At 67.8% G+C, this 53,249-nt stretch carries 54 protein-coding genes and 2 pseudogenes; 14 read left to right on the forward strand and 42 right to left on the reverse strand.

The window, feature by feature from the left end:
* Positions 1-128: 128 nt before the first annotated feature.
* A complete protein-coding gene (locus tag VGP60_RS15720) occupies positions 129-497 on the reverse strand; it encodes an ArsR/SmtB family transcription factor (protein WP_414640357.1) in 369 nt (122 codons plus the stop codon).
* A 47-nt stretch (positions 498-544) separates the two neighbouring features.
* Between VGP60_RS15720 and VGP60_RS15725 the strand changes: the two genes are divergently transcribed.
* Positions 545-1,381, forward strand: a complete 837-nt coding sequence (locus VGP60_RS15725; RefSeq protein WP_327548741.1) for an SDR family NAD(P)-dependent oxidoreductase — start codon at positions 545-547, stop codon at positions 1,379-1,381.
* A 55-nt stretch (positions 1,382-1,436) separates the two neighbouring features.
* Here VGP60_RS15725 and VGP60_RS15730 read toward each other — a convergent pair whose 3' ends face one another.
* The 5 genes from VGP60_RS15730 to VGP60_RS15750 form a co-directional block, all read right to left on the reverse strand.
* On the reverse strand, positions 1,437-1,772 hold the full coding sequence (locus tag VGP60_RS15730) for a hypothetical protein (protein ID WP_327548742.1): 336 nt from the start codon (positions 1,770-1,772) through the stop codon (positions 1,437-1,439).
* A 94-nt stretch (positions 1,773-1,866) separates the two neighbouring features.
* Positions 1,867-2,511, reverse strand: a complete 645-nt coding sequence (locus VGP60_RS15735) for a response regulator transcription factor (RefSeq protein ID WP_327548743.1) — start codon at positions 2,509-2,511, stop codon at positions 1,867-1,869.
* 4 nt (positions 2,512-2,515) lie between these two features.
* Entirely contained in the window at positions 2,516-3,721 is a 1,206-nt protein-coding gene (locus VGP60_RS15740; protein ID WP_327548744.1) for a sensor histidine kinase, read from the reverse strand.
* A gap of 81 nt (positions 3,722-3,802) precedes the next feature.
* Positions 3,803-6,349 carry an ABC transporter permease gene (locus VGP60_RS15745; protein ID WP_327548745.1) on the reverse strand — a complete coding sequence of 849 codons (2,547 nt, stop codon included), beginning with the start codon at positions 6,347-6,349 and terminating at the stop codon, positions 3,803-3,805.
* Between the two features lie 3 nt (positions 6,350-6,352).
* Positions 6,353-7,111: an ABC transporter ATP-binding protein gene (locus VGP60_RS15750; protein WP_327548746.1), complete on the reverse strand. Its 759-nt coding sequence runs from the start codon at positions 7,109-7,111 to the stop codon at positions 6,353-6,355.
* Between the two features lie 193 nt (positions 7,112-7,304).
* Between VGP60_RS15750 and VGP60_RS15755 the strand changes: the two genes are divergently transcribed.
* On the forward strand, positions 7,305-8,447 hold the full coding sequence (locus tag VGP60_RS15755; protein WP_327548747.1) for a serine hydrolase domain-containing protein: 1,143 nt from the start codon (positions 7,305-7,307) through the stop codon (positions 8,445-8,447).
* A gap of 59 nt (positions 8,448-8,506) precedes the next feature.
* Here VGP60_RS15755 and VGP60_RS15760 read toward each other — a convergent pair whose 3' ends face one another.
* Positions 8,507-8,647, reverse strand: a complete 141-nt coding sequence (locus tag VGP60_RS15760) for a hypothetical protein (RefSeq protein WP_327548748.1) — start codon at positions 8,645-8,647, stop codon at positions 8,507-8,509.
* Positions 8,648-8,794: 147 nt separating this feature from the next.
* On the opposite strand from VGP60_RS15760, the gene VGP60_RS15765 reads away from it, so the two are divergent.
* Positions 8,795-12,040 carry a DEAD/DEAH box helicase gene (locus VGP60_RS15765; RefSeq protein WP_327548749.1) on the forward strand — a complete coding sequence of 1,082 codons (3,246 nt, stop codon included), beginning with the start codon at positions 8,795-8,797 and terminating at the stop codon, positions 12,038-12,040.
* A gap of 168 nt (positions 12,041-12,208) precedes the next feature.
* Here the strand turns inward: VGP60_RS15765 and VGP60_RS15770 are convergent.
* Positions 12,209-12,399 (reverse strand): annotated as a pseudogene (locus VGP60_RS15770) (23S rRNA (adenine(2503)-C(2))-methyltransferase RlmN); the annotation flags it as partial.
* 125 nt (positions 12,400-12,524) lie between these two features.
* Here VGP60_RS15770 and VGP60_RS15775 point away from each other — a divergent pair.
* Entirely contained in the window at positions 12,525-12,941 is a 417-nt protein-coding gene (locus VGP60_RS15775) for a prevent-host-death protein (RefSeq protein ID WP_327548750.1), read from the forward strand.
* A complete protein-coding gene (locus tag VGP60_RS15780; RefSeq protein WP_327548751.1) occupies positions 12,938-13,363 on the forward strand; it encodes a cytotoxic translational repressor of toxin-antitoxin stability system in 426 nt (141 codons plus the stop codon). The genes VGP60_RS15775 and VGP60_RS15780 overlap by 4 nt, the downstream gene beginning before the upstream one ends.
* Before the next feature lie 183 nt (positions 13,364-13,546).
* On the opposite strand, the gene rlmN is transcribed toward VGP60_RS15780, so the two are convergent.
* Together rlmN and VGP60_RS15790 are read right to left on the reverse strand one after the other, a co-directional pair.
* Entirely contained in the window at positions 13,547-14,668 is a 1,122-nt protein-coding gene (gene rlmN / locus VGP60_RS15785; protein ID WP_327548752.1) for a 23S rRNA (adenine(2503)-C(2))-methyltransferase RlmN, read from the reverse strand.
* A gap of 26 nt (positions 14,669-14,694) precedes the next feature.
* Positions 14,695-15,147 (reverse strand): SRPBCC family protein, encoded by a 453-nt coding sequence (locus tag VGP60_RS15790; protein WP_327548753.1) that lies wholly within the window; start codon positions 15,145-15,147, stop codon positions 14,695-14,697.
* A 113-nt stretch (positions 15,148-15,260) separates the two neighbouring features.
* Between VGP60_RS15790 and VGP60_RS15795 the strand changes: the two genes are divergently transcribed.
* Complete coding sequence (locus tag VGP60_RS15795) at positions 15,261-15,893, forward strand: PadR family transcriptional regulator (protein WP_327548754.1); 633 nt, start codon at positions 15,261-15,263, stop codon at positions 15,891-15,893.
* Here VGP60_RS15795 and VGP60_RS15800 read toward each other — a convergent pair.
* Complete coding sequence (locus VGP60_RS15800; protein ID WP_414640358.1) at positions 15,839-16,675, reverse strand: class I SAM-dependent methyltransferase; 837 nt, start codon at positions 16,673-16,675, stop codon at positions 15,839-15,841. The genes VGP60_RS15795 and VGP60_RS15800 overlap by 55 nt on opposite strands.
* A gap of 126 nt (positions 16,676-16,801) precedes the next feature.
* Between VGP60_RS15800 and VGP60_RS15805 the strand changes: the two genes are divergently transcribed.
* Positions 16,802-17,644 carry a VOC family protein gene (locus tag VGP60_RS15805; protein WP_327548756.1) on the forward strand — a complete coding sequence of 281 codons (843 nt, stop codon included), beginning with the start codon at positions 16,802-16,804 and terminating at the stop codon, positions 17,642-17,644.
* Positions 17,645-17,652: 8 nt separating this feature from the next.
* Here the strand turns inward: VGP60_RS15805 and VGP60_RS15810 are convergent, their stop codons facing one another.
* From VGP60_RS15810 to rpsB, 5 genes are all read right to left on the reverse strand, one after another.
* Positions 17,653-18,567: a phosphatidate cytidylyltransferase gene (locus tag VGP60_RS15810; RefSeq protein WP_327548757.1), complete on the reverse strand. Its 915-nt coding sequence runs from the start codon at positions 18,565-18,567 to the stop codon at positions 17,653-17,655.
* Complete coding sequence (frr, locus tag VGP60_RS15815; RefSeq protein ID WP_327548758.1) at positions 18,567-19,124, reverse strand: ribosome recycling factor; 558 nt, start codon at positions 19,122-19,124, stop codon at positions 18,567-18,569. The genes VGP60_RS15810 and frr overlap by 1 nt, the downstream gene beginning before the upstream one ends.
* A 51-nt stretch (positions 19,125-19,175) precedes the next feature.
* Complete coding sequence (gene pyrH, locus VGP60_RS15820) at positions 19,176-19,919, reverse strand: UMP kinase (protein ID WP_327548759.1); 744 nt, start codon at positions 19,917-19,919, stop codon at positions 19,176-19,178.
* 127 nt (positions 19,920-20,046) lie between these two features.
* The gene (gene tsf, locus VGP60_RS15825; protein ID WP_327548760.1) at positions 20,047-20,862 is read right to left on the reverse strand and encodes a translation elongation factor Ts; all 816 of its coding nucleotides are present in this window, start codon (positions 20,860-20,862) and stop codon (positions 20,047-20,049) included.
* Between the two features lie 117 nt (positions 20,863-20,979).
* Positions 20,980-21,864: a 30S ribosomal protein S2 gene (gene rpsB / locus VGP60_RS15830; protein WP_327548761.1), complete on the reverse strand. Its 885-nt coding sequence runs from the start codon at positions 21,862-21,864 to the stop codon at positions 20,980-20,982.
* A gap of 383 nt (positions 21,865-22,247) precedes the next feature.
* Between rpsB and VGP60_RS15835 the strand changes: the two genes are divergently transcribed.
* Positions 22,248-22,748, forward strand: coding sequence for a M23 family metallopeptidase (locus tag VGP60_RS15835; protein WP_327548762.1), 501 nt, complete (start codon positions 22,248-22,250; stop codon positions 22,746-22,748).
* 349 nt (positions 22,749-23,097) lie between these two features.
* On the opposite strand, the gene VGP60_RS15840 is transcribed toward VGP60_RS15835, so the two are convergent.
* The 18 genes from VGP60_RS15840 to VGP60_RS15925 all read right to left on the reverse strand — a co-directional run bounded on the left by VGP60_RS15840 (position 23,098) and on the right by VGP60_RS15925 (position 39,358).
* Positions 23,098-23,958: a FliA/WhiG family RNA polymerase sigma factor gene (locus VGP60_RS15840; protein ID WP_327548763.1), complete on the reverse strand. Its 861-nt coding sequence runs from the start codon at positions 23,956-23,958 to the stop codon at positions 23,098-23,100.
* A 100-nt stretch (positions 23,959-24,058) separates the two neighbouring features.
* The gene (locus VGP60_RS15845; RefSeq protein ID WP_327548764.1) at positions 24,059-25,090 is read right to left on the reverse strand and encodes a tyrosine recombinase XerC; all 1,032 of its coding nucleotides are present in this window, start codon (positions 25,088-25,090) and stop codon (positions 24,059-24,061) included.
* A 175-nt stretch (positions 25,091-25,265) separates the two neighbouring features.
* Positions 25,266-26,396 carry a DNA-processing protein DprA gene (gene dprA, locus VGP60_RS15850; protein WP_327548765.1) on the reverse strand — a complete coding sequence of 377 codons (1,131 nt, stop codon included), beginning with the start codon at positions 26,394-26,396 and terminating at the stop codon, positions 25,266-25,268.
* On the reverse strand, positions 26,393-27,904 hold the full coding sequence (locus VGP60_RS15855) for a YifB family Mg chelatase-like AAA ATPase (RefSeq protein ID WP_327548766.1): 1,512 nt from the start codon (positions 27,902-27,904) through the stop codon (positions 26,393-26,395). Before VGP60_RS15855 ends, dprA begins: the two co-directional genes overlap by 4 nt.
* On the reverse strand, positions 27,904-28,299 hold the full coding sequence (locus VGP60_RS15860) for a YraN family protein (protein ID WP_327548767.1): 396 nt from the start codon (positions 28,297-28,299) through the stop codon (positions 27,904-27,906). The genes VGP60_RS15855 and VGP60_RS15860 overlap by 1 nt, the downstream gene beginning before the upstream one ends.
* 229 nt (positions 28,300-28,528) lie before the next feature.
* A complete protein-coding gene (locus VGP60_RS15865; protein WP_327548768.1) occupies positions 28,529-28,852 on the reverse strand; it encodes a DUF2469 domain-containing protein in 324 nt (107 codons plus the stop codon).
* Positions 28,849-29,694 carry a ribonuclease HII gene (locus VGP60_RS15870; RefSeq protein WP_327548769.1) on the reverse strand — a complete coding sequence of 282 codons (846 nt, stop codon included), beginning with the start codon at positions 29,692-29,694 and terminating at the stop codon, positions 28,849-28,851. The genes VGP60_RS15865 and VGP60_RS15870 overlap by 4 nt, the downstream gene beginning before the upstream one ends.
* A gap of 4 nt (positions 29,695-29,698) precedes the next feature.
* The gene (gene lepB / locus VGP60_RS15875; RefSeq protein ID WP_327548770.1) at positions 29,699-30,631 is read right to left on the reverse strand and encodes a signal peptidase I; all 933 of its coding nucleotides are present in this window, start codon (positions 30,629-30,631) and stop codon (positions 29,699-29,701) included.
* Positions 30,632-30,662: 31 nt separating this feature from the next.
* Positions 30,663-31,031 carry a 50S ribosomal protein L19 gene (gene rplS, locus VGP60_RS15880; protein WP_327548771.1) on the reverse strand — a complete coding sequence of 123 codons (369 nt, stop codon included), beginning with the start codon at positions 31,029-31,031 and terminating at the stop codon, positions 30,663-30,665.
* Between the two features lie 153 nt (positions 31,032-31,184).
* Complete coding sequence (gene trmD / locus VGP60_RS15885; protein WP_327548791.1) at positions 31,185-31,943, reverse strand: tRNA (guanosine(37)-N1)-methyltransferase TrmD; 759 nt, start codon at positions 31,941-31,943, stop codon at positions 31,185-31,187.
* 50 nt (positions 31,944-31,993) lie between these two features.
* Entirely contained in the window at positions 31,994-32,509 is a 516-nt protein-coding gene (rimM, locus tag VGP60_RS15890) for a ribosome maturation factor RimM (protein WP_327548772.1), read from the reverse strand.
* A gap of 23 nt (positions 32,510-32,532) precedes the next feature.
* Complete coding sequence (locus VGP60_RS15895) at positions 32,533-32,772, reverse strand: RNA-binding protein (protein WP_003103110.1); 240 nt, start codon at positions 32,770-32,772, stop codon at positions 32,533-32,535.
* The gene (rpsP, locus tag VGP60_RS15900) at positions 32,769-33,218 is read right to left on the reverse strand and encodes a 30S ribosomal protein S16 (RefSeq protein ID WP_327548773.1); all 450 of its coding nucleotides are present in this window, start codon (positions 33,216-33,218) and stop codon (positions 32,769-32,771) included. The genes VGP60_RS15895 and rpsP overlap by 4 nt, the downstream gene beginning before the upstream one ends.
* Positions 33,219-33,393: 175 nt before the next feature.
* Positions 33,394-34,197 carry a CPBP family intramembrane glutamic endopeptidase gene (locus tag VGP60_RS15905; RefSeq protein ID WP_414640359.1) on the reverse strand — a complete coding sequence of 268 codons (804 nt, stop codon included), beginning with the start codon at positions 34,195-34,197 and terminating at the stop codon, positions 33,394-33,396.
* A gap of 457 nt (positions 34,198-34,654) precedes the next feature.
* Positions 34,655-35,410: a CPBP family intramembrane glutamic endopeptidase gene (locus VGP60_RS15910; protein ID WP_327548774.1), complete on the reverse strand. Its 756-nt coding sequence runs from the start codon at positions 35,408-35,410 to the stop codon at positions 34,655-34,657.
* Positions 35,411-35,482: 72 nt separating this feature from the next.
* A complete protein-coding gene (locus VGP60_RS15915; protein ID WP_327548775.1) occupies positions 35,483-36,553 on the reverse strand; it encodes an amidohydrolase family protein in 1,071 nt (356 codons plus the stop codon).
* Complete coding sequence (ffh, locus tag VGP60_RS15920; RefSeq protein WP_327548776.1) at positions 36,550-38,088, reverse strand: signal recognition particle protein; 1,539 nt, start codon at positions 38,086-38,088, stop codon at positions 36,550-36,552. The genes VGP60_RS15915 and ffh overlap by 4 nt, the downstream gene beginning before the upstream one ends.
* Before the next feature lie 343 nt (positions 38,089-38,431).
* Entirely contained in the window at positions 38,432-39,358 is a 927-nt protein-coding gene (locus VGP60_RS15925) for an NADP-dependent oxidoreductase (protein ID WP_327548777.1), read from the reverse strand.
* A gap of 99 nt (positions 39,359-39,457) precedes the next feature.
* Between VGP60_RS15925 and VGP60_RS15930 the strand changes: the two genes are divergently transcribed.
* On the forward strand, positions 39,458-40,099 hold the full coding sequence (locus tag VGP60_RS15930; RefSeq protein ID WP_327548778.1) for a helix-turn-helix domain-containing protein: 642 nt from the start codon (positions 39,458-39,460) through the stop codon (positions 40,097-40,099).
* Here VGP60_RS15930 and VGP60_RS15935 read toward each other — a convergent pair.
* The 5 genes from VGP60_RS15935 to VGP60_RS15955 all read right to left on the reverse strand — a co-directional run bounded on the left by VGP60_RS15935 (position 40,096) and on the right by VGP60_RS15955 (position 45,636).
* Entirely contained in the window at positions 40,096-40,977 is an 882-nt protein-coding gene (locus tag VGP60_RS15935; RefSeq protein WP_327548779.1) for a Ku protein, read from the reverse strand. The two genes, VGP60_RS15930 and VGP60_RS15935, sit on opposite strands and share 4 nt — an antisense overlap.
* A gap of 61 nt (positions 40,978-41,038) precedes the next feature.
* Positions 41,039-41,422: a hypothetical protein gene (locus VGP60_RS15940; RefSeq protein WP_327548780.1), complete on the reverse strand. Its 384-nt coding sequence runs from the start codon at positions 41,420-41,422 to the stop codon at positions 41,039-41,041.
* Positions 41,423-41,578: 156 nt separating this feature from the next.
* On the reverse strand, positions 41,579-43,903 hold the full coding sequence (locus VGP60_RS15945; RefSeq protein WP_327548781.1) for a [protein-PII] uridylyltransferase: 2,325 nt from the start codon (positions 43,901-43,903) through the stop codon (positions 41,579-41,581).
* Between the two features lie 12 nt (positions 43,904-43,915).
* On the reverse strand, positions 43,916-44,254 hold the full coding sequence (locus VGP60_RS15950; protein ID WP_327548782.1) for a P-II family nitrogen regulator: 339 nt from the start codon (positions 44,252-44,254) through the stop codon (positions 43,916-43,918).
* Complete coding sequence (locus tag VGP60_RS15955) at positions 44,251-45,636, reverse strand: ammonium transporter (RefSeq protein ID WP_327548783.1); 1,386 nt, start codon at positions 45,634-45,636, stop codon at positions 44,251-44,253. The genes VGP60_RS15950 and VGP60_RS15955 overlap by 4 nt, the downstream gene beginning before the upstream one ends.
* A gap of 171 nt (positions 45,637-45,807) precedes the next feature.
* On the opposite strand from VGP60_RS15955, the gene VGP60_RS15960 reads away from it, so the two are divergent.
* Together VGP60_RS15960 and VGP60_RS15965 are read left to right on the forward strand one after the other, a co-directional pair.
* Positions 45,808-46,671, forward strand: a complete 864-nt coding sequence (locus VGP60_RS15960; protein ID WP_327548793.1) for a putative RNA methyltransferase — start codon at positions 45,808-45,810, stop codon at positions 46,669-46,671.
* Positions 46,668-47,288 carry a (2Fe-2S)-binding protein gene (locus tag VGP60_RS15965; RefSeq protein WP_327548784.1) on the forward strand — a complete coding sequence of 207 codons (621 nt, stop codon included), beginning with the start codon at positions 46,668-46,670 and terminating at the stop codon, positions 47,286-47,288. The genes VGP60_RS15960 and VGP60_RS15965 overlap by 4 nt, the downstream gene beginning before the upstream one ends.
* Positions 47,289-47,292: 4 nt before the next feature.
* Here the strand turns inward: VGP60_RS15965 and VGP60_RS15970 are convergent.
* Positions 47,293-47,936: pseudogene (locus tag VGP60_RS15970) on the reverse strand (DUF2306 domain-containing protein).
* A gap of 194 nt (positions 47,937-48,130) precedes the next feature.
* On the opposite strand from VGP60_RS15970, the gene VGP60_RS15975 reads away from it, so the two are divergent.
* Genes VGP60_RS15975 through VGP60_RS15985 form a run of 3 tightly spaced genes read left to right on the forward strand, consistent with a single transcriptional unit; the run spans position 48,131 to position 50,748 of the window.
* On the forward strand, positions 48,131-48,928 hold the full coding sequence (locus tag VGP60_RS15975) for a TetR/AcrR family transcriptional regulator (RefSeq protein WP_327548785.1): 798 nt from the start codon (positions 48,131-48,133) through the stop codon (positions 48,926-48,928).
* A 57-nt stretch (positions 48,929-48,985) separates the two neighbouring features.
* A complete protein-coding gene (locus VGP60_RS15980; RefSeq protein WP_327548786.1) occupies positions 48,986-50,275 on the forward strand; it encodes an O-acetylhomoserine aminocarboxypropyltransferase/cysteine synthase family protein in 1,290 nt (429 codons plus the stop codon).
* Positions 50,272-50,748 (forward strand): CoA-binding protein, encoded by a 477-nt coding sequence (locus VGP60_RS15985; RefSeq protein WP_327548787.1) that lies wholly within the window; start codon positions 50,272-50,274, stop codon positions 50,746-50,748. The genes VGP60_RS15980 and VGP60_RS15985 overlap by 4 nt, the downstream gene beginning before the upstream one ends.
* Before the next feature lie 78 nt (positions 50,749-50,826).
* Here the strand turns inward: VGP60_RS15985 and alc are convergent, their stop codons facing one another.
* Both alc and allB read right to left on the reverse strand, forming a co-directional pair.
* The gene (gene alc / locus VGP60_RS15990) at positions 50,827-51,864 is read right to left on the reverse strand and encodes an allantoicase (RefSeq protein ID WP_327548788.1); all 1,038 of its coding nucleotides are present in this window, start codon (positions 51,862-51,864) and stop codon (positions 50,827-50,829) included.
* 2 nt (positions 51,865-51,866) lie between these two features.
* Positions 51,867-53,195: an allantoinase AllB gene (gene allB, locus VGP60_RS15995; protein WP_327548789.1), complete on the reverse strand. Its 1,329-nt coding sequence runs from the start codon at positions 53,193-53,195 to the stop codon at positions 51,867-51,869.
* Positions 53,196-53,249: the final 54 nt, after the last annotated feature.

Genomic DNA, 53,249 nt, shown 5'->3' on the forward strand with positions numbered 1-53,249 from the left:
CGTCACCGCCCGTTGATCAGCGATGCCGCAACCGGCCCGTTTGCGACGTTCACCGTCCCCAACGGCACGTTTGCGACATGCCGAGGCACGCCATATTCGCCTTACCCATCAATAACGCGGTTACGTGCTTACGACTCCGCCAGCACGAGAGCGAGCAGGCCGGGGAATCGCGCGTCGAACTCCTCGCGCCGAAGCCGGTTGAGCCGTCGCGGCCCTTTGTCCACCTGCTCCAGCAGCCCGGCCGCGCGCAGTACCGCGAAGTGGTGGCTGGCCGTGGCCTTGGACACCGGCAGCGTGAAGGTCCCGCAGGCCCGCGTGAAATCGGGTTCGGACGACAGCTCGCGCAGGATCGAGCGCCGCACCGGGTCGGCGAGCGCGTCGAGGGCGCCCTGCAACGGGACTTCGGCCGGGTCGGTGTGGACCAGGTTCCGGGTGCGGCGCGTGGCTGGCTCGGCGATGACGTCCTCCGCTTGACATGTTAGATCGCCATCGTACACTGGCGAGTGTTCGAGTTGGATCAAACACTCTCAGGAGGTTCACCGTGGTGATCGCCGTGGTAACCGGAGCGAGCCGAGGCGCGGGCAAGGGCATCGCCGTCGCCCTCGGCCAGTCGGGCGCGACCGTCTACGTGACCGGACGCAGCAAGCTGCCGGCCGATTCGCCCTACGGCGGCACGATCGCGGAAACGGCGGCACTCGTAAACGAAGCGGGAGGCAAGGGCATCCCCGTCGCCGTCGACCACGCCGACGACGAAGCCGTGGCGGACCTGTTCGCCCGAGTGAAACGCGAGCACGGAAGTCTCGACATCCTGGTCAACAACGCCGCCAATTTCACCGGCATGCCCACGTCCGCCGGCTTCTGGGAAAAGCCGCTCGACGCCGCCGATATCCTGACCGTCGGCCTGCGCTCCCACTACGTCGCCGCCTTCCACGCCGCTCCCCTGCTGATCGCCAACGGGCGCGGCCTGATCGTCAACACCGGTCACTACGGCTCGGTGGCCTACTACCACGGACCTGCTTACGGGGCACAGAAAGCGGGCTCCGACAAGATGGCCGCCGACATGGCGAAGGAACTGCGCCCGCACGGCGTCGCCGCCGTCTCGATCTGGATGGGCGGCCTCGACACCGAACGCTCCCGCGCCTATCTCGACACACTGCCCCCCGAATCCCGGCCCGCCGCCAAGCGCGAATCGCCGCAGTTCACCGGCCGCGTGATCGCCGCGCTCTACGCGTCCGACGACCTGATGAGCTACTCCGGCCGCGCGCTGATCAACGCCGAACTGGGCGCGCAGCTGGGTGTCACCGACATCGACGGCAGCATGCCGCTTTCCTCGCGCTACACCTTGGGCGGCCCGCCGGAACTCCACGCCAGCCTGCGGTGAGCCAACGCGGGACTCGCGGCCGGCGCGGTTCGCCGCGGCCGTCCTCCGTCATCCGTCAATAGCCCCGCCCGCCGGGCTGGGTTTCCTTCCACTCCTCGTAGAACATCGCACCCACGTCGGAAACCGGCCGATACGAGACCCCGCCGAGAACGAGAACGCCCACCACCGCGAGGATCCACGCCCCGCGGACGGTCTCGGCGCGGCGGGACCGGCGCCACAGCACCACCGCGATCGGGAAGCCCACGATGATGGGAAAGGCGATACCCATCATCTCGTTCGTGACCCTGCCCTTGGACAACTGCGAGACGAATGCCATCACCACAATGGCGAACACGGGCACCATCACAAGTCCGAGCAGCACCAGGACCGTCATCAGCACGATCGGCGGCATCCGCGAGGCAGCGGTCTTGGCGATTCCATAGCCGCCGAGCGTAGCGGTTGATGGTCACCCGATATCGCGGGCAGCGGCGAAAAGTGCTGGCAAATCAGGCTTTCAGGTACGCGAGGACGGCCAGCACGCGCCGGTGACCGGCGTCCGTCGAGGGCAGGCCGAGTTTGGCAAAGATGTTGCCGATGTGTTTGTGCACCGCGCCGTCGCTGACGACCAGCATGCCGCCGATCGTGGTGTTGGAATGGCCTTCCGCCATGAGCTCCAGCACTTCGCGCTCGCGAGGGGTCAAGGCCTGCAACGGGTCGTCGGCGCGGCGGCGTACCAACAGCTGCGCGACGACCTCGGGGTCCATCGCGGTGCCACCGGCGGCGACCCGGTGCAGCGCGTCGAGGAAGTCGGCGACCTTTCCCACCCGTTCCTTGAGCAGGTAGCCCACGCCGCCGGTGCCGTCCGCCAGCAGGTCGGTCGCGTAGCTCTCCTCGACATGCGCCGAGAGCACGAGCACCGCGAGGCCGGGCCATCGGCGGCGCGCTTCGACGGCGGCGCGCAGTCCCTCGTCGCGGAACGTCGGCGGCATCCGGACGTCCACCACCGCGACGTCCGGGGTGTCGGCCGCGATGGCCGTCAGCAGATCTTCGGCGTTGTCGACGGCAGCGATGACATCCATGCCCTCGGCACGCAGCAGATGGGTCAGACCCTCCCGGAGGAGGGCGTCGTCCTCGGCGATCGCGATGCGCACGGGGTCATGGTCCCGCAGGGATGTCCACTCGCAGCACAGTGGGTCCGCCGAGCGGGCTGACCAGGCTCGTTCGGCCGTCGAAAGCGGCGATCCGGCGGCGGATCCCGACCAGGCCGCTGCCCTGTGCCTCGTCGGCGCCGCCGTGGCCGTCGTCGGTGACTTCGACGACGATGTTTTCGCCCTCGGTGCGCAGGCTCACGGTGATCCGCTCCGCCCCGCTGTGCTTGACGGCGTTGGTGAGCGCCTCGGCCACCACGAAGTAGGCCGCCGCCTCCACTGCCGCGGGCAACCGGGGCATCGGCTGCTCGTCGAGGGTGCACGGGATCGCGCAGTGCGACACCAGCGAGGCCACCGCGCCGCTGAGGCCACGGTCGGCCAGCACCGGCGGGTAGATGGCGCGCACCACCTCACGCAGTTCGGCGAGCGCGTCTGTCGCCGCGTTCTGTGCGGTGAGCACCATCGGCAGGGCCACCGCGGGGTCGCGTTTCAGCGCCCGTTCCACCATGCCGAGGTGCATCACGACAGCGACGAGCCGGTTCTGCGTGCCGTCGTGGAGGTTCCGCTCGATCCGCCGCAATTCGGCGCCGTGCGCTTCGAGCGCGGCGGCCCTCGTCGCGGTGACCTCGGCGAGTCGTTCGACGAGCGTGGCCTTCGGCGGCGCGAGCCGGGCCGCACTGACCCTCGAATACCACCGGGCCAGCGGCGGCACCAAGAGCAAGCCCAACGCGGCGTAACCGGCGGCGGTGAGCACCGCCAGGCCCGAGTCACCCCACGACGTCATCCGCATTTCCAGTGTCGTCGTGATCCCCGGGAAAGCCGGCCAGACCACGGCGACCACGAGATTCTGCAGCACCCCCGTCAGCGACGCGAGCGCCAACGAACCGACCACCATGCCGACGCTGCCTTGCAGCGCGAGCCACCGGATGTCGCGATGGGTGTGCGAACTGGTCATCACCTTGGCGAAATCCCCCTCCACCGCCGGCGGCGACGGAATGGGCGTCGCCAGGTACCGGCCGAGCCGTTGCCGTTCGGCCGCCGCGAGACGGGCGATGCGACGCACGATCCGCGGCAGCAACGGCAGTGTGACGACGAAAACCACGCTCAGGAACAGGCCGACGAACAGGAACAGGGCCGCGAAACCGACTAGGGCGGTGAAGGCGAGGAACTTCCACGCCCGCACCTTTGGCCGCGCCACGGCGGGTTCAGTCACGACGACAACTCCTTGGGAGGTGGGGCGATGGGCCTGAGGGCGCCCATGATCGCACGGTGGAAATCCAGGTCGCCGCGACCACTAAGCACCGGAGCCGACCGCGTCGACCGGACGGCCGCGCAGGGACGAGCGGGTGGCGAACACGATCGAGGAGAAGCCGATCACCGCGGCCACCAGCACGATCGCCCCGGCCACCAACGGTTCGACGGCCGGCAGGACCCGCCCGGTGGTGGCGACGCTGATCCCGATCAGGGGCACGGCCGACGCCGCGGCGCCGATCAGCGTGGCCGCGACCACCACGATGCCCGCCTCCAGCGTCATCATCCGCCGCACGTGCCGCCGCCCGGTACCGATCAGCCGCAGCATGGCGAACTCGCGTGACCGCGCGCCGGTGGCCATCACCAGCGTGTTCACCACCGCGATGACCAAGTACAGCAACAGCAATCCGTTGCCGATCAGGTTCGTCGAGGACTGCTGCCCCCGCTGTTCGCTCTGCGCCGCGGTGAACGCGGACCTGTCGAGCACGCCCAGTCCGGGGTGTCCGGCGGACAGTCCTTGCAAGGCGGCGCCGAGTGCGCCGAGGTCCGTGCCCTCGGCGGCCGAGACCAGGACGGAGTCGTCGAGCCGGTCGGTGGTGTGCTCGGCGAGCAGGTCGTGGGGCAGTGTGACGTCGCCGAACCCGAGCCCGCGCTGGTAGACCGCGACCACGCGAAGCCGTTGCTCCGCACTGTCTCCGAGGTGGACTTCCACGGTGTCGCCGACGCCCGCGCCGGCGGTTCCGGCCAGCGACTCGCTGAGCGCGACAGTGTCACCGCGCAATTCGCCGAGAGAGCCGGAGCTCACCGCGAGATCCAGTGCCCGGCCGAGGTGCTCGGCCGCGATCCCTTGGGCCGCATAGGATTCGGCCTGAGGATCCCCCAGCGACGTGTACGCGATCACGACCTGGCTGCGGACCACCGGCATCGCCGAGGCCACCCCTGGCACCTTCCGCACCGCGCCGGCCACGTCCGGGGACAGCCCGGTTCCGCCGCTCGCCAGCACGAAGTCCGCCGTCATCCCCGTCCGGGCTTCGTCGGCCGCGGCGGCTTCGGCGGTGGTGAGGCTGAAGATCTGCACCGAGGCCATCGCCATGGCCAGCGCGAGCGGGACGACCGCGCCGCTGAGCCGCCGCGAGTTCGCCTTCACGTTGGCCACCGCGAGATACCCGCTGATCCGGCCCAGGGTGAGCACCGGCGCGAGGAGCCGGGTGACGCCCTGCACGAGGTACGGGCCGAGCACGGCCGCGCCGACCATCAGCAGCAGCACCGAACCCGCGGCGCCGGCGAGCGCCGCCGGACCGGGGATCGCCAGTGGCAGGACCGTGCCCGCGGCCGACCCGGCGATGACGAGGGCGAAACCGAACGTAAGACGCTTCTTCCCGAGCGCAGCGGGTTCGACCGCCGCTTCGCCGAGCGCGTCGACGGGGTTGGCCTTGGCGAACCGCCGCACCGCGAAGTACCCGGCGCCCAGTCCGCTCAGCACGCACAGCACCGCCGCGGCCAGCCCGGGCAACGGGCTGTACGTGAGCGCGAAGTCCGCCGGCAGCACGCCGACACCGGCGAAGGCGTCCCGCAGGAACCCCGCCGCGACGAAACCGGGAAGACACCCGAGCACGCCGCCCGCCACGGACACCAGGAGCGTTTCGGCACCGATCATCCGGTGGATCTGCCGCGGAGTGGCCGCGATCGCCCGCAACACGGCGAGCTCCCGGCGTCGCTGCTGGATCGACAGACCCAGTGTCGAAGCGACCACGAACAGCACGATCATGGCGACGGTGCCCATGAGCGAACCGGACAGCGCGGTCAGGAAACCCCGCGCCTGCCCGACATCGAGGAATTCGACGTCGCCGAGGTCCTGTCCGGTGTAGGCGGCCAGCGGGACGTCGGGCAGTGCGGCGGTGATCCGGTCGGCCAGGTCCCCGGCGTCCACGCCCGGTGCGGCGATGACCCCGAGCGCGGTGATCCGGTCCGGCGTACCGGACAGCGCGGACGCTGTCTGGTCGGTGAAGAACGCCGCCGACTGGCGGGTCAGCGACGGCGCCGAAGCGATGCCGGCCACCCGGTATTCGGCCACGTCCGAACCGGCGGTGATGCGCACACTGTCCTCTATGGACAGTCCGGCAGCCGTGGCCGATCCGGCGTCGAGCACGACGTCACCCGGCGCCTGCGGCTGTCTTCCCGCGGTCAGGGTGAAGGGCGCGAGCCCGGCGGACGACCAGCCGTGCGCGTACAGCGGGACGTCGCCGCGTCGCACTTCCCCTTGCCCGGTAACGAGATTCACCTCGACGCTGCGCTCGGGTACCGCGCTCGCGACACCCGGAACCTTGGCGACCCTGGCGGTGATATCGGCGGGCAACGAGACCCGTTCGGAGAACGACGGGCTCATCGGTGCGGACGTCTCGAGGTTCTGCTGTCCGCCGAGCATCACCGAAGCGGCGGCATAACGTTCGGCGGCGACACCGGACCGCAGCCCGGATTCGAGCAGGACACCACTGGCGGTGATCACCGTGGCGCCGAAGAACAGGGCGACGAAAGCCGCGATGAACCCGCCGCGGCGGGCTTTGACTGTGCTCCAAGCGAGATCGAACATGGCTCAGACCTCCCCGAGGTGGGTCATCCGGTCGGACACCTGCGCGGCCGTGGGCCGGTGGAGCTCGCCCGCGAACCGGCCGTCGGCGAGGAACACGACCGAGTCGGCGTACGAAGCGGCGACCGGGTCGTGGGTCACCATCAGCACGGTCTGTCCGAGCTCGCCGACGAGCTGCCGGAACAGTTCGAGCACCTGACGGCCGGTGCGCGTGTCGAGGGCACCGGTCGGTTCGTCCGCGAGGACCACGTCGGGCCGGTTGACCAGCGCGCGGGCGATCGCGACCCGCTGCTGCTGGCCACCGGAGAGCTGGGCGGGCCGGCGGTCGAGGTGTCCGCCCATGCCGACCCGCTCGAGCACTTCCCGCAGCCACGCGCGGTCGACGGCTTGCCCGGACAACCGGGGCACGAGCGCGACATTCTGTTCGACGGTCAGCGCGGACATCAGGTTGTAGGCCTGGAAGACGAAGCCGACCCGCTCACGCCGCACCGCGGTGAGCTTGGCCTCACGCAGCCCGGACAGCTCGACGTCGCCGAGCCACACCTTGCCGGCCGTCGGCCGGTCGAGCCCGGCGGCGCAGTGCAGGAAGGTGCTCTTGCCCGAACCCGACGGGCCCATGACCGCGGTGAAGGTGCCGCGGGTGAGCCCGATCGACATCTCGCGCAGCGCGGTCACCGCCGTTTCACCGGTGCCGTAAGTCTTGGTCACGGCGTCGAGGCGCAGTGCGGTCGTGCCGACCGGTGCGCTGGCCAGTCTGGTGTTCATCCGGGGCTCCTTTTCTGGGATCGGCACCCAACTTATGGATCACCAGGGGTCCCGGAACATCCCGCGCGGGGCCATCCCGTGGTAGAGCCAGCTCTACCTTCGAGTCGGCCGCTGGCCGGATGTCGCCACCGCGCCCGGTCGCGCAGGATCAGTGGCATCACCAAACGAAATCCGTTGCCACGAAGGAGAAACCATGTCTCGCCGGAACAGTCTCAAGATGGTCGGCACACTCGCAGCCCTGTGTGCCCTGGCCGCCGGAGTGACGGCGACAGCGTCGACTGCCTCAGCCGAAAGCGACAAGTCCCGTGACGTGGTCCAGAGTGGACTGAACGACTTGGTGGGCCAGGGCTTTCCCGCCGCACTCGCCGCCGTGCACGGCCGGGACGGCCGCAACCGCAACTACACCGCGGGCGTCGGCGATGTCGAAACGAACGCCAAGGTGCCCGTCGACGGCCAGGTGCGCATCGGCAGCAACACCAAGACGTTCACCGCCGTGGCCGTCCTCCAGCTCGTCGGCGAGGGCAAGATCGACCTGGCGGCGCCGATCGAGAAGTACCTGCCGAACCTGTTGCGGGGTCAGGGAATCGACGGCCGGAACATCACCGTCCACCAGCTGCTGCAGCACACCAGCGGCCTGCCCGACTACACCGACACGCTGGGCGCGGACATCTCGGAGTTCCAGCACACCTACCTCGACGCGCGCACCCTGATCGACCGGGCGCTGGCGAAGCCCGCGACCTCCGTTCCCGGCACGGCCTTCAGCTACAGCAACACCAACTACATCGTCGCGGGCCTGCTCCTCGAGAAGGTCACCGGCCGTCCGGTGATGGAGGTGATCACCAACCGGGTGATCAAGCCCGCGGGCCTGCACCACACCTACTACCCGCCGGTCGGCGAAGAGCGGATCCGGGAACGCCACGCCAAGGGCTACGACCGGGCCACCGGCGGCAAGCCTCTGCGCGACGTCGACGAAATCGACGGTTCGTGGGCCGGGGCCGCCGGGCAGATGGTCTCCACCCCCACCGACGTCAACGCGTTCTTCAGCGCCCTGCTCGGCGGCAAACTGCTCCCGCCCGCGCAGCTCGCCCAGATGCGCACCACCGTCGAAGCCACCGGCCAGCTGCCCGGTGAGCGCTACGGCCTCGGCCTGTCCAGCACCCCGCTGAAGTGCGGTGGCCTCATGTGGGGCCATGGCGGCGACATCTTCGGCTACCACACCGTCAACGGCGTGACCGACGACGGCCGCGGCGCCGCTCTCGCCGTCACGGCTCTGCCCAAGTCGCTCGAAGAGGTCGTGGGCACCGTCCACGTCATCGAAGACGCCCTCTGCAAGTAGGCCCGGCAGACAGAAAAGCCCCCGACCGGCCGGTCGGGGGCTTTTCTCGGCTTCGGCGACTACTGGCAGGCTTCGCAGTCCGGGTCCTCGATACGGCAGGCGGCGCCGTCGGTGAGCTCGAAGTCGAAGTCGTCGAGCGCCGGAACCACAAAGGATTCCGCCTTCGGCGAAGCCGTGGCCGTGTCGATCGTCGCAGACATGTCTGTCCTCCATGGACTCGCCGGAGATGTTCTCATCTACATGTAGCGCCGGTCGATCACGGTTATTCCCACATGTGGGGGTCAGTTCTCTTCGGCTGCCAACTAGCCACAAGCGGCTCCGGCACGGACAGGCGCTACCGTCGTGGCATGCAACTGGTCACCTTGCCCGACGTCGATCCCGCGGACCTCGAGGACGCCGTCGGCAGGACAACCTATGCGAGGGGTGCCCAGTACGCCCGGCAGCACGCTGTCATCGCGATGCGGTGGGACGCGACGAGCGGCGCGCTCCACGGGCAAGTACAAGGGACTTACCTGTACGACTCGACGGCGTATTTCTCGGCTGTCGACGACGAGCACCTGGAGTTCGAACAGGGCGAGTGCAGCTGCCCGGTCGGGTTCGACTGCAAGCATGTCGCCGCCCTGGTGCTGACGGCGATCGACGTCAACCCGCCAAAGCGCGCTTCGCCACCGGCGTCCGCTCACGGCCCGAAACGCGAAACCTGGGAGAAATCCCTGGACTCGCTGCTCAAACCCGGGACAGCCGTTCCATTGGGCGGCTCGACAGAGGTACCGCTGGCAGTCGAGCTGACGCTATCCGACGGTGCCCACCCGGCGCTGGTCGCACGGTTGGTGCAGCCGGGCAGGAACGGCTGGGTCGGCACCGGCTTGAGCTGGAGCAAGCTGAGTTCCCCACATCACTACCGCGGTCACCTCGCCTCACACGTGCGGGTGCTCCAGGACATCTTTTCGGTCTACAAGTCGCGTGACCATCAGCGGGGCCATTACAGCTACAGCGACGAGAAGACGATCGACCTGTCCGCGTTCGCCAGCCGCCAGCTCTGGCCGCTGCTGGACGAGGCCTACGCGGCCGGCGTGCGGCTGGTCCACAGCAGGAAGCACCTGGGCGAGGTGGAGCGGTACGGCTCCGCCGAGCTTTACCTGGACGTGACCCGCGGCAAGAGCGCCCGAGCACTCGACGTCAACCCGCTAGTCCGCGTCGACGGCACGGAAACAGACGTTCAGCCGATCCGGTTCATCGGGGCCGAGGGCCATGGACTCGTCTATGTCGACCGTGCGGACGCCCAGCGGACCACCCAGCGTTCGGGCTGGCGGCTCCGGCTGGCCAAACTCGATTCTCCGACACCGGCCCACCTGCAGCAGATGGTGCTGGAGAACCAATCCCTGCGGATTCCCGCGGCGGGAGTGCCCCGGTTTCGTGAGGAGTACTACCCACGACTGCGGCACGTGGCCGGGGTGATCTCGTCCGACGAAGCCTTCACCCCACCGGCGATTTCCGACCCGACGCTGGTCATGCGAGCGACCTACGGCAAGCGCCACTCCATGGATGTCAGCTGGGAATGGGCCTACCACATCGACGATTCGAGGCTGCGCGTTCCGCTGCACGCGACGTCGGAGGACGGATACCGGGATCTCGACCGGGAGCGCGCAGTCCTGGCCGACCTGGACGTCCCGATCGACCAGCGCACTCTCGGCGGCATCGACACGATGCGGTTCACCACCGAGGTGCTGCCGCTGCTGGCCGACCGGCCAGGGATCGCGGTGGAGGTGAGCGGGGAGCCGGCGCACTACCGGGAGGCGGGCGACTCGCTGTCCATCGGCCTGTCGACCTCCGCTGCCGCGGGCGAGACGGATTGGTTCGACCTCGGGGTGACCATCACCGTGGAAGGGCGGCAGGTTCCGTTCACCAGTGTGTTCCTGGCCTTGGCGAACGCCGAGTCGCACATGCTGCTCCCCGACGGGGCCTACTTCTCCCTGGAGAAGCCTGAACTACAGACCCTGCGAAAGTTGATCGAAGAAGCGCGAGCGCTCCAGGACGCACCCGGCGACCGGCTCAAAATCAGCCGTTTCCAGGTAGGGCTGTGGGACGAACTGTCCGCTCTCGGCGTGGTCGGCCGACAGGCCAGGGCGTGGAAAGAGCAACTGGCCGCACTGCGGTCGATCGACACCGTCGACTCGACGGAACCCCCTGCGACACTTTTGGCGAACTTGCGCCCTTATCAGCTGGACGGATTCCGCTGGCTGGCTTTTCTGTGGAAGTTCCAGCTCGGCGGCATCCTCGCCGACGACATGGGGCTGGGCAAGACACTGCAAACGCTCGCCTTGATCAGTCACGCCAACCAGGCCGACCCGGCCATTTCGCCGTTCCTCATCGTGGCACCGACCAGCGTCGTGCCGAACTGGGCGGCCGAAGCAGCACGCTTCGCGCCCGACCTGAAGGTGGTGACGATCTCCGACACACTGGGGCGTCGCAGCCAAACGCTCGATGAAATCGTCGCGGACGCCGATGTGGTCGTCACCTCGTACACGCTGTTCCGGCTCGACATCGACGCATATGCCGAACAGCCCTGGTCCGGACTGGTTCTCGACGAAGCCCAGTTCACCAAGAACCACCATTCGAAGATCTACCAGTGCACGCGGCGACTCCCGGCACCGTTCAAACTCGCCATCACCGGCACCCCGATGGAAAACAACCTGATGGAACTGTGGTCACTGCTGTCGATCACCGCACCCGGCCTGTTCCCCAGCCCTACCCGATTCGACCACTATTACGCCCGCCCGATCGAAAAGCGGGGCGACACCGAACTTCTCGCACAATTCCGCCGCCGCATCAAACCGCTGGTCAAACGGCGCACCAAGGAACAGGTGGCCACCGATCTCCCCTCGAAACAGGAACAGCTCCTGGAGGTGGAGCTACATCCGCGACACCGAAAGGTCTACCAGACCCATCTGCAGCGAGAGCGGCAAAGAGTCCTCGGCCTGGTCGACGACATGAACAAGAACCGGTTCGCCATCTTCCGGTCCCTGACCCTGCTGCGCCAACTGAGCCTGCACGCCGGGCTCGTCGACGAGAAGCATCGAAATCTCCCCTGCGCCAAGGTCGACGCACTTCTCGAACAGCTTCACGACGTGACAGACGGCGGACATCGGGCCCTGATCTTCAGCCAGTTCACCGGTTTCCTCGACATCGTGCGTGAGCGCCTGGACGCCGACGGAATCGAGTACTGCTATCTCGACGGTAAAACGCGGAACCGGGCCAAGGTTCTGGAGCGCTTCAAGAACGGGTCCGTTCCCGTGTTTCTCATCAGTCTCAAGGCAGGCGGCTTCGGGCTGAACCTGACCGAAGCGGACTACTGCTTCCTGCTCGACCCCTGGTGGAATCCCGCCACCGAAACACAAGCCGTCGATCGGACCCATCGCATCGGACAGACCCGGAACGTCATGGTCTACCGCCTGATCGCCAAGAACACCATCGAAGAGAAGGTGATGGCGTTGAAGGCGAAGAAAGCGGAACTGTTCTCCAACGTCATGGACGACGGGAACGCGTTCGGAACAGGCCTGGACGCCGACGACATCCGCGGTCTCTTCACCTAGGCAAGGCCACGAGGCCACCTTTCCTCGGCCACGCGGTGAAGGAACCTTGAGGGACTCAGAAGGCCTGACAGGGGTACACAATTCACATATTCACCATGGCGCTCGCGACAGCGAACGCGCGGCTGCGATCCAGAAGCACGCCGCTTCCTTCATGAGACCCCGGCTTGACTCAGCTCTCGCCGACCAGCTGACCGCGGCGATCTTTCGACCACCGGTGTGGCGAACCGTGCAGGCCACCGGCGTTAGATCAGGCGCACAAACTCACGCTCGACCGGCTTCGGCGCCGCATCCCACTTCGAACCCGGCGTCGGGTTCCACGGGATCACATTCGTGTTATGTGCCAGACCGAAATCAAGCCTATAGCTGACAAATCCGACGTCGAGACGGCGATATCTCAACACGGCGAGTGGTCTAAGTACTTGACGTACTTGACGTACTTAGAGATGACCGGCAGACTAGTTGAGGATTGACCCGGGAGGTTGCCATGTCCGCTGTTCACTACGACAGCTACACCGACGCTCGCACTCATCTGAAGGACCTGTTGGACGCAGCAGAGAGCGGGCGTACCGCCACCGTTCGACGTGACTCGGTCACGACCGCCGTTGTAGATGTTGAACGCTTGCGTCACTTTCTCGCGTCGATCGTTCCCTCACAGGCCCAAGTCGTTCCGGAGGCCGGGGGCTGGTCGGTTTTCATCCCAGGGCTACCTGTAGCCGCTGATGGCGAGTCGTTCGACGAGGCCATCACCGAGATGATCGATGCGCTACGAGAGTATGCAGAGGACTGGCAGGACCGACTCTTGAATACTCCGAACCATCGGGACAACTGGGGATTAGTCCAACTAATCAGCTTCAGCAATGACGACCAACTTCGTCGCTGGCTCGTTGGTGCTGAGCGGTGACCTGGCCACAGCCAACGCGCAAGCATCACGAAACCTTCTGTCAAGTTGAGGAATGGCGCCGAGTGCGGGACGCCCGAGGGCGAGCCGGCACACATCACCTCACTTACGAACTCGATCTCATCGACGGCAGGATCCTGCGAACACGCATCTCACATCCGGTGGATCGCAGCAACTACGGGCAAAGCTTGTGGAAGCACATCCTCCGCGATCAACTTGAGGTCGATGAAACGCGGTTCTGGTCGTGTGTGCAGGATCGTGTCAAACCAGACCGTGGCACGCCTGAACCACCAACGACGGCCCTCCCTGCGGACCTCGTATACATGCTGATCTCCCGCGTTGGCATCGACGAGTCCGAGATTGCCGGGATGACCAAGGACGAGGCGATCGTCAGGCTGCAGCGCCACTGGACCGAGAGCAGCTGAAGGTACAAACGCCGGTGGTCGGGGATCGGCATTTGGACGCTGACTCCCGACCACCGGCAGGGCCGAATCATTCGGTCGACGTCACCTGGCAGTCCCCCGGATCGGCAAGGAGCTGGTCAAGGAGAACCTCCTCGTGCAACGCAATCTGATGCCGCACGTAGAGATCACGGTACCGACAGAGAATCAGCCTTCGGCGGCCAACTGGCCACAAGCGGCGGCGATCTCCTGGCCACGGGTGTCACGAACCGTGCAGGCCACACCACCGGCGTTGACCAGACGCACGAACTCACGCTCGACCGGCTTCGGCGCCGCGTCCCACTTCGAACCCGGCGTCGGGTTCAACGGGATGACGTTGACGTGCACCAGGTGACCGAGGTGCTTGCGCAGCACCTTCGCCAGCAACTGCGCCCGCCACGGCTGATCGTTGATGTCCCGGATCAAGGCGTACTCGATCGACACCCGGCGGCCCGACGTGTCCGCGTAGTAGCGCGCGGCCGACAAGACCTCGTCCACCGACCAACGCTCGTTCACCGGCACCAACGTGTCACGCAGCTCGTCATCCGGCGTGTGCAGCGACACCGCGAGACGCACCTGCATCTTCTCGTCCGCCAACTTCCGGATCGCCGGCGCCAGACCCACCGTCGACACCGTCACCGAACGCTGCGAAATACCCAGGCCGTCCGGCGCCGGATCCGTGATCCGGCGCACCGCCGCAACCACCCGCTTATAGTTCGCCAAAGGCTCACCCATGCCCATGAACACGATGTTCGACAGGCGGCCCGGGCTCGGGTTGCCGTGGGTGTCCGACATCAGTCCGTCGCGCATGACCGCGGCGGCGGAGCGGACCTGGTCGACGATCTCCGCGGTGGAGAGGTTTCGCTCGAGGCCACCCTGGCCGGTCGCGCAGAACGGGCAGGCCATGCCGCAGCCCGCCTGGCTGGAGATGCACAGTGTCGCGCGATCGGGGTAGCGCATGAGCACGCTCTCGATCAGCGTGCGGTCGTGTGCGCGCCAAAGGGTCTTGCGGGTGGTGCCGTCGTCGCAGGCCATGGCCCGGACTTCGGTCAGCAGCGGCGGCATCAACTCGTCGACGAGACGCTGCCGGGACTCGGCCGGGATGTCCGTCATCGCGGCCGGGTCGACGGTCAACCGCGAGAAGTAGTGATTGGACAGTTGCTTGGCACGGAAGGGTTTCTCGCCGAGTTCGACCACGGCGGCAGTGCGCTCGGCGGTCGAGAGGTCGGCAAGGTGGCGCGGCGGGAGCCCGCGGCGCGGCGCATCGAAAACAAGGGGGAGGGCAGTCATAGCACCTCTAGTGTCCCATGCCGCCTTCAGGGACGACTTTCGCGTTCTAGATGAGCCTTCAACCTCCCGAGCTCGGCAGCGATGTCCTTGGCCAGCCAGCGAGTGAACAACGGGTCGAGAAGCCAGGCCAGCGGTCTCGCGAACCGGAACTCCAGCCGCCTTCGCACCCGCGTGCCCCCGGCGTCGGCGGTGCATTCCAACAGCGCTTCGAAGACGGCGACGCGGTCCATCGCGCTCGGCTCGCCGGAGATGTCGACGCGCTCCCCCGGGGTGAGCACCACACGCTGGGTGGTCATCGGGCCGGGTAGTCCCATGAGCCGCGGCCGGAACCGGAAAACGGTCTCGTTGTGCCCCCGGCGAACCCACTTGATCGTCTTGAGTCGCGGATCGACCACCCGATAGGCCTCGACATCCATGATGAAACCGAGGATCTCCTCCGCCGGTCGCCTGATAACCGTGCTGACCTCGCCGAACGCCACGAAGAGCCCCCTTTTCCGTACGTCCAGCCTAGTCGTGAACCGACCCGAGGTTGCCAAACGACCGTTAGCGATATATCGTGAGTGTGTCAGAACAGTTCGTTGAGAGGAAAAACATGAGAAGGCCATTTCCACCCCCACATATCCGAGAAGCATTCGGCCCTTGGGCCCGCGGCGGCTTCGGCGAGTTCCCCCCTGGCTGGGGCCCCGGCGGCCCTGGCGGACGAGGAGGCCCCGGCGGCCGCGGACGCGGTCATGGGCCCGGCGGTCACGGCGGCAGGCGGCGTTCACGCGGTGATGTCCGCGCGGCGATCCTGGCTTTGCTCGCCGAGCAACCCCGGCACGGCTACGAGATCATCGGTGAGATCAGCGAGCGCAGTCGCGGTTTCTGGACCCCGAGCCCCGGCTCGATCTACCCGACGCTGCAACTGCTCGCCGACGAAGGCCTGGTGACCAGCCGCGAAGACGGCGGCAAGCGCCTGTTCGAGCTCACCGAAGAGGGCCGCGCGGCCGCCGCGGGGCAGGACAGCGTCCCTCCCTGGGAACACATCGCGCACGACGTCGACCCCAACGAGGTCAACCTGCGCAAGGCGGGCGGGACCCTGATCGCCGCGGCGATCCAGGTTTCGCAGGCCGGCAGCCCTGGCCAGAAGGCGCGGGCCGTCGAGGTGCTCAACGAAGCACGGCGAGCGATCTACGGGATCCTCGGCGAAGCGGAGCCGGAAGAGTCGGCCGAGGAAGCCGAATGAGGAAGGACGAGACCGGTGGGCTTGAATCGGGTGTGTACCCGATAGCCCACCGGTAGCGTCACTCCGTCGCCGTCTCCGAATCGGGACAGCATTTCGTTGTCCCGCACCACTTCCGCGATAGCCCGCTCGGCCACCTTCGCGCTGAACTCGATCTTCAGCACTGACGCCAGCGCCGCGCGGTCGTCGAACCGCCAGCGCGTTTCCACGCGCCGGCAAGTGAAACCGGCACCGGCGAAGAACCTGTCGACACCCTCTGGGTCGTAATGCGGCAGGTCCGCCCGCATCCAGCCGCCGTAGGGCTCGCTGCGCACATCGAGGTCGACGATGATCAGCGCGCCGCCCGGCCGCAGTGCCCGGTCCGCCTCACGCAACCCGGGTTCACAACCCGGTCCGAAGAAGTACGCCGTCCGCGCGTGGATCAGGTCGACACTGGCATCCGGCACCGGAAGCCGTTGCGCCGATCCCGCGCGGACGCTGACGTTCGCGAACGCGCCGACGCGACGCCGAGCGCTTTCCGCGAGCGGCGCGTGCGGCTCGACGCCGAGCACCGAACGCGCGGTCCCGGCGAAGCGTGGCAAGTGGAATCCGTCGCCACAGCCCACATCCACGACGTCACGACCGGACCAGTCGTACGCCGACGCGAGCTCGTCCCAGATCACGCCGTCGACGTCCTGCGCGCGGTTCTCGATCTCGTAAACCTCTTGGTGATACCAGATGTTCGGGCTCGGAAAAATGTCCGCTTTACGCGGAGATGTCGAGTCCATCCGGGAAAACCAGCGCACAGCCACTCCAACGTCACGCCCAGACCGCGTGTTCCGGCTGTGCTTGTTACCGCGATCATCAAAGATACGACGGAAATCTTCCGACATACCAGTAGAATCACACAACGATCCGCGAGGGAGATCAGGATGTCACTCAGCTCTCCAGCTGTACAACCCGTTGTCCCGTCCGGAATCCCGTGCTGGATCGAGCTCGCGGGCACGGATGAGGCGGTGCTCCAGAACTTCTACGGAAGTCTTTTCGGCTGGAACTACGAGGTTCGCCGCGATCCCGCTACACCTACCGGACGCTATTCCATAGCTTCACTCGGCGGCGTCCCGGTCGGCGGCATGTACCGCGCCGCGGCGAACAGCCCGCGCGGCTGGACGGTGCATCTCTCCGTGCAGCAGACGGCCAGTGCCGCGGAATGGGTGGAAAGCCTCGGCGGGCGGGTGACGCTCGGCCCGGTCGAAATCCCCGGCCGCGGCAGCATTCTGCACGCGATCGACCCGACGGGCGCGCCCGTCGTCTTCTGGGAACCGTCCGCGACCTGGGACTTCGGCAGCGGCGTCCCTGACACCTTCAGCGGCGCCGACCTGAACACGCACGACGGCGAAGGCGCGGACTACTTCTACGGCAAGCTTTTCAACTACGTGAGCCAGCAGATCGGCGACGGGGTCACGGTCGACTACGCGGCCTGGCACCTCGATCACGTCCCGGTGCTATACCGGTACGTGATGGGCTCGGAGTACTCGCCGCAAACGCCGCCGCACTGGATGATCTACTTCGAGGTCGACCCGGCCAGGGGCACCGACGCGACCGCGGGCCAGGCGATCATGCTCGGCGGCAACGTCGTGATCCAGCCCTACGACACGCCTTTCGGCCGGATGGCGATCCTCGCCGACCCCGACGGCGCGGTGTTCGCCGTGATCGACCACTCGCGGGCCGTCAGCACGGGCCGCGCCGAAGTGGACGACCCGTACGACGACTGATTTTCGCGCTAGGCGGGGATAAACGCCGAGAGCAGCAGCCAGGACACCACAGCGGACGGCAACAACGAGTCGAGCCTGTCCATGAGCCCGCCGTGCCCTGGCAGCATCGTGCCCATGTCCTTGACGCCGAGATCGCGCTTGATCAGCGACTCGACCAGGTCGCCCAGCGTCGCCACCAGCACGATGGCCGCGCCGAACAGCATGCCCTGCCACGCCTGACCGTCGAGCAGAAGAGTCAAGGTCAGCGCGCCGGCGACCACACCGGCCACCATCGAACCGGCGAAGCCTTCCCACGTCTTCTTCGGGCTGATGCTGGGCGCCATCGGGTGTTTCCCGCCCAGCACACCGGCGATGTACCCACCGGTGTCCGAAGCGACGACCCCGATCATGAACGCCAGCACCCGGCCGACGCCGTCTTCCGGTGGCACCAGCATCGCCGCGAAAGCCGCGGACAACGGCAAATACGCGCACGCGAAAACCGATGCGCTGATGTCGCGGAGGTAGCCGTCCGCGCCACTGGGCAGGCGCCACAGGAAGCACACCAGCACGGTGATGATGAACGCGGTGAGCGCGCCCTCCCGGCCGAACGGCCACGCCAGCCAGATCATCGCCTGGCCGCCGACGAGCACCGGGACCATCGCGATCCGGATGTTCGCGGCGCGCTTCAGAACCCCGGCGAGTTCGAACGTGCCGACCGCGATCGCCGCGGCGATGATCGCGATGAACAGATACCGCACGGTGAGCAAGGACGCCACGACGGCGGCGCCCAGCAGCAGGCCGACACCGATGGCGGCCGGCAGGTTCCGGCCGGCCTTGGGTGTCTTCTCCGCCGGTTTCGCCGGTTCAGCCGGTTCAGGCACAGCCGCCGGCTCTGGCAGCATCGCCGCCTCGCGTTCTTCGCGCTCCTCGCTCACCTGTGCCATCAGACCTCGAGCAACTCGGCTTCCTTGTGTTTCACGAGTTCATCGACCTGGTGCGAATAGCTATCGGTGAGGTTCTGCAATTCCTTCTCCGCGCGGACGACGTCGTCCTCGCCGGCGTCGCCGTCCTTCTGGATGCGGTCGAGCGCTTCCTTGGCCTTGCGCCGGATGCTGCGGATGGTGACGCGGGCGTCCTCACCCTTGCCCTTGGCGACCTTCACCATCTCCTTGCGCCGCTCCTCGGTGAGCTGCGGCACGACGATCCGGATGATGTTGCCGTCGTTGCTCGGGTTCAGGCCGAGGTCGGAGACGCGGATGGCGTTCTCGATCGCGGTGAGCTGGCTGGCGTCGTACGGCTTGATGATCACCATGCGGGCTTCCGGGATGTTCACCCCGGCGATCTGGTTCAACGGGGTCTGCGCGCCGTAGGCCTCGACCGTGATGCGGGAGAACATCGAAGGTGTGGCCCGGCCCGTGCGAATGGACGACAGGTCGTCCTTCGCCACGGCCACCGCTTTTTCCATCTTCTCCTCGGCGTCGAGAAGGGTCTCGTCGATCACGGCTGCTCCCGTTGTCGGTGATGTTGTCGAGGTGTACAGATCCCAGCAGGTCTAGGCCGATGCCCCGTCAGCGGGGGTGGCGACCAGTGTGCCGATCCTCTCACCACTGACCGCGCGGGCGATGTTCCCCTCGGTCAGCAGGTTGAAGACGATGATCGGCATCTTGTTGTCCATGCAGAGGCTGAACGCTGTCGCGTCGGCGACCTTGAGGTCGCGCTCCAGCACCTCGCGGTGGGTGATCTCGTGGAACATCTTGGCCGTCGGGTCGGACTTCGGGTCGGCGGTGTACACGCCGTCCACGCCCTTGGCCATGAGCACCGCGTCGCAGCTCAGTTCGAGCGCCCGCTGCGCGGCGGCGGTGTCCGTCGAGAAGTACGGCATGCCGACGCCCGCGGCGAAGATGACCACGCGGCCCTTTTCGAGATGCCGCTCGGCGCGCCGCGGGATGTACGGCTCGGCGACCTGGCCCATCGTGATCGCGCTCTGGACGCGGGTCGGCAGGCCTTCCTTCTCGAGGAAGTCCTGCAGCGCCAAGCAGTTCATCACGGTGCCGAGCATCGCCATGTAGTCCGCGCGGTCCCGGTCCATGCCGCGCAGCGACAGCTCCGCGCCGCGGAAGTAGTTGCCGCCACCGATCACCACGGCGATCTGGACACCGGTCCTGGCGACGTCGGCGATCTGCTGCGCGACCGAGTGCACGACATCCGGGTCCACCCCTACCGAACCACCGCCGAACATCTCTCCGCCCAGCTTGAGCAGAACCCGCCGATATCCGCCGGCTACCCGGTCACCCATTGTCGCCTCCGCCTCTCTACGAGCTGTGGACCTAGCTGTGCCGTCTACCTGATTGTGCTGCCGTCTACCTGACTGTGCCCCGTCCCCGGCGCGCGGAGACGGGGCACAGTCATGACTGCCTGCTTGCTTAAGCCTTGCCGACCTCGAAGCGGGCGAACCGGGTCACGGTCACACCAGCCTCGTCGAGCAGAGCCTTGACAGTCTTCTTGTTGTCCTTGACCGACGGCTGCTCGAGCAGCACGTTGTCCTTGTAGTAAGCGGTGACCTTGCCTTCGATGATCTTCGACATGGCCTGCTCGGGCTTGCCCTCTTCACGCGCGGTCGACTCGGCGATGCGTCGCTCGTTCTCGACGATCTCGGCCGGGACCTCTTCGCGGGTGAGGTACTTCGCCTTGAGCGCGGCGACCTGCATGGCGGCGCTGCGGGCGGCTTCCGCGCTGTCACCGGTGTACTCGATGAGCACGCCGACGGCGGGCGGGAGGTCCGCGCCACGACGGTGCAGGTAGGTCTCGGTCTTGCCCTCGAAAGCCACGACGCGGCGCAGCTCGAGCTTCTCGCCGATACGGGCGGCGAGCTCGAGGACGGCGTCGTTGACGCTCTTGCCATCGAGGTCGGCGGCCTTCAGCTTCTCGACGTCGTCGGTCTTCGTGGCCTTGGCGGCCTCGACGATCTTCGCGGCGAGCGCCTGGAAGTCGGCGTTCTTGGCGACGAAGTCGGTCTCGGAGTCGAGCTCGATGAGCACGCCACCGTCACCGGCGACGAGACCCTCGGACGTCGCGCGCTCGGCGCGCTTGCCGACGTCCTTGGCGCCCTTGATGCGCAGGAACTCAACGGCCTTGTCGAAGTCGCCGTCGTTCTCCTCGAGCGCCTTCTTGCAGTTCATCATGCCGGCGCCGGTCAACTCGCGTAGGCGCTTCACATCTGCGGCGGTGTAATTCGCCATCGTGCGTTTTCCGTCCTGTGTATTCGTGGTACGGCGGAATCAGTTTGGGGTGACTTTGGAGAGGTGACACAGACCCGCGCGACCGGCCGGGGATGGACCGGCCGCGCGGGAAGGTGATCAGCTGGAAGCGGTGGCCTGCTCGGCCGGTGCTTCTTCGGTGGCTGCCTCGACGGCTTTGGTGGCCTCGGCGGCGTCCGCGGCGGCGGTGTCGGAGCCGACGAGCAGCTCCTTCTCCCACTCGGCCAGCGGCTCGTCCGCGGCGACGGCCACGTCCGGCTTCTCGGCACCATCGGCGGCAGCGGCACCGTTACGGTTGGAACGCTGCAGCAGACCGGCGGCGGCGGCCTCGGCGACGACCTTGGTCAGCAGCGCGGCCGACCGGATGGCGTCGTCGTTACCCGGAATCGGGTAATCGACCTCGTCGGGGTCGCAGTTGGTGTCCAGGATCGCGACGACCGGGATGTTCAGCTTGCGAGCCTCGCCGACGGCGATGTGCTCCTTCTTCGTGTCGACGATCCACACGATCGAGGGCACCTTGGCCATGTCCCGGATACCACCGAGGGTCTTCTCGAGCTTGTCCTTCTCGCGGGTGAGCGTCAGGATCTCGCGCTTGGTGAGGCCGACGAAACCGCCGGTCTGCTCCTGCGACTCGAGCTCCTTGAGGCGCAGCAACCGCTTGTGCACGGTCTGGAAGTTGGTCAGCATGCCGCCGAGCCAGCGCTGGTTCACGTAGGGCATGCCCACGCGGAGCGCCTCGGAGGCGATGGCTTCCTGAGCCTGCTTCTTCGTGCCGACGAACATGATCGTGCCACCGTGCGCGACGGTTTCCTTGATGAACTCGTACGCGCGGTCGATGTACGTCAGCGTCTGCTGAAGGTCGATGATGTAGATGCCGTTGCGCTCGGTGAAGATGTAGCGCTTCATCTTGGGGTTCCAACGACGGGTCTGGTGCCCGAAGTGCACGCCGCTGTCAAGCAGCTGCTTCATGGTTACGACGGCCATAGCCGGATCGCACCTCTTCTACTCTGTGCCCGCCGGGCGAGAAACTCGGACGGGCAGTGCGGTTTTGTCGCTACCGGCCGGTGACCGGAAGCCCTGGTGCGGTGCCGGTGCCCGGACCCGCCGGTGTGTCACCGCCGGGACCGCCGAGCGCCGTTCGTGCCCCGGTCGCCGACCATCGAAAGACGGGTCGGAAAGCCGGGAACGTGCACTGCACGCGAAGTCAGTCCGCCACTACACGGACTGCGCAAAAGAGTCTACTCCGTGTTGCCGACACCTTCCGCACCGGCAACGGCCAATCAGGCAAGTTGTCCACATCCGTCGAAGTTATCCACAGATTCGGCGATCGCTCCCCACACACCGTGAAGGCCCGCGACGCTGAGTGCATGACCTTCCTTAGCGCCCTGCTCACCTGCGCCCTGACCCTGACAGCCCCCGCCGGCCCGCAAGACGACAACCGCTTCACCTGGCCTCTGAGTCCAACTCCCCAGGTAACCCGCGCATTCCAACTCCCCACCACGCCCTACGGCCCCGGCCACCGAGGCATCGACCTGGCCGCCACCCCAGCCCAGCCAGTCCTGGCCGCAGCCCACGGCGTAGTCACCTTCGCCGCCACCCTCGCCGGCCGAGGCGTAGTCACCATCGACCACGACGGCGACCTGAGAACCACCTACGAACCCGTGACCCCCACTGTCACCACCGGCACCCAAGTCCACTCCGGTCAGCAAATCGGCACCGTCGTCCCAGGCCACCCCGACTGCCCCGCCCCCGCCTGTCTCCACTGGGGCGTCCGCCGCGGCGACGAATACCTGAACCCGCTGACCCTCGTCACCCACGACACCCAAATCCGCCTAAAACCCTGGACCGACCCACCCACCGATCTTTAGACCCAGCCAAACGGTCCCCACCTCCCGAACCCAGCCACGCGGGTTTTTGATCTTGAGACTCAGCCAGGGCGACTCACGTCCGCCCAACGGGCGGGAGTCTTCACCGCGCGCGCTCGCCGAAGGCCGAGTTTGCGGGAGCAGGGCGCCCCCGAACCGGTCGTGACCGACCTCGAAATGCCACGCCCTGGTCACGCAAACTCGATGGCGCGCCTGCCAATAAACACAGGCTTCTAACCGTGCCTCACGACCCAACCACCAGTTTTGAGCCGTACAAGCCAGAGCCCCACCACAACAAACCCGCCATATGTCGACAGATGGCGAAGGGTTCACTCCACTCCATCGAGTGAAACTAAATACTCTGCTCGACCAGCTTCGCCCGCAGCCGCATAACGGCCCGCGTATGCAACTGACTGACCCGGGATTCCGTAACCCCGAGAACCTTCCCGATCTCAGCCAACGTCAAGCTCTCGAAGTAATACAGAGTCACCACAACGCGATCCCGCTCAGCCAACTGCGCGATCGCCTCCGCCAACTGCCGCCGATTGTCCTGATCCACCAGCACCGCGACCGGATCCACCGCCCCGTCGTCAGGCAACGTGTCGACAAGCGACCCGCTGTCCTTCCCCGCGGCCACCAGATCTTCAAGCGCGACAACGCTCGTCAGCTGCAACTGGCTGTACAGATCCCGAAGATCGTCATGGGTAATCCCCAGCTCGCTGGCCAGCTCAGCGTCGGTGGGCGTCCGATGCAGCCGGGCCCCCAACCGCTCCAGCGCACGCTCAGCCTCCCGAGCCCGGCTCCGCACGACCCGGGGCACCCAGTCCTGAGACCGCAGATCGTCCAGAATCGCGCCACGGATCCGCAGCATGGCGTAAGTCTCGAACCTCAGCCCGCGGGCGGGCTCGAACTTCTCGATGGCATCGACCAGCCCGAAGATCCCCGACTGCACGAGGTCACCGACGTCGACATGCGTCGGCAAGCCGGTGCCCACTCGCCCGGCGACGTACTTCACCAGCGGGGCGTAGTGCAGCACCAGCCGATCGCGAAGTAGCTGCTCAGGGGCCTCGGCGAACTGTTTCCACAGCAGCTGGATGCCGGAGTCGACGTCGTGACCACCGCCACGCGCGGGTTCCGCGGCTGCCACGCCATCGCCGTCCGAACGCGGCTTGGCGTGTTCGACGGCTTCGCTCAGATGAGTCTCGGCGGTCATCGGACCGCCGTTCTCAGCGTGGGGATCAGAACTTTCTCCGGGCTTGTACGAATTCTCTCGCGCCGTCGGGGATCCCGGACCGGCCGCTTGTGCCCCGACATCATCTGGCTCGGGGGTGTGCTCGGTCATGGATCGCCTTCAGCCGCTCGACGGTCACGTGAGTGTAGAGCTGCGTCGTGGCGAGCGTAGCGTGACCAAGCAGTTCCTGAACGCTGCGAAGGTCCGCGCCACCTTCGAGGAGGTGTGTTGCCGCCGAATGGCGTAATCCGTGGGGCCCCATGTCCACTGCGCCGGGTACTGAACCCACCGCGTCGTGCACCATCCGGCGTACTGTCCGCGGATCGAGCCGCCGTCCGCGGATTCCCACGAATAGCGCCGACGCGGCTGTTTCCGCAGCTGCCGCCTCGATGAGCTTCCCGCGGCCGCCGTCGAGCCATTCGCGGACGGCTTTGTCAGCCGGAACGCCGAACGGGACCGTCCGTTCCTTGCCGCCCTTCCCCAGCACGCGCAGCACGCGTCGTGAGAAGTCGATGTCCCCGACATCCAGACCGCACAATTCGGACACCCGCACGCCCGTGGCGTAGAGGAGTTCGAGCACCGCATGGTCACGCAGCGCGACCGGATCGCGTTCGGCGGCGCCCGCGCTCGACGCGAGCATCAGCGCGCCCGCCTGGTCGGGCCGCAGCACGCCAGGGAGCTTGCGGTGGGGCCGCGGGGCCACCAGCCGGGCCCCCGGGTCCGTCTCGAGCGTTCCGCGCCGCTGCGCCCACGCGGTGAAGGTGCGGACCGAAGCCGCGCGCCGGGACAACGTCGTCCTGCTCGAACCGGACGCACGTTGGTGGGCGAGCCAGCCTCTCAGGAGACCGACATCCAGATCCCCTAGTTCACCCGCTCGCTCCGTTGCCCGTTCTCCCTCGGAGGGGTCAGAATCGGGCTCGCCCCCGGACAGGCCGTGGAGGTGCCCCAGGAGCGAGACGACATCGCCGATGTACGCCCGGACGGTGTGCTCGGACAGGCCGCGTTCCAGGCGGAGGTGGCGCTCGTAGTCGCTCACGAGCTCCGCCGAGGAGCTCGGTAATTCGGTCCTGGTGCGCTTCAGGTCGACCCGGCGGCGCGCACTCACTGACGACATGGTCATCACGCTGCGCGAACGGCAGCCGATAATCAAGCATCGCCACACCGAAAGTACGATCCGGGTGCACAGTGCTGATGGCAACTTGCTTCCCTGAACACCTCCTTTTCGGGTACACGATTACCCTGCGCTTCGACGTTTCCCCTGATCAGCGGCTTTCCGCCGGTCAAGGGTCTCATCCCGCCCGCCGCCAACCGGCATCACAACGCTCCACGAGCCCGCTCATCTCAAGTTCCGGCAGTACGGCCCGAACCCGGCCGAGCGGAACGCCGGACTCGGCGGCGAGCCGCTCGGCCGCTTTGCCGGATCTGGCGCTCAGCGCCTCGTGTACCCGCATCGCCTGCGGCTCCAGCCCGTCGGTCCGGCGACGAGGTCTGCTCGGTTCTGACCGCTCCGCACCGAATTCGCCGACCGTCTCGACGATGTCCGCCACCGACGTCACCAACGTCGCGTGATGCTCCCTGATCAGGTCGTGACAGCCCATCGACGCCGCCGAGCCGATCGGTCCCGGAACGGCCATCACCACCTTCCCGAGAGTCCCGGCGGTGCCCGCCGTGTTGCGGGCTCCGCTGCGAAGGCCCGCCTCGACGACCACGGTGCCTTCCGTCAGCGCGGCTATCAGCCGGTTCCGAACGAGGAACCGATGCCGGCCGGGCGGTGTGCCCGGCGGGTACTCGCTGATCACCAGGCCCCGCTCGGCGATCCTGTTCAACAGCGTCACGTGCCCGGCCGGGTAGCCGGCGTCGAGGCCACAGCCCAGCACCGCCGCCGTGAAACCCTCCGAAGCGAGCGCGCCCCGATGAGCCGCGCCATCGATCCCGTATGCGGCGCCGGAGAACACCGGGACGTCCCGGGAACCCAGCCCGAACCCGAACTCGGCCGCGGTGTGCTCGCCATAGCCCGTCGCCGCCCGCGCGCCGACGATCGCCACCGCACCCGTCGCCGCTTCGTCCAGCCGCCGCTCGCCGCGGATCCACAACGCCAGCGGTAGCGCCGCCTCACGAACGCCACGGTCACCGGCGATCCGCAGGGCCTGCAGGGTCCACTCCGGCCATTCGTCGTCCTCGGGGATCACCAGCCGGGCGCCCAGCCCATCCGCCTCGGCGAGGTCCCGCTCCGCCAGGTCGAGCTCACGCCGCGCGGCCGTCTCGTCCCCGACCCGTCCCGGGCATTCCCCGGCGCGAACGAGCTCCGCGGCCACGACGGGGCCGTGCCGGTGGACGAAGGCGACCAATGCCGGGGCCGGAGGTTCGGCCACCCGGACCAGGTAGGCCCGGGCCAGCCGCTGCTCGTCGGTGGCCGTCATGCCGCTTTCCTATCCCGGAACTCGAGCGCCGCGGCCACATGATCGGCGTCCGGCTGGTCGCGGTTCGCGAGATCGGCCAGCGTCCAGGAGATCCTCAGGCACCGATCCGCGCCACGGGCGGTGAGAACTCCGCGATCCAGCCCCTTGTCGAGCAGCTCGGTGACGTTTCCCGGCAACGCGAAATCCTTGCGCAGCACCGGTCCGGGCACTTCCGCGTTCGATTGCCAGCCTCGCTCGGCCCATCTGTCGGCCGCCCGTCTTCGCGCCAGCAGTACTCGCTCTCGCACTGCCTGCGTCGACTCCTGATCCCCGTCCGCGTGCGCCCGCATGGCCGTCAGCGGCCGGAGTGTGGCTCTCAGATCGACCCTGTCCAGCAGCGGTCCGGACAGTCTGCCGAGATATCGGCGCCGGGCGGCCGCCGAACAAATGCAGTCCGCCTCTTTGGGAGGAGCGCAGGGACAAGGGTTTGTCGCCAGCACGAGCTGGAACCGGGCCGGATAGCTGACCGCACCGCGGGTGCGCGCTATCCGGACTTCGCCATCCTCCAGCACCGTCCGCAGCGACTCCAGGCGCTGTGCGCCGAACTCGCAGGCTTCGTCGAGGAACAGGATTCCCCGATGGGCTTTGCTGATCGCGCCGGGAACCGCGATGCCGCTGCCACCGCCGATCAGCGCGGCGACCGAGATCGAATGGTGTGGCGCGACGAACGGCGGCACCGTCACCAGCGGCGAGGACACCGACAGCGAGCCGTCGACCGAATGGACGGCGGTGACCTGGAGGGATTCCTCAGGCGACAGCGGCGGCAACAGACCTGGAAGCCGCTTCGCGAGCATCGTCTTCCCGACGCCTGGCGGCCCGGTCAGCAACAGGTGATGCCCGCCGGCGGCCGCGACCTCCAGTGCCCAGCGCGCCTCCGGCTGGCCGATGACGTCGGCCAGATCCGGTACCGACGGCGGTTCGGACGGACCTGGCGGCTCCGGCTCCGTCAACGTGCTCTCGCCTTTGAGCCAGGCCATGACGTCGGTCAGCCGCGAGGCGCCGACTGCTTCCACTCCGTCGACGAGCGCGGCCTCGAACAGCGATTCGACCGGCACCACCGCCCGCCTGATCCCCGCCTTCCGCGCGGCGAGCAACCCGGGCAGCACGCCGCGAATCGTGCGGATCCGGCCATCGAGCGCCAGCTCGCCGAGCAGCACGGTGCCGATCAGCTTCGTGGCCGGAACCTTGCCGTCGGCCGCCAGTACCGCGGCCGCTATGCCCAGGTCATAGCCCGAGCCCACCTTGGGCAGGTTGGCCGGGGAAAGGCCGAGCGTCACCTTGCCCTCCGGCCACGACTGCCCGGAGTTGCGGACCGCCGAGCGCACCCTGTCCTTGGCTTCCCGCAGACCGGCGTCCGGCAGCCCGACCAGCGTCACCCTGGGCAGCCCACCGCCGATATCGGCCTCGATCTCGATCACCCGGCCGTCGATCCCGAGCAACGCGACCGACCAGGCCTTCGCTATCGCCATCAGAACGCGCCTTGAAGATGCGTGAGACGGGGCTGTTCCCCCGCCGGCGCCAGGATCGAGACGACGTCGAACCGGATCGGGCACCAGCCGACCTTGAAGGCGCGCAGCCATTGGGTGGTCAGGCGCCGGATGCGCTCCGTCTTCTCCTCGGTGACCGCCTCCTCGGGGAGGCCGAACCTGTCCCCGGAGCGGGTCTTGACCTCGCAGACGATCAGCATGTGGCGGTCGGTGGCGACCAGATCCAGCTCCCCTTCGCGGCATCGCCAGTTCCGGGTCAGCACGATCAGCCCCAGGTCCTCCAGATACCTCGCGGCCAGGTCCTCGCCCCACCGGCCGAGCGTGAGATGTCTGGCCTCCGCCTTGCGGCGGGCAGGCTTCGCCAGAGTTCCCGTCATCGCTACCCCCAGTTGCTCATCACAGTGCGTGTTCGGTCAACGCTGCCAGCGTGACCGAATCAGCGCCAGTGCCCTCTCGGCAACCTGTGGACAACTCGCCTGCTGTGGATAACTCGGGGGTCCGGCCGCCGAACCGGCACCCACGAACGGGCCGGTGATACGCCCAGAACAACATCAAGGGACCTTTACTACCGCCTGGCGGTAGTAAAGGTCCCTTGATGCCGCGTGGTCAGCTGCCGAAGGGGCCGTCTTCGGGCAGCCGGAGATCGGGCTTGTCGAGTTCCTCGACGTTGACGTCCTTGAAGGTGATGACCCGGACGTGCTTCACGAACCGGGCCGGGCGGTACATGTCCCAGACCCAGGCGTCGGACATCCGCACCTCGAAGTACACCTCACCGCCGCCGTCACGTACCTGCACGTCGACGGCGTTGGCAAGGTAGAACCGCCGCTCGGTCTCCACTACGTACGAGAACTGGCTGACGATGTCCCGGTACTCCCGGTACAACGACAGCTCCATCTCGGTCTCGTACTTCTCGAGATCCTCTGCGCTCATGAAATGCGCGCCCCTCCTCGCGATTTAGACGGTGCTCCAGCGGCGAAGTGACCATTCTTACGCACACTGCCCTCCACAGCACACACCGGCGCGCTCCTCGCCTCCGATGGCGCTGCCAGCGCGGCCGCGCTCAGTACCACGCGATGCGGCGGCAGGTGCCCGTGCGCGGCCGCCGCGTTGGCGACGTTCGCGAACGACCAGCGGTGCACCTTGCTCGGACCGTGGGCGTTCAACGCGGCGCTGTGCTCGGCCGTGCTGTAACCCTTGTGCACGTCGAAGCCATAATCCGGATGCTCGAAATGCAGTCCGGCCATGATCCTGTCCCTGGTCACCTTCGCCAGCACGGACGCCGCCGCCACGCACGCGACGGCCCGGTCGCCCTTGATCACCGGCAGGCTCGGGGCCGGCAGGCCGGGCACTTTGAACCCGTCGGTGAGCACATAACCCGGATTGGACTTGAGACCGGCGACAGCGCGGCGCATGCCTTCGATGTTCATGACGTGGATGCCGAGCGCATCGACCTCGTCGGCCGGGATGATCACGACCGAGTGGTCCAGCGCCCGCGCGAGCACACGATCGAAGACCCTGTCCCTGGCCAGCGCCGTCAGCAGTTTGGAATCCGTGAGCTCGGTCAGCCGCGCCGCGTCACCCGTGCGCAGGACGCACGCGGCGACCACGAGCGGGCCCGCGCAGGCACCACGGCCCGCTTCGTCGACGCCGGCGACGGGGCCGAGCCCACGACGTTCCAATCCGGCCTGAAGACCCCAAAAACCGTCGCCCCGGACGACCGCGCGAGGCGGCCGGATCGGGGTCGACGGCTGGGAGATGACACCGACAGTCAACGCACTAACGCTTTCGCTTGGCCGCCTTGCGCAAACCCGCGCCGAGCTTGCGGCCGAAAAAGAGCATGGGCCACGCGGCCGCCACACCGACACCGAGCGGAACGCCCTGCTGCCAGCCCGGCGCGCTGAGCACCGCGGGCTGCGCGTTCTGCTGGGGGTTGTGATCGGTCACGCCACCCCAGCGTCCCGGCGGGAGCACGATGATCCGGGCCTTCCCGATCACGTTGGCGATCGGGATGGTGCCCGTGTCGCCGCCGGTGCCCTGGAAACGGGAGTCGCTGGAGTTGTTCCGGTTGTCACCCATCACCCACAGCTTGCCCTCGGGCACGCGCACCGGCGCGAAGTCGGCCTGCCGCGGGGCCTGGCCTTCTTCCCAGTGCACATAGGGCTCATCCAATGCCTTGCCGTCCACGACCACCCTGTTCTGGGTATCACAGCACTGCACTGTCTGACCAGGAGTGGCGATGACGCGCTTGACGAAGTCACGCTCGTCCGGCGGGGCGAAGCCGATCAGCGAACCGAAACCGCGCCACGCCTTCACGAAGACGTTGCTCGGCTCTTCGGCCAGGATCTCGTTCTGCGTCCACGCCTCCGGACCCTTGAAGACGACTACGTCGCCAGGGCTCGGTTCGGTGAAGTCGTACGTGATGCGGTCGACCAGGATGCGGTCCCCGGTGCAGCCGGTGCAGCCGTGGAGCGTGGCCTCCATGGACCCCGAGGGGATCATGTAGACCTTCGCGACGAACTGCTGGATCAGGATCGTCAGCACGAGTGCCACGACGATCAGGATCGGCAGTTCTTTCCAGAACGACCGCTTCTTGCTTGCTTTGCCGCGCCGGTGAGAACCACGACCGCCGGAATCGGACGGCTTGGAGCCCTCGTCTTCCGGACGGTCTGGATCGTTCTCAGCGGCGTTCAAGGGCACAGGTTCGACCACGTCGCCAGGCTACCGGTAACCGTTCTGCTGATCAGGAAACAGAGGTGGTCTCGCGGTTTTCGCGGCGCTCCTTGATCTTCGCCTTCTTGCCGCGAAGGTCGCGCAGGTAGTACAGCTTGGCGCGTCGCACGTCACCGCGCTTGTAGACCTCGACCTCGGAGAGGTTCGGCGAGTGCACCGGGAAGGTGCGCTCGACGCCCACGCCGAAGGAGACCTTGCGGACGGTGAAGGTCTCGCGGACCCCGCCGCCCTGGCGACGGATGACGACGCCCTGGAAAACCTGGTTACGCTCGCGGTTGCCCTCGATGACGCGGACGTGAACCTTCAGCGTGTCGCCCGGGCGGAAGTCCGGGATGTCGGAACGCAGTGACTGCGCATCCAGCGCGTCGAGGGTGTTCATCGGTGGTCCGTCCTCGTCAATTCGTGTGGCTTACGTACATCCGGGCGCGCAACTAAATGACTGCGACTGACCCGGGGGGCTCTGATGGCGGGCACACAAACACAGGTGTTCACGCGCCAACCGGTCAAGTATTACAGACGTGGGGCCGGCGCCTCAGCCCGCCCCCTCCGCAGGCTGCTCACGCAACCTGTCGAGGAGACCGAGATCATGGGAGTTCAGGCTGCCGTCGGGCAGCTGGTCGATGAGTTCCGGCCGGCGCTTCACGGTGCGCTCGAGCGCCTGGTCACGACGCCAGCGGTTCACCAGCGCGTGGTTTCCGGAGCGCAGGACGTCGGGCACGGCCAGCTCGCGCCAGACCTCGGGGCGGGTGTAGCTGGGGCCTTCGAGCAGGCCGTCGGAGAACGAATCCTGCTCGGCGGAGACCGGGTTGCCCAGCACTCCGGGCAGGAGCCGGACGACGGCCTCGACCATCACCAGCACCGCGGCCTCACCGCCGACGAGCACGTAGTCGCCGATGGACACCTCGTCCACCGGCATGCGGCGGGCGGCGTCGTCGATGACCCGCTGGTCGATGCCCTCGTACCGGCCGCAGGCGAACACCAGGTGCTCTTCGGCGGCGTACTCGTGGGCCATCGCCTGGGTGAACGGGCGCCCGGCGGGCGTCGGCACGACGAGCCGGGTGCCCTCACCGCAGACCTCGTCGAGCGCGGGGCCCCAGATCTGCGGTTTCATCACCATGCCGGGACCGCCGCCGTACGGCGCGTCGTCCACGGCGCGGTGGACGTCGTGCGTCCAGTTCCGCAGGTCGTGCACGCCCACCTGGATCAGCCCGCGCTCGATGGCGCGGCCGAGCAGCGCGGCCCGCAGGGGGTCGAGGTACTCGGGGAAGATCGTGACGACGTCGATGCGCAAAGCGGGTTTCACCATTCTTGAATCAACGCAAGCCTTCTTCGACGTCCAGCTTATTCGACGTCCAGCAGGCCTTCCGGCGGATCGAGCACGACCCGTCCGCCCGCGATGTCGACCACGGGGACGATGGCGTGCACGAACGGGATCAGCAGCGTCTGCTTGTCCCGCTTCACCGCGAGCAGTTCCCCGCCGGGCGAATGCAGCACTTCGAGGACATTGCCGACGACGGTGCCGTCGGCGAGCTCGGCACGGAGGCCCTCGAGCTCGTGGTCGTAGAACTCTTCAGGGTCCCCTGTCGGCGGCAGGGTCGCGGTGTCCGCGACGAGCAGCGCGCCACGCAGGGTTTCGGCCACGTCCCGGGTCAGCACCTCACCGAAACGCACCAGCAGCCGCCCGCTGTGCATGCGGGCGGCTGCGATGGTGAGTTCCCTGGTACTGCCGTCGCGCAGCCTTGTCGCCAGTACCGAACCGACGGCGAACCGTTCGTCCGGTGAATCGGTACGGATATCCACGGCGAGTTCGCCGGTGATCCCGTGCGCCTTGGCGACGCGGCCTACTACGACATCCATGTTCTTTTTCGCCTCTTGCCCGATCAGCGGTCGGTGTCGACGACGTCCACGCGGACGCCACGGCCACCGATGCCGCCCATGACGGTACGAAGGGCTGTCGCGGTGCGACCACCACGACCGATCACCTTGCCGAGATCGTCGGGGTGCACGTGCACCTCGAGGGTCCGGCCGCGACGGGTGGTCAACAGCTCCACCCTCACCTCGTCCGGGTTGTCGACGATTCCGCGAACGAGGTGCTCAAGGGAGTCGGCGAGAAAGCTCACGCCTCGGCCTTCTCGCCCTCGGCCTTGACCTCCGCCTTGTCAGCGTCGGCCTTCTTGGGGGCGGACTTCTTCTTCGGCGTGGTGGCCGAGGTCGAAGACTCGTCACCGGCGGCGGCGAGAGCGGCGTTGAACAGGTCCTGCTTGGACGGCTTCGGCTCGGCGACGCGGAGCGTGCCTTCCTGACCCGGCAGGCCCTTGAACTTCTGCCAGTCACCGGTGATCTCGAGCAGACGCTGGACCGGCTCGGTGGGCTGTGCGCCGACCTTCAGCCAGTGCTGCGCCCGGTCGGTGTCGACCTCGATGAAGCTCGGGTCTTCCTTCGGGTGGTACTTGCCGATCGTCTCGATGGCCTTGCCATCCCGACGGGTGCGCGCGTCGGCAACGATGATCCGGTAGTACGGCGCACGGATCTTGCCAAGGCGCTGGAGCTTGATCTTGACGGCCACGGGTGTGGGTACTCCTCAGTTCTCTCGGTGCAGGATCGGACGCGCGCGAACCGAGTGGGGCATCGGAAGGCAGGCGTCCAGAGGTCAAGTTAGTAGCTTCGGCGCGGTGAGAGGGTCCGGCCGACGCAGTCAAGCGAGCATTCTGCCAGACCGGGGTCGGCGCGTTGCCACCGACCTAGATGGTGGCGACGCCGAGTGCGGTGAGGAGGATCGCGACGGCCGGGAGGAAGTTGTTCATCTGGTGTGCCACCACGCTGCCGAGCAGACGTCCGGTGAACAGCCGCGCCAGCCCGATCGGCACCGCGATCACGATCAGCAGGATCGTGCGGAGCGGCTCCAGGTGGCTCGCCGCGAACACCGCTGTCGACAGCAGGAACGCCGCGAGGCGCCCGACGCGTTCGTTGCCCCAGTTCAGCCGCTCTACCGCGCCCCAGAGCAGGCCGCGGTAGATGATCTCCTCGCAGATCGGGCCGAGGAGCCACAGGTAGAGGAACATCACGATGGCCGCGGACACCGACATCTTCTGGTCCTCGACCAGTGCGCTGATCGCCGAGTTGGCCTTGTCGTCCCCCACCGCCTGCGTCCACACATACGCGCCGACCGTCGTGCAGACAAGGCCGAGCACGCCGAACTTCAGCCCGGTCCGAACGTCTTCCCAACGCCACTCGAGCTGCAGGTCCACGAACGGCCCGTTACCGCGGATCGAGGTGATCAACAAAGCCACGGTGGCCGCGATCACCATCGGGGCGATCGTCCCGATGAGCACGTCCCGAACCGGAATCGGCTGCCCCGCGGGCGTGTCACCCAGCAGCACGCTGACAAACGCGGCCGACGCCAGCAACACGACCTCGACAAGCAGGAAGGCCCCAAACCCCCACCGATGCGGCGGCGGACGACGAGCTTCCGGCACCACCTCGAGCTCGTCCAACGGACCTGGTTCCACGTCGGGGATCGGCTCCCACGGCTTTGCTTCGGTCACGCCGATCCTCCGATTGGGTCCAAGGGACAGTGACGAGACTATCTCGCTCCGTAGCCGCCGTCAGCGTCAAATGACACACGCCCCCAAAACCCAGCCACGCGGGCCCTTAGTCCGTAAAAGCCGGTCACCACGACTTACGGCCGGCCACGGCCGGAAGTCTTCACCGCGCGCGCTCGCCGAAGGCCAGGTTTGCGGGAGCAGGGCGCCCCCGGCCAGTCTTGCCGTACCTGCCCATGCCACGCCCTGGTCACGCAAACCTGATGGCGCGCCTGCCAATAAACACAGGCTTCTAGCCGCACCTCAGGACCCAGCCACCAGCTTTGAGCCGCACAAACCTGAGGCCGACCACCACCGGCCGTGCCTCCCGACCCAGCACCCCTCGTGAGTGGCTACGAGGGTTAGAACACTCGTAGCCACTCACGAGCCACCCACCCAAGCCGCGCCTTCACGAACCACCTCAGTGCACGGAGAACAGCAGCAGAGCAGGGGGAAGGTTGTTCGCGGCATGGGCCACAACGCTCGCACTCACCCGCCCGGTGAAGTACCGGGCGGCCCCGATCGCCAGCCCCTGCCCGAACAACGCGATCGTCCGAGTCGGCTCTCCGTGCAGGAGCGCGAAGACGACAGAAGTGAGAACAAGAATCACCCAAGTGGGTACCCGGTAATGCTCCAACCCGCTCCACAACGTCCCGCGAATCAACAGTTCCTCGGTCAGCGGCGCCCCGATCACCACAACGATCGCCGCCAGCACCAGCCACACCACGTTGTCACTCAGATCAGTCGACAACTCGGTCAGCGGGTTATCAGCCATCCCATCAGCGCCATAAACCGCCAGCAGCACCAGATTCAGCAGATACCCCGCCAGCAACGCGAACCCACCGCAAGCCAGCCCGATCTTCAGATCCCGCAGCGTAGGCAGCAACCCGAAGTCGGCCCGCAGCCCCAGTCCCCACAGCTTCGACCCGACAACCGGGCCCAGCCCGAGAAAGAGGTTCGGCAGAAAAGCCAGCAACAGCAACGGCCCGAGGGTCTTGAGCTCCAGCGGGTCGAACTGACCGAAGTGCCCGGACAACGCGGCCGTCATCACCAAAGTGATGAGGTGATAGCCGCCGACACCCAGGAAGAACGCGAGAAAACCCCAGTGCGCCCCAAGGACCAGCCCGTCGCGGGCGGAAGCGGGAACTGCCGGATCGTCGTCGGGGTCCCGTTCCACCGCACCTCTTCTCAACCAGCGATCCCAGTCCGACACACGCTAGGTGCTCGTACCGTCACCGGTGAACGCGGGTCAGGAGACGACGGCCCCGCGCAGGATGATGTGCGCCGGGTGCCGGAGCGCGCCGAGGTCTTCGCGGGGGTCCGTGTCGTAGACCAGCAGGTCGGCCGGGGCGCCGTGGGCGATGCCGTCGTGGCCGAGCCATTCGCGGGCTGTCCACGACGACGCACCCAGCGCCTGCTCGCGTGACATTCCGGCGCGGTGCAAGGCTTCCGTCTCGTCGACGAGCCTGCCGTGCTCGACCATGCCGCCCGCGTCGCTGCCCGCGTAGACGGCGACACCGGCCTCGATCGCTTTCGACACCATCGCGCCCACCCCCGCGTGCAACGCCCTCATGTGCGCCGCGTACGCCGGGAACTTGGTCGCTTTTTCGGCGATGCCGGGGAAGTTCTCGATGTTGATCAACGTCGGCACCAGCGCGACCCCGGTGCGCGCGAGGACGTCGAGCTGCTCGTCCGACAAGCCGGTGCCGTGCTCCAGGCAGTCGATCCCGGCGTTGATGAGCCCGGGCAGCGCGTCCTCGCCGAACACGTGCGCGGTGACCTTCGCCCCGGCCTTGTGCGCCACGGCGACCGCCTCGGCGAGCACGTCGTCCGGCCACAGCGGCGCGAGGTCGCCGAGGCCCCGGTCGATCCAGTCGCCGACGAGCTTGACCCAGCCGTCGCCCTCGGCGGCCTGCTCGGCCACTGCGGCGGGCAGCTCCTCCGGATCGTCGAGCTCGATGCCCAGACCCGGGACATAACGTCTGGTCAGCGCGAGATGCCGGCCGGCGCGGATGATCCGCGGGAGGTCGTCACGCTGCTGCAGCGGCCGGATGTCGATCGGCACGCCACAGTCACGGATCAGCAGGGTGCCCGCGTCACGGTCCTGGATCGCCTGCTCGGTGGCTTCTTCCAGCGACGCCGGGCCGTGCACCCCGATCCCGGGATGACAATGCGCGTCGACCAGCCCCGGCACCAGAAACCCGCTCTGGGGCAGGGTTTCCGCGCCGGGGACCGGCTCGAAGGAGATCTTGCCGCCGGAGATCCAGAGGTCGCGCTGCTCGTCTCCGGGCAGTACGACCCCGCGAAGCCGGAGGCTCACTTCTGCTTGGGCAGCTTGAACTTCGACGGGTCGAAGCCCGGTACGTCGTTGAGGCCGCCGAGCTGCGACAGGTCGGGCGCCCCGCCGCCGCCCTGGGGCATCGCGCCCGGGGGAAGCATCGGCATGCCGCCGGGGAAGCCACCGCGGACCTTGGGCTGGGTCGGCCCGCGGCCGCCCTTCTTCCCCTTCTTGCCCTTACGGCTCTTGCTTCCGCCGCCACCGCCGCCGAAGCCGAACTTCCCGGCCATCTGCTGCATCATCTTGCGGGCGTCGTAGAAGCGGTTGACCAGGTCGTTGACCTCGCGCACCGCGACACCGGAGCCGTTCGCGATCCGCAGGCGGCGCGAGCCGTTGATGATCTTCGGGTCGGCGCGCTCGGCCGGGGTCATGCCGCGGATGATCGCCTGCAGCCGGTCCAGCTGCTTGTCGTCGACCTGGGCCAGCTGGTCCTTCATCTGACCGGCGCCCGGGAGCATGCCCAGCAGGTTGCCGATCGGGCCCATCTTGCGCACCGCGAGCATCTGCTCGAGGAAGTCCTCCAGCGTGAGCTGCCCGGAGGTGAGCTTCTCGGCCGCCTTCTCCGCCTGTCCCTGGTCGAACGCCTGCTCGGCGTGCTCGATCAGGGACATGACGTCACCCATGCCGAGGATCCGGCTGGCCATCCTGTCCGGGTGGAAGACGTCGAACTCGTCGAGCTTCTCACCGTTGGACGCGAAGAGGATCGGCTGGCCGGTGACCTGGCGGACCGACAGCGCGGCACCACCGCGGGCGTCACCGTCGAGCTTGGTGAGCACGACACCGGTGAAGCCGACGCCGTCGCGGAAGGCCTCCGCGGTGTTGACCGCGTCCTGGCCGATCATCGCGTCGACGACGAACAGGACCTCATCAGGACGGATGGCCGTTCTAATCTCACTGGCCTGCCGCATGAGCTCCTCGTCCACGCCGAGACGACCGGCGGTGTCGACGAGGACGATGTCGTGCTGCGCGTGCTTGGCCTCTTCGATACCGCGGCGGGCGACGTCGACCGGGTCGCCTACGCCGTTGCCGGGCTCGGGGGCGAAGGTCGCGACGCCGGCGCGCTGGCCGACGATCTGCAGCTGGTTGACGGCGTTCGGGCGCTGGAGGTCGCAGGCGACCAGCAGCGGCGCGTGGCCCTGCTTCTTCAGCCAGAGGGCGAGCTTCCCGGCGAGCGTCGTCTTACCGGCACCTTGGAGACCGGCGAGCATGATCACGGTCGGCGGGTTCTTGGCGAGGTTGAGGCGCCTGGTCTCACCACCGAGGATGGTGACCAGTTCCTCGTTGACGATCTTGATGACCTGCTGGGCGGGGTTGAGCGCCCCGGAGACCTCGGCGCCCTTCGCCCGCTCCTTCACCTTGGCGATGAAGTCCTTCACCACCGGAAGCGCGACGTCGGCTTCCAGCAGCGCGATACGGATCTCACGCGCGGTGGCGTCGATGTCGGCGTCCGACAGCCTGCCCTTGCGCGTCAGGGTCTGAAGGGCAGAGGTAAGCCGATCGGAGAGAGTGTCGAACACGGGGGTGCACGCTCCAGCTGGTCGTCGTTGCGTGCCGGCCCGCGGTCGCGGTGGGCCGACAGCACTCCAGGGTAGTCGCTCCGGCCGACAGACTCGCCGCAGACACCGTGAGCGCCCGGAAGGCTCGCTCCCCACGAACCCTCCGGGCGCCACAGGCGGCTCCCTCCCCAGACAGCCGCCCGCACGGACTCGCAGGCGCCCGAGTCCCCTCGTCCCGCCCCTCGCCAGACCCCCAGTACCAGGCGATCCGGTGACGCTTGCGATGAACTAAGAGTGCCGTGCAAGCGCGGACACCGACAGCGTGAAGACCCCCAAGTAGAGATAGGTACTTCTACTCACAACCTCAGGGGCGCACGGTCAGGACGATCTTGCCGCGGACGTGCCCGGTGGCACTCAACTCGTGCGCGTCGGCGGCCTTCTCCAGTGGGAAGACGGCGTGAACGGGCACGGTGAAGCGACCTTCCTCGGCAAGCGTCGCCGCGACGGCCAGACCGGCGAACCCGCGCTTGGTGTACCCACTGGAGTCGGCGGTGTGCGTCATCCTCGCGCCGCGCTCGGCCGCGGTGAAGTCGGCGATGGTCACCACGTCGTGGGCGTTCCCGGCGATCTTGATCAGATCCGGCAACGAACCCGAGCCCGCGGCGTCGAGAACGAGGTCGACCCCTTGGGGCGCGAGGGCGGCGACGCGCTCGACGAGGCCAGGGCCGTAGGTGGTGGGTACGGCGCCAAGAACGGCGAGGAATTCGTGGTTGGCTTCGCTCGCCGTGCCGAGGACAGTCGCTCCGAGCGCGACAGCCAGCTGGACCGCTGCGGAGCCGACACCGCCGGCCGCGCCCTCGATCAGCAACGTCTTCCCGGCCGTGACGCCGAGCATGTCGAACACGCGTGTGGCCGTCTCGACGACTGCGCCGACCCCCGCGGCCTGCTCCCAGCTCAGTGCGCCGGGCTTGGCCGCCCAGGCTTCGAGCACGGCGAACTCGGCGGCCGCCCCGCCCCTGGTCAGCCCGAAGACGGCGTCCCCGATCTCGACGTCCTCCACTCCTTCGCCGACCTCGTCGACGACACCGGAGGCGTCCAATCCGGAGAGGTAGGGGAACTCGACGGGGAAGACCTCCTTCATCACGCCGGACCGGATCGTCCGGTCCGCGGGGTTGACGCTCGCGGCCTTGACGGCGATGCGGATCTCACCGGGACCCGCGTGCGGTTCGGCGGCCTCGCCGACGGTCAGAACCTCTGGCGGGCCGTATTCGGTGAACTGCAAGGCGAACATCGAAGGTCCTTTCACGGACATAAGTGGGTAGGGTTATCCACTTATTCGAAGCTAGCACGTAAACGGAGAGGGCTGCCCACTTGAGCTAAAGTGAGAGACATGACCGTTGAACCGTCTCGGATGCTGCGTGCCGACGCGGAGCAGAACCGCGCCCGGATCCTCGAAGTCGCCCGCGAGACGTTCGCGGAACTCGGGCTCGACGTGTCGATGGCCGAGATCGCCCGGCGCACCGGCGTCGGCACGGCGACCCTCTACCGCCGCTTCCCCACCAAGGAGGCGCTGGTCACCGACGTCTTCGCCGACCGGATCTCGGCCTGCGTGGCCACGATCGACGACGCCGTGGCCGATCCCGATCCGTGGCGCGGGTTCTGCGGGTTCCTCGAGAAGATCTGCGCTCTGCAGGCCAGCGACAAGGGGTTCACCGAAGCGTTCGTCGCCGCGTTCCCCGGCGCGCTCGACTACGCGGACAAACGCGAGCGGGTCGAGCCGGAATTCACCGAGCTGACCGCGCGCGCGAAGGCCGCGGGCAAGCTCCGCGCCGATTTCGCGTTCGGTGATCTGGCCATGTTGTTCATGGCGAACTGCGGCATCATCGCGGCGAACACCGCGCACGCGGAAGCCGCGTCACGGCGTTTCGTGGCCTACATGATCCAGTCGTTCCGGGCGGAGAACGCCGAGCCGCTGCCTCCCGCGACGCCGTTCGAACTGCCGAATTTTTGGGATAGTTCCAGCCCTGGCTAGTTCTGGGTTTTGGCCTTGCTGCGCGTTTTGTTCGCGGCCTTCTTCGCCGTCGATCCGGCTCTGGAAGCTTTACGTGCGGCCGTTTTCGCCTTGCTCACCGCGGATTGCGCCGGCGCTGATTCGTCGACCCGGTTCTGCAACGCGGCCAGCAGCGCAGTGACGCCCTCAGCCTGCAAGGCCGCCGTCGGCTGGATGATCTGGTTGCCGTCGACCTTGGCCTGGATGAGTTCCTCGAGCGCTTCGCGGTAGTGATCGGAGAACTGTTTCGGCTGGAAGTCCCCGGCCAGCTGCTGGATCATCGTCACCGCGGTGCTCAGCTCACCAGGCCGGATGTCGACGTCCTCGTGCTGGAACGGGAAGTCGGGCGTGCGGATCTCGTCGGGCCACATCATCGTCTCGAGCATCAGGACCTGATCACGCACGCGCAGCACGCCGAGGGTTTCCCGCTGGCGCAACGCGATCTTGACGACCGCGACCCGCCCGGACTGCTGCAGCGCCTCACTGAACAGGACGTACGGCTTGGTGCCGCCGGGTTCCGGCTCGAGGTAGTAGCTCTTCGCGAAGTAGATGGGATCGATCTGGTCCATCGGGGCGAACCCGCGGACGTCGATGGACTGGGCCGTCGGCAACGGCAAGCTCGCCAGGTCTTCCTCGGTGACCATCACGACGTCGCCACCGGGCATCTGGTAGCCCTTCACGATCTCCGTGGACGGGACTTCGGCGCCGTCGAGTTCGCAGACACGCAGGTACTTGACCCGGCCGCCGTCGGAGTGGTGCAACTGGCGCAAACCGATGCCGTGCTCTTCTGTCGCGCTGTAGGCCTTCACCGGGATCCCGAACGCCCCGAAGCCGATGGTGCCTTTCCAAACCGTGCGCATGGCCATCTGACTACCTCCCGCAGAGCTTTCCAGCGTAGAAGCACCTACAGACGCCGGACAGCTACAAACGGGTGTTTCGGGCGGTTGATTCGCACATACTTTCGATTGCGGGGCCGGATTCCGCGATGGCGTCGGCCGAATAGCCCACCGCGTTGGCCGCCGCTTGGAGTACTTCGGAGATGACTTCGAGCTCGATGGCCGGCGTCGCGGCGAGCGCGCCCGTGGCCTGCCCGGCTTCCACTCGCCCGGCCAGACCCGCGAGAGCGGCGGCGACAGAGCGCTGCGCGGCCAGGAGGTTCTGGACGACGTCGGCGAACTCGTCGGCGCTGCCCAGCGGGACGTCCGCACCTGCGCTGACGGCCAGCTCGGCCGCGCACACGGCGAGATGCGAAGCGACGACCGTGGCCGGCAGTACGGACGGGATCGGCTCGTGCCCCAGCACCACCCGGTCACCGCCCTCCGGCTCACCCCTGATGATCCGGGAGCCATGTTTGGAAGGGACATAGTGCCATCGCCGTCCGCCGCCTCCGACGCGACACCCCGAAGACGCCGAAAATGCTGAAGGGACCCTCCGCGCGGAGGGTCCCTTCAGCAGCTCTTCTCAAGACGCGGCGGCGAGCACCGCTTCCGTGACCTTGTCGCGCCAGGCCTGGTCAAGCTTGCCCGAGCGCGGCTCCACGGCGAACGAGTCGACGACGGCGTCACCGAGGGTGGCCACCTTCGCCCAGCGGACCTCGACGTCGCAGCGGCGCAGCGCACCGGCGATCCGGAACAGCAGGCCGATCCGGTCGCTGGCGCGGAGTTCGAGCACGACCGTCTCCGACCCGCTCGTCTCGTCGTCGAACCAGAGCACCCTCGGTTCGGCCGACGCGACATGCGGCGAGGCGGCGTAATCCCGCTCCTTCTCGGCAAGACGCTGGGTGAGCGGCAGCGTTCCGGCGACGGCCCGGGCGAACTGCTCCCGGAGCAACCCGGTGTCCGGCAGTGAACCGAACCGCGGTGACGCCGTGAAGACGCCCGCGCGGCCACCGTCGTACGCCCGCATCATCGCCGAGTGCACCTCGAGCGAATGCAACGCGAGCACTCCGGCCGCGGGCGCGAGCAGCTCGCTACGAGCGGGCACGGCGAGCACCACGGTCGCCACCTTGCCCTCGGAGCTGATCGACACTTCGCCCCGGCCGGACCCGACCGCCGCCGAAACCAGCGCGCGCTGCTCGGAGTTCAACTGCTCGGGCGCGGTGAAACCCTTGCCGTGCATCGCTTCGGCGCAGCGCGACACCAGTTCCGAAAGCAGGTGTCCCTTCCAGTCCGTCCACACGCCCGGACCGGTCGCCAGCGAATCGGAGATGGTCAGGGCGTGCAGCAGTTCGAGCAGCACGCTGTTGTCGTCCAGTGTCTTCGCAACCCGCGTCACGGTGGCCGGGTCGCTGATGTCGCGCCTGGTCGCGGTGTGCGGCAACAGCAAATGATGCCGCACCATCTCCGAGATCAGGTTGACGTCGCCGGCGGACAGTCCGATCCTGGCCGCGACCTGAGCCGAGATGGCCGCACCCAGCACCGAGTGATCCGCTTCCCGGCCCTTGCCGATGTCGTGCAGCAAGGCACCGAGCAGCAGCAGATCCGGTCGCGAGACCGTGGTAGTCAGCTTCGACGCCTCGACGCACGCGCGCACGAGATGCCTGTCGACGGTCCACGAGTGCACCGGCGAACGCGGCGGGAGATCCCGCACCGAACCCCACTCCGGGAACAGCCGGGCCCACAGACCCGTGCGGTCCAAGGCTTCCACCGCGTCGACGAGCCCTTCGCCCGCGCCGAGCAGTTCGGTCAGCGCGTTGCGCGCGTCCGGCGGCCACGGCGTCCGCAACTCCGGTGCGGAGTCGGCGAGCGTCCGGAGCGTGCCGTACGCGATGGGCTTGCCCGATTTCGCCGAAGCCGCCGCGACCCGGAGCAGCAACGCCGGATCCTTGGCGGGAACGGCGTCACGGGCCAGCGAGACTTCGTTTCCGTGCAGCACAACGCCTTCGTCCAGCGGTGTGCGTACCGGCCGCCTGCCGAACCGCGATTTCGGGGTGTCGGCGGCGTTCTTGCCCGCCCGCAGCGCGACGTCGACCGCGTAGGCGACCGAACGTCCGGCGCTGGAAAGCTTGCGGGCCAAGGTGAACCTGTCACCAAAGCCCAGTTCGGCCGCGACGAGGTCGGCCTCGGCGGCGCCGAGGATGTCCCTGTCGCGGCGGAGTTCCCGGCGCATCTCGGTGCGGACATCGAGCAGAAGCTCTTTCGCCGCAAGGAGTTCTTCACCTGGACGGTCGGTCAGCTGCGCGGCCGCCAGCGCTTCGAGCACGCCGACGTCCCGCAGCCCGCCCCGGCCGTACTTCAGATCCGGCTCCGCGGACTGCGCGACTTCCCCGCTGCGGCGCCATCTGTCGCGCACCGCGTCGGCGAGTTCCGGCAGGTTCTTCCTGGCCGTCCGCCGCCACTGATCCCGGGCGGCGGCGGCCAGCCTGGCCGTCAGTTCCGTGTCCCCGGCGAGGTGCCGGGCGTCGAGCAGGCCGATCGCGGTCCGCAGGTCTTCGGAAGCGACCTTGATCGCCTCGCCCGGCGTGCGGACCGAATGGTCGAGGCCGACGCGCGCGTCCCAAAGCGGGTACCACAGCGCGTCGGCCACCTTCCCGACCTCAGGATTTCCGTTGTGCACCAGGACAAGGTCCAGGTCCGAGAACGGAACCAGTTCGCGACGGCCAAGGCCGCCGACGGCGACCAGCGCGACACCCGGATTCGCGGTGTCGACGCCGGCCGCCGTGGCGCCCCTGCTCAGCCAAAATTCGTAAAGATCGACCAGTGCCGCGCGAAGAGCCGCGGCACCGAGCCTCCCGTGTCGACCTTCGAGCAACCTTTCGGTTGCCTTGACCAGTTCCCCCGCTTCCACTACGCCGCCCGGTTACAGCGCGTCCGAGCCACGCTCGCCCGTGCGCACTCGGATCACGGTCTCGACCGAGGTCACCCACAGCTTGCCATCACCGATCTTGCCGGTGTGCGCGGCGGTGACGATCGCCTCGATGACCTTCTCCACGTTGATGTCGTCGGTGACGACCTCGACCCGAGTCTTGGCGACGAAGTCCACGGAGTACTCGGCACCCCGGTAGACCTCGGTGTGGCCCTTCTGCCTGCCGTAGCCCTGCACCTCGCTGACCGTCATCCCGAGGACGCCGAGCTGCTCGAGAGCAGTGCGGATGTCGTCCAAGGTGAACGGCTTGACGATCGCCGTGATCAGCTTCATGCCTTGCTCCCCTCGAGGTTCGCGGTGGCGCCGGACTTGACCGGGATGGTGGCCGGGGCACCGCCGCCGCCACCCGTACCGGTGAAGTCGTACGCGCTTTCCGCGTGCTGTGCTTCATCGATACCACTGACTTCGTCCTCCACGCTGACGCGGAAGCCGCCGAGCTTCTTGATCACCCAGCCGATGATGAAGGTCAGCACGAACGAGTAGACCAGGACGGCACCGGCCGCGACGGCCTGCTTGCCGAGCTGGGTGACGCCGCCGCCGTAGAACAGGCCGTCGGCGCCGAGCGAGTTCACGCTGACGGTGCCGAAGAAGCCGATCAGCAGCGTGCCGACGAGACCACCGACGAGGTGGACGCCGACGACGTCGAGCGAGTCGTCGAAGCCGAAGCGGTACTTCAGGCTCACCGCGAGCGCACAGAGCGCACCGGCGATGAGGCCGATGGCGATACCGCCGAGCGGGCTGACGTACCCGGCCGCCGGGGTGATCGCGACCAGACCGGCGACCGCGCCGGAAGCCGCGCCGAGTGTCGTCGGCTTGCCGAACTTGAGCTGCTCGATGATCAGCCAGCCGAGCACCGCCGCCGCCGTGGCGACCGTGGTGTTGGTGAACGCGACGGCCGCGAGGTCGTTGGCCGCCAGCGCCGAACCGGCGTTGAAGCCGTACCAGCCGAACCACAGCAGGCTGGCGCCGAGAAGCACGAACGGCACGCTGTGCGGACGTCCGGTGTCCTTCGGCCAGCCCCGGCGCTTGCCGAGGACGATCGCCAGCGCCAGGCCCGCGGCACCGGCGTTGATGTGGACCGCGGTACCACCGGCGAAGTCGAGCGCCTTCAGGTTGTTCGCGATCCAGCCACCGACAGCGTCGGCGCCGACGAAACCGTTGAACGAGAACACCCAGTGCGCGACCGGGAAGTACACGATGGTGACCCACACGGCGACGAACAGGGTCCAGCCCCAGAACTTCGCGCGGTCCGCGATGGCACCGGAGATGAGCGCCGGGGTGATGATGGCGAACATCAGCTGGAACATGACGAAGGCGAGCAGCGGGATACCGTCAGCACCGGGCCAGGCCACCTCGGGTGAGGTGTCCGTCGCGGCGGTGACGAAGCCGGCGAGCTTACCGACGGTGTTGGAAAGCCCGGCCATGTCGAAGTTACCGACGAAGCCCCCGAAAGCGTCGTCACCGAACGCCATCGTGAAGCCGTACAAAGTCCAGAGCACGCCGACTACGGCGAGCGCGATGAAGTTCATCATCAACATGTTCAGGACGCTCTTCACGCGGACCATGCCGCCATAGAAGAACGCCAGTCCTGGTGTCATGAGCATGACCAGCGCCGCGCTGGCCAAAACCCATGCTGTGTCTCCTGCGTTCAGCACATTGTCCTCCCGTGCCATGAATTACTGACGCGCAGTTTTCGGCGGCGGTGTTTCACGGGGAGGCATCGAAGGTTTCGCCGAGGTGAACTGTCCGTCTTGAGTTGTTACGTCCACGTTTCCCGAGACCGTGCTGAGATGTCCGTTGAGGAAACCTCGTGGTCGAATAGCGACATGACGGCGACCGACCACGGCAAGCACTCACCGCCACCAGCGGTCCTCGGCGCCCTGCGCTGTTCACTGTGTGACAACCCGGTCGCTCTAGTGGATCACACGCTGCGTTGCGAAAGCGGTCACTCTTTCGACGTAGCGCGGCAGGGATACGTGAACCTTTTGCATGCGCGAATCCCCGCCGGGACGGCCGACACCACCGACATGGTCGCCGCCCGCGTGGCCTTCCTCGAAGCCGGTCATTACGCGCCACTCGCGGACGCTGTGGCCGAGTCCGTGGCGGGAAGCGAAGGCCTCATCGTCGACGCGGGCGCGGGGACCGGTTACTACCTGGCCCGGGCGCTCGACGCCGCGCCGGACGCGGTGGGGCTGGCGCTCGATGTCTCCGCTGTCGCGTTGAAGCGCGCCGCACGAGCACATCCGCGGCTGGGCGCGGCGGTCTGGAATCTCTGGGAAGCTTGGCCCGTGGCTTCGGATTCCGCTTCGGTGATCCTCAACGTGTTCGCGCCGCGCAACGGGCCCGAGTTCCACCGGGTGCTGACCGGCGACGGCGTGCTCGTCGTCGCCGCGCCCAATCCGGGACATCTCGGCGAACTCGCGTCGCTGGTGGACATGCTGACCGTCGACGACCGCAAGGAAGAACGTCTCGACGCGACCTTGTCGGAGTTCTTCAAGCTGGACGGGCGCGAGGACTGCACCCGCAAGGTGACGCTTTCGCCGTCGGAGATCCGCGAGGTGATCCGGATGGGCCCGAGCGCGCACCATTTGCATCGCGAGGGACGGCTGGAGCAGCTCGAGCGGATCAGCGAGCCGGTGGACGTGACGACGTCGTTCACCGTTTCGGTGTACCGGCCGGTGCCGCGATGATCGTCCCGGCGACCCGGCTGACCGACCTCCCATGGGTGCGGTCGCGGATCGGCGGCGCTTCGAAGCTGTACGGCCGCGCACGGCCCGAGGTGCTCGGGACGATCTGGTGGTACTCGCTGTCTTCAGTGCTCGTCGCTCCGGCGCTGGAATCACTGGTCGCGACCGGCATCGCGCTGGACCCGGCGCTGGACGCGATCTCGCTCGACCTCGTCCCGGACGGACGGTTCGCGGGTGCACGGTCGTCGCGGGTGCTGGAAGGTGAGCTCGGGCCCTCGCTGGGGAAGGCGCTGGAGCCGGTGATCGCGACCGTCGCCGAAGCCGCCGGGGCGCGGACGCGGGCGTTGGGCGCGATCGCGGCGGACTCGATCAGCAACCGGCTGCTGTGGGCCGGGTCCGCTGCCGGTGACGTCGACAGTGCGCTGGCGCTGGCCGCGCCGATCATCGCTTCCACCGGGCTCGGGCTGCCCAAGCCGCGGTTCTTGGAAGTCAACGGCAACGCGGTGGTGCGACGGTCGTCGTGCTGCCTGATCTACGAGGCGAACAGCGGCAAGTGCACGAGCTGCCCGCGTCAGACCCCCGCCGAACGGGACCGCCGCCTCCGCGGAGCGTTGGGCTAGGGACTCACCCGGCGGCCGGACCGCGGGCACCAGGTCGGCGGGCCCCGGGTTTGCGGCGTTCCAGCAGCCAGTCCGTGAGCAGCAGCAAGAGCAGGGGACTGAGCCAGACCCCGATGCTCGCGGCGCTGAACGTCATCAGTTCTTCGCTGCCGCCGAAGGTAGTGTCCACCTGAGGGGTGAGCACGATCGTGGCGACCACGTTGATCACCCGGCTCAAGACGATCGACATGGCGAGCGCGAAACTACGGGACATCCACCGGCGGTGCTCACCGAAGCGGCGCTGGCGGGCCATCCGCAGCCCGATGATCGTGACCGTGAGCCACAGTGCCGAGCCCACGAGGTTGGCCACCCGCACGGAGGGGCCGGCCGCGGCGTGCCAGCCGATGTACAGCCCCAGCAGCCCGGCGGGCAGCGCTCCGGCGAAGACGTAGATCCGGCCGGTGATCCGGTGATCCGGTGGCGCGCGCGGAACGCGGGCCAGATCTGGAAGCAGGCGGTGACCATCGCGACCGTGCCGAACAGGACGCGTGCCACGAGCAACGGGTAGTACAAGTCGTTGCCCGGCGGCGGCGCCAGCCGGGAATTGTCCGGGTCGAAGGTCAGGTAGGGCGGCACCGAGAAGGCCAGGAAAGCCGCGGCCACCAGCATCAGCGGCGCGATCCAGGGGCGGCGCCACCAGGGTTGCGCGGGCTGGGGCGAAGCCGGGGCGGGTGCGTTCGCCGGTTTTGTCGTCGAGGTCATAACGAGCCGTTCGCGATGGAAATAACTATGTACCACATACATATGTACGTATGACATACATAGTTTTAGGATGGTCACGACAACCAAGGACGGGATGGCGGATGACGACACGCGACGGCAAGGGCCCGGATCTGGAGCGCAGCCTCACGCTGCTGTGGGCGGGACGGGCCCGGGGCCGGCGCGGACCGCGTGCCCAGCTCACCGCGGAGCGGATCGCGGACGCCGCGATCCGGATCGCGGACGCCGACGGCCTGGAAGCGCTGTCGATGCAGCGGATCGCCGCCGATCTCGGCTACTCGACGATGTCGATCTACAACCACATCCCGAGCAAGGACCTGCTCCTGGAGGTGGTGGCGGACGTCGCGGCCGGGAAGCCACCAGAACTCGGCGGTACGGAAGACTTCCGCCGCGCGGTCCGGCACTGGGTCGGCACATTGTGGGCCGGCTTCCAGACCCACCCCTGGCTCCTGCGCATCCCGCTCGACCACACCCCCGTCGGCCCCAACCAGCTCGCCTGGCTCGACCGCCTGCTGCAACCCCTGCTGAAGGCCGGATTGGCGGCAGGCGAAGCACGGGCCGCGGCATTGCACCTCACCGCGGTCGTGCGTGGCACCGCGCAGATCAGCGTGGACATGGGGAGCGCGCGCAGGAGCGACGACGGGCGACCGCGCAACGAAGCCGAACTGGCAAAGGCGCTGTCCGAGCTCATCGACCCGCACGACTACCCGGCGTTGGCCGCCGTCCACGCCGCCGAAGCCGCCGGCAACCATCTCGGAGACGAGCAGGCCGGAGGGGAAACCGGCGGGGAAACACTGCCTGCCGAACTCAGCTTCGGAGTAGACCGCTTCCTGGACGGCATCGAGACCTGGACAGCGGCGAAGACTCGCGGTGGCGGTTGACCCAGCCGGCGGGAGGGATGGCCGCGAGCGACCTCCGTGGGTAGCGTGGGCGGTAATATGAGCGAGCGCACCTGGGGCTTCCGCACCCGTGCCCTGCATGCGGGTGGCACACCCGACCAGGCCACCGGCGCACGGGCCGTCCCCATCTACCAGACCAGCAGTTTCGTCTTCGAGGACGCGGCCGACGCGGCGAACCTCTTCGCGCTGCAGAAGTACGGCAACATCTACAGCCGTATCGGCAACCCGACGGTCGCCGCGTTCGAGGAGCGCCTGGCGAGCCTCGAGGGTGGCATCGGCGGGGTCGCGACGAGCAGTGGCCAGGCGGCGGAGTTCCTGACGTTCACCGCGCTCGCCGAGGCCGGTGAGCACATCGTCGCGGCCGGCGGCCTGTACGGCGGGACGATCACGCAGCTCGACGGGACGTTGCGGCGCTTCGGCGTCAGCACGACGTTCATCTCCGGCGACTCGCTGGACGACTACGCGGCGGCGATCACCGATAAGACGCGGCTCATCTACACCGAGATCATCGGCAATCCCGGCGGCACGATCGCGGACCTCGAAGGCCTCGCGGAGCTGGCTCACGCGCACAACCTGCCGCTGGTCGTCGACGCCACGCTCGCGACGCCGTACCTCTGCCGCCCGATCGAGCACGGCGCCGACATCGTGCTGCACTCGGCGACGAAGTTCCTCGGCGGGCACGGCACCACGCTCGGCGGGATCGTGGTCGAGAGCGGGAAGTTCAACTGGGGCAACGGGAAATTCCCCCGGATGACCGAGGTCGTCGAGAGCTACGGCGGCCTCAAGTACTGGGAGAACTTCGGCGAGTACGCGTTCTGCACGCGGCTGCGCGCCGAGCAGCTGCGCGACATCGGCGCGGTGCTTTCGCCCCATTCGGCGTTCCTGCTGCTGCAGGGTGTCGAGACGCTGCCGCAGCGGATGGACGCGCATGTCGCGAACGCGCAGGCCGTCGCCGAGTACCTGCAGGCGGATCCGCGGGTGGACTGGGTCAACTACGCGGGCCTGCCCGGGCACCCGCATCACGAGCGCGCTCGCCGGTATCTGCCCGCCGGGCCGGGCGCGGTGTTCGCGTTCGGGGTCAAGGGCGGGCGTGCGGCGGGCGAGACGTTCGTCAACTCCGTCGAGTTGCTCTCCCACCTGGCCAACGTCGGCGACGCGCGGTCGCTGGTGATCCACCCGGCTTCGACAACGCATCAGCAGCTGACGGACGAGCAGCTGCTCGCGGGCGGGGTCGGGCCCGATCTGATCCGGCTGTCCGTCGGGCTGGAAGACCTCGACGACATCCTGTGGGACCTCGATCAGGCGCTGGACAAGGCGGTGGCGCGGTGACGCTCGAAGTCGGTGCGCGCGAGCGGCTGCGGATCCTGTCGCGGACGGAGTCGGTGACGATCGTCGGCGCGTCGAACAACCCGGCGCGGCCGAGCTACTTCGTCGCGACCTACCTCCTGTCGTCGAGCAAGTACCGGGTCAACTTCGTCAACCCGCGGCTCGACGAGCTGCTCGGGCAGCCGGTGTATCCGACGCTCGCGGACGTGCCCGGCGGCGTGGACCTGGTGAGCGTCTTCCGCAAACACGACGACCTGCCGGGCGTGGCCGAAGAGGTCATCGCGGCGGGCGCACGGACGCTGTGGCTGCAGCTCGGGCTCTGGCACGAGCCTGTCGCCAAGCTCGCGGGCGACGCCGGGCTGGACGTCGTGATGAACCGGTGCGTCAAGATCGAGCACGCGCGGTTCGCCGGTGGGCTCCACCTGGCGGGTTTCAACACCGGCGTCATCTCGTCCCGGCGGCAGTCCAAGCCCTGACCGCCCCACAAACGCTATGAACGGACCTTTCCTTGCACGAGACGCAAGGAAAGGTCCGTTCATGGCACCTGCCGGGGGCTACGAGGTGGTGGAGTCGTAGCGCGAGGTGAGGGTCTTCTGGCCCAACGCCGTCAGCGCGCCGAAGAGGCGCAGGCGAGCGAGACCGCCGTCAGGGAAGATGTCCAGCCGGACGTCGGTCACCTCACGGTCGCCCGCGAGCACGAACCGGTGCCGGGTGTCGGGCTGCAGCCGGGTGCGCGGGAGCAGCTCGAACCAGGCGTTCGGATCGTCCACAGTGGACGTGTTCGCGTCGCATCCGCGCAGCGAAGCCCAACCGGGCGCGTTTCCCTTGAGATTGCTGGTATCCACGTCGGCGAACCGGATGACGCCGGCGCCCGCGAGCCGCACGGTGGCCCAGTCGTTGCCGTCGTCGCGGCGGCGCGAGGTTTCCCAGCCTTCGGCCTGGTGCGCGGCGAGTCCGGGGGCGAACATGTTGTTCGGCGACGAGTAGAACATGTTGCTGCAGCCGGTGCAGAGCGCGCCGTTCTCCAGCGCCGCGAGGTCCAGCGCGCCGAGGTCGAGCAGCTTCGGATCGGGTACGGACTCGCCGTGGACGCGCAGCCGCGCGATACCGCCGTCCGGGTGCATGCTGACCCGGACATGCGTGAACCGGCGCTCTTCGGCGATCGGGATGAAGTTCTGCGTGTCACCGGCGATCGGCGCGCGCGGCGCGATCATCTCCCAGTCCATTTCGGACAGTTCGGCCGCGCTTGGGTAGCCCTCTACCGCGCAAGCTTCGAGCGAGACGAACGGCGGGAAGTTCCCCTTGAAGAACGCGGTGTCCACGACCACGCCCGAAATCACCCCGGGCAGGCCGAGCCGCACGATCGCCTGGTCGCTGCCGGCGTCACGACGACGCCGGGTCTCCCAGCCGTCGTAGACCTGCCCCCTGGGGCCGAACGTTTCCGCCCGATGCGCGGGGGCCCACGTGTTGACGAGGTTCTCCTTCTCGGCGAACAGCTCGTCGGTGGCCCACATCACTGTCCCGCCGAACAGCCGCGAAGCCAGATCCGGCTGGGAAGTCCACTCAGGACGGTCACTCACAGATTCCTCCACACCTAGCAATTGCCCCGGCTGAGCAGCTCGCCGAACGGCCGCTCACCGGTGATTTCCTTACCCCGCAACCACGTGCTCCGCACCACGCCGGACAGTTCCCGGCCGTGGTACGCGCTGATCGGGTTGCGGTGACGCAGCTTCGCCACGTCCACCACGAAAGTCTCTTCCGGCGCGAGCACGCAGAAGTCGGCGTCGTAGCCCACTTCGATGTGTCCCTTGCGCCGCATCCCGGCCTGCGCGGCCGGGCGTTCCGCCATCCAGCGTACGACGTCGGCGACGGCGAACCCGCGTGCCCGTGCCTGCGTCCACACCGCGGGCAGCCCGAGCTGCAGGCTCGCGATGCCGCCCCACGCCTCGCCGAAGTCGCCGATGTCGAAGCGTTTCAGCTCCGGCGTGCACGGCGAATGGTCGCTGACGACGAAGTCGATCACGCCGTCGGCGAGCCCTTGCCAGAGCAGTTCCCGGTTCTCCGCCTCGCGGATCGGCGGGCAGCACTTGAACTGCGTCGCGCCGTCGCCGATCTCCTCCGCGGTGAAACTCAGGTAGTGCGGGCAGGTCTCGACGCTCAGCGCGACCCCGTCCCGCTTGGCCTCGGCGATCATGGGCAGCGCGTCCGACGACGAAAGGTGCAGCACGTGCACCCGCGCGCCGGTTTTCCTGGCCAGCTCGATGACCCTGGCGATCGCGACGTTCTCCGCCCCGCGCGGACGCGAGTGCAGGAAGTCGTCGTAGTGCGTGCCATGGGCGTCCGGCGCGTGCTCGATCTCGTCGGAGTCCTCGGCGTGGACGATCATCATCCCGCCGAAGTCCTTCAGCACCAGCAAATCCTCTTCGAGCTCCCGCGAACCGAGCGGCGGGAACTCGTCGACCCCCGAGTGCAGCAGGAAGCACTTGAAGCCGAAAACCCCGGCTTCGTGCAGCGGCCGCAGGTCGCCGGTGTTGCCCGGGATCGCCCCGCCCCAGAATCCGACGTCGACGTGCACCTTGCCCTCGGCCGTCTTGCGCTTGACCTCCAGCGCGGCGACGTCGACCGTCGGCGGCAGGCTGTTGAGCGGCATGTCGATGACGGTCGTGACTCCCCCGGCCGCGGCCGCGCGGGTGGCCGTCTCGAAGCCCTCCCACTCGGTGCGTCCCGGGTCGTTGATGTGCACGTGGGTGTCCACGAGTCCGGGCATCAGCACGACGTCTGTCCCCAGCTCGATCACCCTGTCGGCGGTCAGTGGCGAGTCGAGTGGTTCCACCGCCACGATGCGGCCGTCACGGACGCCGACACTCGCCGCAGCCTCGCCACGGGCGGTGACCACACGCTGGGCCCTGAAGACTAGGTCCACGCAGGGACTCCTTCCACGCTCGGCCGGTTTGGGGCACGCCAGCGGGGTGGGGGG

It is taken from the genome of Amycolatopsis sp. (assembly GCF_036008905.1).
Taxonomy (GTDB): Bacteria; Actinomycetota; Actinomycetes; order Mycobacteriales; family Pseudonocardiaceae; genus Amycolatopsis.

Coding starts and splice junctions, on each gene's coding strand:
- VGP60_RS15730 (WP_327548742.1), bottom strand. CDS start 1,772: ATGCCGCCGATCGTGCTGATGACGGTCCTGGTGCTGCTCGGACTTGTG.
- VGP60_RS15745 (WP_327548745.1), bottom strand. CDS start 6,349: ATGTTCGATCTCGCTTGGAGCACAGTCAAAGCCCGCCGCGGCGGGTTC.
- VGP60_RS15750 (WP_327548746.1), bottom strand. CDS start 7,111: ATGAACACCAGACTGGCCAGCGCACCGGTCGGCACGACCGCACTGCGC.
- VGP60_RS15755 (WP_327548747.1), top strand. CDS start 7,305: ATGTCTCGCCGGAACAGTCTCAAGATGGTCGGCACACTCGCAGCCCTG.
- VGP60_RS15760 (WP_327548748.1), bottom strand. CDS start 8,647: ATGTCTGCGACGATCGACACGGCCACGGCTTCGCCGAAGGCGGAATCC.
- VGP60_RS15765 (WP_327548749.1), top strand. CDS start 8,795: ATGCAACTGGTCACCTTGCCCGACGTCGATCCCGCGGACCTCGAGGAC.
- VGP60_RS15775 (WP_327548750.1), top strand. CDS start 12,525: ATGTCCGCTGTTCACTACGACAGCTACACCGACGCTCGCACTCATCTG.
- rlmN (WP_327548752.1), bottom strand. CDS start 14,668: ATGACTGCCCTCCCCCTTGTTTTCGATGCGCCGCGCCGCGGGCTCCCG.
- VGP60_RS15795 (WP_327548754.1), top strand. CDS start 15,261: ATGAGAAGGCCATTTCCACCCCCACATATCCGAGAAGCATTCGGCCCT.
- VGP60_RS15805 (WP_327548756.1), top strand. CDS start 16,802: ATGTCACTCAGCTCTCCAGCTGTACAACCCGTTGTCCCGTCCGGAATC.
- VGP60_RS15810 (WP_327548757.1), bottom strand. CDS start 18,567: ATGGCACAGGTGAGCGAGGAGCGCGAAGAACGCGAGGCGGCGATGCTG.
- pyrH (WP_327548759.1), bottom strand. CDS start 19,919: ATGGGTGACCGGGTAGCCGGCGGATATCGGCGGGTTCTGCTCAAGCTG.
- tsf (WP_327548760.1), bottom strand. CDS start 20,862: ATGGCGAATTACACCGCCGCAGATGTGAAGCGCCTACGCGAGTTGACC.
- rpsB (WP_327548761.1), bottom strand. CDS start 21,864: ATGGCCGTCGTAACCATGAAGCAGCTGCTTGACAGCGGCGTGCACTTC.
- VGP60_RS15835 (WP_327548762.1), top strand. CDS start 22,248: ATGACCTTCCTTAGCGCCCTGCTCACCTGCGCCCTGACCCTGACAGCC.
- VGP60_RS15840 (WP_327548763.1), bottom strand. CDS start 23,958: ATGACCGCCGAGACTCATCTGAGCGAAGCCGTCGAACACGCCAAGCCG.
- VGP60_RS15845 (WP_327548764.1), bottom strand. CDS start 25,090: ATGTCGTCAGTGAGTGCGCGCCGCCGGGTCGACCTGAAGCGCACCAGG.
- dprA (WP_327548765.1), bottom strand. CDS start 26,396: ATGACGGCCACCGACGAGCAGCGGCTGGCCCGGGCCTACCTGGTCCGG.
- VGP60_RS15855 (WP_327548766.1), bottom strand. CDS start 27,904: ATGGCGATAGCGAAGGCCTGGTCGGTCGCGTTGCTCGGGATCGACGGC.
- VGP60_RS15860 (WP_327548767.1), bottom strand. CDS start 28,299: ATGACGGGAACTCTGGCGAAGCCTGCCCGCCGCAAGGCGGAGGCCAGA.
- VGP60_RS15865 (WP_327548768.1), bottom strand. CDS start 28,852: ATGAGCGCAGAGGATCTCGAGAAGTACGAGACCGAGATGGAGCTGTCG.
- rplS (WP_327548771.1), bottom strand. CDS start 31,031: ATGAACACCCTCGACGCGCTGGATGCGCAGTCACTGCGTTCCGACATC.
- rimM (WP_327548772.1), bottom strand. CDS start 32,509: ATGGATGTCGTAGTAGGCCGCGTCGCCAAGGCGCACGGGATCACCGGC.
- VGP60_RS15925 (WP_327548777.1), bottom strand. CDS start 39,358: ATGTTCGCCTTGCAGTTCACCGAATACGGCCCGCCAGAGGTTCTGACC.
- VGP60_RS15930 (WP_327548778.1), top strand. CDS start 39,458: ATGACCGTTGAACCGTCTCGGATGCTGCGTGCCGACGCGGAGCAGAAC.
- VGP60_RS15935 (WP_327548779.1), bottom strand. CDS start 40,977: ATGCGCACGGTTTGGAAAGGCACCATCGGCTTCGGGGCGTTCGGGATC.
- VGP60_RS15950 (WP_327548782.1), bottom strand. CDS start 44,254: ATGAAGCTGATCACGGCGATCGTCAAGCCGTTCACCTTGGACGACATC.
- VGP60_RS15960 (WP_327548793.1), top strand. CDS start 45,808: ATGACGGCGACCGACCACGGCAAGCACTCACCGCCACCAGCGGTCCTC.
- VGP60_RS15965 (WP_327548784.1), top strand. CDS start 46,668: ATGATCGTCCCGGCGACCCGGCTGACCGACCTCCCATGGGTGCGGTCG.
- VGP60_RS15975 (WP_327548785.1), top strand. CDS start 48,131: ATGACGACACGCGACGGCAAGGGCCCGGATCTGGAGCGCAGCCTCACG.
- VGP60_RS15980 (WP_327548786.1), top strand. CDS start 48,986: ATGAGCGAGCGCACCTGGGGCTTCCGCACCCGTGCCCTGCATGCGGGT.